The 56,713-nt window shown below is 58.7% G+C and carries 55 protein-coding genes and 1 pseudogene (1 of these 56 cut by a window edge); 29 read left to right on the forward strand and 27 right to left on the reverse strand.

All coding sequences use genetic code 11. The features are described from left to right. Positions 1-293 precede the first annotated feature (293 nt). Positions 294-1,409, forward strand: coding sequence for a DUF6883 domain-containing protein (locus KB890_RS25520; RefSeq protein WP_020325169.1), 1,116 nt, complete (start codon positions 294-296; stop codon positions 1,407-1,409). A gap of 10 nt (positions 1,410-1,419) precedes the next feature. Further along, positions 1,420-2,103, forward strand: coding sequence for a YrhA family protein (locus tag KB890_RS25525; protein WP_004891304.1), 684 nt, complete (start codon positions 1,420-1,422; stop codon positions 2,101-2,103). Between the two features lie 60 nt (positions 2,104-2,163). Here the strand turns inward: KB890_RS25525 and KB890_RS25530 are convergent, their stop codons facing one another. Further along, positions 2,164-2,535 carry a VOC family protein gene (locus KB890_RS25530; RefSeq protein ID WP_002908289.1) on the reverse strand — a complete coding sequence of 124 codons (372 nt, stop codon included), beginning with the start codon at positions 2,533-2,535 and terminating at the stop codon, positions 2,164-2,166. A gap of 501 nt (positions 2,536-3,036) precedes the next feature. On the opposite strand from KB890_RS25530, the gene KB890_RS25535 reads away from it, so the two are divergent. The 12 genes from KB890_RS25535 to ccmI all read left to right on the forward strand — a co-directional run bounded on the left by KB890_RS25535 (position 3,037) and on the right by ccmI (position 13,546). Beyond that, positions 3,037-3,792, forward strand: a complete 756-nt coding sequence (locus tag KB890_RS25535; RefSeq protein WP_020325165.1) for a gluconate 2-dehydrogenase subunit 3 family protein — start codon at positions 3,037-3,039, stop codon at positions 3,790-3,792. Between the two features lie 2 nt (positions 3,793-3,794). Beyond that, positions 3,795-5,579, forward strand: coding sequence for a GMC family oxidoreductase (locus KB890_RS25540; RefSeq protein ID WP_002908285.1), 1,785 nt, complete (start codon positions 3,795-3,797; stop codon positions 5,577-5,579). Between the two features lie 10 nt (positions 5,580-5,589). Then, entirely contained in the window at positions 5,590-6,930 is a 1,341-nt protein-coding gene (locus tag KB890_RS25545) for a c-type cytochrome (protein WP_020325167.1), read from the forward strand. 83 nt (positions 6,931-7,013) lie between these two features. Then, positions 7,014-7,637, forward strand: a complete 624-nt coding sequence (gene ccmA / locus KB890_RS25550; RefSeq protein WP_004180281.1) for a cytochrome c biogenesis heme-transporting ATPase CcmA — start codon at positions 7,014-7,016, stop codon at positions 7,635-7,637. Further along, complete coding sequence (gene ccmB / locus KB890_RS25555; RefSeq protein WP_004151166.1) at positions 7,634-8,293, forward strand: heme exporter protein CcmB; 660 nt, start codon at positions 7,634-7,636, stop codon at positions 8,291-8,293. The genes ccmA and ccmB overlap by 4 nt, the downstream gene beginning before the upstream one ends. Positions 8,294-8,342: 49 nt before the next feature. Then, complete coding sequence (locus KB890_RS25560) at positions 8,343-9,080, forward strand: heme ABC transporter permease (RefSeq protein WP_002908223.1); 738 nt, start codon at positions 8,343-8,345, stop codon at positions 9,078-9,080. Beyond that, positions 9,077-9,307 (forward strand): heme exporter protein CcmD, encoded by a 231-nt coding sequence (gene ccmD / locus KB890_RS25565; RefSeq protein WP_002908220.1) that lies wholly within the window; start codon positions 9,077-9,079, stop codon positions 9,305-9,307. Before KB890_RS25560 ends, ccmD begins: the two co-directional genes overlap by 4 nt. After that, positions 9,291-9,749 (forward strand): cytochrome c maturation protein CcmE, encoded by a 459-nt coding sequence (ccmE, locus tag KB890_RS25570; RefSeq protein ID WP_004180275.1) that lies wholly within the window; start codon positions 9,291-9,293, stop codon positions 9,747-9,749. The genes ccmD and ccmE overlap by 17 nt, the downstream gene beginning before the upstream one ends. Beyond that, on the forward strand, positions 9,746-11,698 hold the full coding sequence (locus tag KB890_RS25575; RefSeq protein ID WP_004194012.1) for a heme lyase CcmF/NrfE family subunit: 1,953 nt from the start codon (positions 9,746-9,748) through the stop codon (positions 11,696-11,698). Before ccmE ends, KB890_RS25575 begins: the two co-directional genes overlap by 4 nt. Further along, complete coding sequence (locus tag KB890_RS25580) at positions 11,695-12,249, forward strand: DsbE family thiol:disulfide interchange protein (protein WP_002908216.1); 555 nt, start codon at positions 11,695-11,697, stop codon at positions 12,247-12,249. The genes KB890_RS25575 and KB890_RS25580 overlap by 4 nt, the downstream gene beginning before the upstream one ends. Positions 12,250-12,260: 11 nt before the next feature. Then, positions 12,261-12,707: a cytochrome c-type biogenesis protein gene (locus tag KB890_RS25585; RefSeq protein ID WP_020325166.1), complete on the forward strand. Its 447-nt coding sequence runs from the start codon at positions 12,261-12,263 to the stop codon at positions 12,705-12,707. Then, a complete protein-coding gene (ccmI, locus tag KB890_RS25590) occupies positions 12,704-13,546 on the forward strand; it encodes a c-type cytochrome biogenesis protein CcmI (RefSeq protein WP_004180268.1) in 843 nt (280 codons plus the stop codon). Before KB890_RS25585 ends, ccmI begins: the two co-directional genes overlap by 4 nt. Positions 13,547-14,781: 1,235 nt before the next feature. Here ccmI and KB890_RS25595 read toward each other — a convergent pair. From KB890_RS25595 to budA, 5 genes are all read right to left on the reverse strand, one after another. Beyond that, the gene (locus KB890_RS25595) at positions 14,782-15,330 is read right to left on the reverse strand and encodes a hypothetical protein (RefSeq protein WP_004180263.1); all 549 of its coding nucleotides are present in this window, start codon (positions 15,328-15,330) and stop codon (positions 14,782-14,784) included. 221 nt (positions 15,331-15,551) lie between these two features. Then, positions 15,552-16,115 carry a GNAT family N-acetyltransferase gene (locus tag KB890_RS25600; protein ID WP_004180262.1) on the reverse strand — a complete coding sequence of 188 codons (564 nt, stop codon included), beginning with the start codon at positions 16,113-16,115 and terminating at the stop codon, positions 15,552-15,554. Positions 16,116-16,416: 301 nt separating this feature from the next. After that, positions 16,417-17,187, reverse strand: coding sequence for a (S)-acetoin forming diacetyl reductase (locus KB890_RS25605; RefSeq protein ID WP_004151179.1), 771 nt, complete (start codon positions 17,185-17,187; stop codon positions 16,417-16,419). Between the two features lie 23 nt (positions 17,188-17,210). Next, positions 17,211-18,890: an acetolactate synthase AlsS gene (alsS, locus tag KB890_RS25610; protein WP_094965650.1), complete on the reverse strand. Its 1,680-nt coding sequence runs from the start codon at positions 18,888-18,890 to the stop codon at positions 17,211-17,213. A 9-nt stretch (positions 18,891-18,899) separates the two neighbouring features. After that, entirely contained in the window at positions 18,900-19,679 is a 780-nt protein-coding gene (gene budA, locus KB890_RS25615) for an acetolactate decarboxylase (protein ID WP_004180260.1), read from the reverse strand. 106 nt (positions 19,680-19,785) lie between these two features. Between budA and KB890_RS25620 the strand changes: the two genes are divergently transcribed. Then, positions 19,786-20,658: a LysR family transcriptional regulator gene (locus KB890_RS25620; RefSeq protein ID WP_004145376.1), complete on the forward strand. Its 873-nt coding sequence runs from the start codon at positions 19,786-19,788 to the stop codon at positions 20,656-20,658. 19 nt (positions 20,659-20,677) lie between these two features. Here the strand turns inward: KB890_RS25620 and KB890_RS25625 are convergent, their stop codons facing one another. The 6 genes from KB890_RS25625 to KB890_RS25650 are packed head-to-tail and all read right to left on the reverse strand — an operon-like array spanning position 20,678 to position 26,402. Further along, a complete protein-coding gene (locus KB890_RS25625) occupies positions 20,678-21,448 on the reverse strand; it encodes a 3-hydroxybutyrate dehydrogenase (protein ID WP_002908202.1) in 771 nt (256 codons plus the stop codon). Positions 21,449-21,471: 23 nt separating this feature from the next. Next, positions 21,472-22,866: a GntP family permease gene (locus KB890_RS25630; protein ID WP_020323796.1), complete on the reverse strand. Its 1,395-nt coding sequence runs from the start codon at positions 22,864-22,866 to the stop codon at positions 21,472-21,474. A gap of 44 nt (positions 22,867-22,910) precedes the next feature. After that, positions 22,911-23,834 carry a 3-hydroxyacyl-CoA dehydrogenase family protein gene (locus tag KB890_RS25635; protein ID WP_004180252.1) on the reverse strand — a complete coding sequence of 308 codons (924 nt, stop codon included), beginning with the start codon at positions 23,832-23,834 and terminating at the stop codon, positions 22,911-22,913. A gap of 11 nt (positions 23,835-23,845) precedes the next feature. After that, on the reverse strand, positions 23,846-25,027 hold the full coding sequence (locus tag KB890_RS25640; RefSeq protein WP_004151182.1) for an acetyl-CoA C-acetyltransferase: 1,182 nt from the start codon (positions 25,025-25,027) through the stop codon (positions 23,846-23,848). Between the two features lie 9 nt (positions 25,028-25,036). Beyond that, on the reverse strand, positions 25,037-25,693 hold the full coding sequence (locus tag KB890_RS25645; protein WP_002908192.1) for a CoA transferase subunit B: 657 nt from the start codon (positions 25,691-25,693) through the stop codon (positions 25,037-25,039). A gap of 1 nt (position 25,694) precedes the next feature. Next, a complete protein-coding gene (locus KB890_RS25650) occupies positions 25,695-26,402 on the reverse strand; it encodes a CoA transferase subunit A (RefSeq protein ID WP_022631214.1) in 708 nt (235 codons plus the stop codon). A 140-nt stretch (positions 26,403-26,542) separates the two neighbouring features. On the opposite strand from KB890_RS25650, the gene KB890_RS25655 reads away from it, so the two are divergent. Further along, complete coding sequence (locus tag KB890_RS25655; RefSeq protein ID WP_004180250.1) at positions 26,543-27,433, forward strand: LysR family transcriptional regulator; 891 nt, start codon at positions 26,543-26,545, stop codon at positions 27,431-27,433. A gap of 46 nt (positions 27,434-27,479) precedes the next feature. Here KB890_RS25655 and KB890_RS25660 read toward each other — a convergent pair whose 3' ends face one another. Further along, positions 27,480-27,620 carry a hypothetical protein gene (locus tag KB890_RS25660; protein WP_002908189.1) on the reverse strand — a complete coding sequence of 47 codons (141 nt, stop codon included), beginning with the start codon at positions 27,618-27,620 and terminating at the stop codon, positions 27,480-27,482. A gap of 289 nt (positions 27,621-27,909) precedes the next feature. Between KB890_RS25660 and KB890_RS25665 the strand changes: the two genes are divergently transcribed. After that, complete coding sequence (locus KB890_RS25665; RefSeq protein ID WP_004180248.1) at positions 27,910-28,818, forward strand: DUF535 family protein; 909 nt, start codon at positions 27,910-27,912, stop codon at positions 28,816-28,818. Between the two features lie 165 nt (positions 28,819-28,983). On the opposite strand, the gene KB890_RS25670 is transcribed toward KB890_RS25665, so the two are convergent. The 9 genes from KB890_RS25670 to KB890_RS25710 form a co-directional block, all read right to left on the reverse strand. Beyond that, the gene (locus tag KB890_RS25670) at positions 28,984-29,232 is read right to left on the reverse strand and encodes a hypothetical protein (protein WP_031280626.1); all 249 of its coding nucleotides are present in this window, start codon (positions 29,230-29,232) and stop codon (positions 28,984-28,986) included. 79 nt (positions 29,233-29,311) lie between these two features. Beyond that, positions 29,312-30,733, reverse strand: coding sequence for an FAD-binding oxidoreductase (locus KB890_RS25675; RefSeq protein ID WP_020323795.1), 1,422 nt, complete (start codon positions 30,731-30,733; stop codon positions 29,312-29,314). Between the two features lie 26 nt (positions 30,734-30,759). Continuing rightward, positions 30,760-31,575 (reverse strand): ABC transporter permease, encoded by an 816-nt coding sequence (locus KB890_RS25680; protein ID WP_002908134.1) that lies wholly within the window; start codon positions 31,573-31,575, stop codon positions 30,760-30,762. Position 31,576: 1 nt separating this feature from the next. After that, positions 31,577-32,407, reverse strand: a complete 831-nt coding sequence (locus tag KB890_RS25685) for an ABC transporter ATP-binding protein (protein WP_004180245.1) — start codon at positions 32,405-32,407, stop codon at positions 31,577-31,579. Continuing rightward, positions 32,404-33,387 carry an ABC transporter substrate-binding protein gene (locus KB890_RS25690; protein ID WP_002908130.1) on the reverse strand — a complete coding sequence of 328 codons (984 nt, stop codon included), beginning with the start codon at positions 33,385-33,387 and terminating at the stop codon, positions 32,404-32,406. Before KB890_RS25690 ends, KB890_RS25685 begins: the two co-directional genes overlap by 4 nt. After that, positions 33,387-34,268 carry a creatininase family protein gene (locus KB890_RS25695; protein WP_004151186.1) on the reverse strand — a complete coding sequence of 294 codons (882 nt, stop codon included), beginning with the start codon at positions 34,266-34,268 and terminating at the stop codon, positions 33,387-33,389. Before KB890_RS25695 ends, KB890_RS25690 begins: the two co-directional genes overlap by 1 nt. After that, positions 34,265-34,744, reverse strand: coding sequence for a RidA family protein (locus KB890_RS25700; protein WP_004180244.1), 480 nt, complete (start codon positions 34,742-34,744; stop codon positions 34,265-34,267). Before KB890_RS25700 ends, KB890_RS25695 begins: the two co-directional genes overlap by 4 nt. Further along, positions 34,734-36,017, reverse strand: coding sequence for an amidohydrolase family protein (locus KB890_RS25705; protein ID WP_004180242.1), 1,284 nt, complete (start codon positions 36,015-36,017; stop codon positions 34,734-34,736). The genes KB890_RS25700 and KB890_RS25705 overlap by 11 nt, the downstream gene beginning before the upstream one ends. Positions 36,018-36,028: 11 nt before the next feature. Continuing rightward, positions 36,029-36,997, reverse strand: coding sequence for a PDR/VanB family oxidoreductase (locus KB890_RS25710; RefSeq protein ID WP_004180239.1), 969 nt, complete (start codon positions 36,995-36,997; stop codon positions 36,029-36,031). Between the two features lie 207 nt (positions 36,998-37,204). Between KB890_RS25710 and KB890_RS25715 the strand changes: the two genes are divergently transcribed. From KB890_RS25715 to KB890_RS25730, 4 genes are all read left to right on the forward strand, one after another. Beyond that, positions 37,205-38,104, forward strand: a complete 900-nt coding sequence (locus KB890_RS25715) for a LysR family transcriptional regulator (RefSeq protein WP_002908057.1) — start codon at positions 37,205-37,207, stop codon at positions 38,102-38,104. A gap of 294 nt (positions 38,105-38,398) precedes the next feature. Then, positions 38,399-39,388, forward strand: coding sequence for an ABC transporter substrate-binding protein (locus KB890_RS25720; RefSeq protein ID WP_004180237.1), 990 nt, complete (start codon positions 38,399-38,401; stop codon positions 39,386-39,388). Positions 39,389-39,399: 11 nt separating this feature from the next. Continuing rightward, positions 39,400-40,818 (forward strand): amidohydrolase family protein, encoded by a 1,419-nt coding sequence (locus KB890_RS25725; RefSeq protein ID WP_004196412.1) that lies wholly within the window; start codon positions 39,400-39,402, stop codon positions 40,816-40,818. A 20-nt stretch (positions 40,819-40,838) separates the two neighbouring features. Beyond that, complete coding sequence (locus tag KB890_RS25730) at positions 40,839-41,828, forward strand: isopenicillin N synthase family dioxygenase (RefSeq protein WP_004180233.1); 990 nt, start codon at positions 40,839-40,841, stop codon at positions 41,826-41,828. Between the two features lie 160 nt (positions 41,829-41,988). Here KB890_RS25730 and surE read toward each other — a convergent pair whose 3' ends face one another. Continuing rightward, positions 41,989-42,753 carry a 5'/3'-nucleotidase SurE gene (surE, locus tag KB890_RS25735; protein ID WP_004180232.1) on the reverse strand — a complete coding sequence of 255 codons (765 nt, stop codon included), beginning with the start codon at positions 42,751-42,753 and terminating at the stop codon, positions 41,989-41,991. A gap of 85 nt (positions 42,754-42,838) precedes the next feature. On the opposite strand from surE, the gene KB890_RS25740 reads away from it, so the two are divergent. Both KB890_RS25740 and KB890_RS25745 read left to right on the forward strand, forming a co-directional pair. Next, positions 42,839-43,264: a MarR family winged helix-turn-helix transcriptional regulator gene (locus KB890_RS25740; RefSeq protein WP_004180231.1), complete on the forward strand. Its 426-nt coding sequence runs from the start codon at positions 42,839-42,841 to the stop codon at positions 43,262-43,264. An 18-nt stretch (positions 43,265-43,282) separates the two neighbouring features. Next, positions 43,283-44,791, forward strand: a complete 1,509-nt coding sequence (locus tag KB890_RS25745; RefSeq protein ID WP_004180230.1) for an EAL domain-containing protein — start codon at positions 43,283-43,285, stop codon at positions 44,789-44,791. A gap of 225 nt (positions 44,792-45,016) precedes the next feature. Here the strand turns inward: KB890_RS25745 and KB890_RS25750 are convergent, their stop codons facing one another. Continuing rightward, complete coding sequence (locus tag KB890_RS25750) at positions 45,017-45,799, reverse strand: MipA/OmpV family protein (RefSeq protein ID WP_004196404.1); 783 nt, start codon at positions 45,797-45,799, stop codon at positions 45,017-45,019. Positions 45,800-45,923: 124 nt separating this feature from the next. Between KB890_RS25750 and KB890_RS25755 the strand changes: the two genes are divergently transcribed. Next, positions 45,924-46,622, forward strand: coding sequence for a response regulator (locus tag KB890_RS25755; RefSeq protein WP_004180227.1), 699 nt, complete (start codon positions 45,924-45,926; stop codon positions 46,620-46,622). Continuing rightward, positions 46,619-47,680, forward strand: coding sequence for a sensor histidine kinase (locus KB890_RS25760; protein ID WP_022631216.1), 1,062 nt, complete (start codon positions 46,619-46,621; stop codon positions 47,678-47,680). The genes KB890_RS25755 and KB890_RS25760 overlap by 4 nt, the downstream gene beginning before the upstream one ends. On the opposite strand, the gene KB890_RS25765 is transcribed toward KB890_RS25760, so the two are convergent. Beyond that, positions 47,615-48,312, reverse strand: a protein-coding gene (locus tag KB890_RS25765) for an IS1-like element IS1B family transposase (RefSeq protein WP_095033700.1) whose coding sequence is annotated in 2 segments (ribosomal slippage) — positions 47,615-48,063 and positions 48,063-48,312 — 699 coding nt in all. Because the reading frame shifts where the segments join, the coding sequence is not laid out codon by codon here. The genes KB890_RS25760 and KB890_RS25765 overlap by 66 nt on opposite strands. Before the next feature lie 55 nt (positions 48,313-48,367). Here KB890_RS25765 and KB890_RS25770 point away from each other — a divergent pair. From KB890_RS25770 to KB890_RS25780, 3 genes and pseudogenes are all read left to right on the forward strand, one after another. Then, positions 48,368-48,568, forward strand: a pseudogene (locus tag KB890_RS25770) (ATP-binding protein); the annotation flags it as partial. Positions 48,569-48,666: 98 nt separating this feature from the next. Beyond that, the gene (locus tag KB890_RS25775) at positions 48,667-49,836 is read left to right on the forward strand and encodes an efflux RND transporter periplasmic adaptor subunit (protein WP_211778008.1); all 1,170 of its coding nucleotides are present in this window, start codon (positions 48,667-48,669) and stop codon (positions 49,834-49,836) included. After that, complete coding sequence (locus KB890_RS25780) at positions 49,820-52,906, forward strand: efflux RND transporter permease subunit (protein ID WP_004180224.1); 3,087 nt, start codon at positions 49,820-49,822, stop codon at positions 52,904-52,906. Before KB890_RS25775 ends, KB890_RS25780 begins: the two co-directional genes overlap by 17 nt. A gap of 34 nt (positions 52,907-52,940) precedes the next feature. On the opposite strand, the gene KB890_RS25785 is transcribed toward KB890_RS25780, so the two are convergent. Beyond that, entirely contained in the window at positions 52,941-54,281 is a 1,341-nt protein-coding gene (locus KB890_RS25785; protein WP_020323800.1) for an MFS transporter, read from the reverse strand. A gap of 128 nt (positions 54,282-54,409) precedes the next feature. On the opposite strand from KB890_RS25785, the gene KB890_RS25790 reads away from it, so the two are divergent. Continuing rightward, positions 54,410-55,318, forward strand: a complete 909-nt coding sequence (locus KB890_RS25790; RefSeq protein ID WP_004180213.1) for a LysR family transcriptional regulator — start codon at positions 54,410-54,412, stop codon at positions 55,316-55,318. Positions 55,319-55,486: 168 nt separating this feature from the next. Here the strand turns inward: KB890_RS25790 and KB890_RS25795 are convergent, their stop codons facing one another. After that, positions 55,487-56,713: the 3' portion of an EAL domain-containing protein gene (locus tag KB890_RS25795; RefSeq protein ID WP_020323797.1), read on the reverse strand. The gene runs 318 nt beyond the window's last position; the window shows 1,227 of its 1,545 coding nt (coding positions 319-1,545); its start codon lies off the right edge, out of view; the stop codon is at positions 55,487-55,489.

Below are 56,713 nucleotides of genomic sequence, written 5' to 3' on the forward strand. Positions count from 1 at the left end.
CGCGCCGTACCAGCGCTGGCATTCGTTCTGTCTTCACCATGTACGTGGGGTGTTTCTTGTGAGGGGTCTACCAGCATTGGCGTACTGGAGTCTTCCCTACACATGTGGGACTTAGCAATAAGCGGAATACTCGTATTAGAATAAATATTTTATAGCCAGCGAAACTAAAATAATTTTTAGCTAATGAAACTGTCGTTTGGTAGAGGTAGGAATATTTTATTGCGATAGAGAAGGGAACTGTTTAAAGCAATAACGGCGAATGATTCTTATAAAATGAAGGATAGGGAATTCATATGTTTCGACTTTACCAGTCACATGATTTAATACGCCAATTAAATCCTGAAGACTTTCAATATATTTTGACACCAGCAGGTTCGCTAAGAGAAGCGTGTATAAATTACGACCTCTCCTGTGAGGCGAATGGTCACAGCCTCGCTTTTGGCCTACCGAAGGAAATATACAACTCATCTCCACATAAAAGGCCATATGAACGAAGGCAACGTAGCTATGCAGATCCTATCTATGATGAGGTAGAGCACAGGCTACAAATTGGCTGGCTTGTTGGTGTGGATATCTCCAGGTGTTGGAGCAGTGACAGAAATCCATTTTACATCGACGACAATGGCGATTTAATTTTTACCCCTACCGCTTCGTCATACCATGCGTGGTTTAAGGACGAAATTATGAACGCCTACAGGCACACGATTGCCGATCGCCAAGGAAGGAGGCCTGCTCCCACTCAGCGTATACAACACAATTATAATGGCTCAAGAATCGCACCAGCGTCAAAGACACTAAACAGTAAGACCATTGGCCGACTGCTAGCCGCTGGCGGTATATATAATGGCAACCTTGAAGGATTCCATGAAACAGCGTTGCAACTGGGTGGGGATGCGCTTGCAGGTTACGACCAGATTATGGGCAATAAAGGATTACTCATTGCAGGAGCCTCTTTCGCTGCAGGATTAACAATGGGTAGATTGAATCCTTTAAGTGAGTTAGATGAGTTATCGAGTCTCAGTAAAATACCAGCCTTCGAAAGCCCGTATGTGAAGGGCTTCATCTCTGAGAACGGTACGTTAGTGAATGCTGAATACGCCGTTATCGATCCGAAAAAACTCGCGACGTACGCTTTAGATTCAACACATCCTACAGGCGGTCATAAGGCTCGGGTGTTTGAGTCTGCCCTGGGGTACAACCCAACGAATGCGGATGTCTTAGCAGCACGAATTCAGAAGGGCGTATTATCGGCCCCGGCAACGATTTTGCAGACAAACAACTACGGTCAAACAATGGCTGTAGATATGCCAATTTTAGGCATCAATGGTGAAACGGCGGTCATCCGTACAGGCTGGATGTATGAAACAGATGCGCTCGTTCCTCGCCTGACAACTATTTACGTTAAATAGGGAAATAAACATGAAAAGTGCCGAATTAGACGTTGTGGTTTTAAGTGAGGATTTGCCGAATGAAGGGCTGGTAAAAGGAACGCTTGGTACTATTGTTATGGTTTTTAATTCGCCAACAACTGGCTATCTGGTCGAGTTTTGCGACGAGAAAGGAAAAACAATCGCAATGCCAGTTTTATTCCCCGCCCAGCTAAAGCGCTATTTCACGATTCGTAACCTGAAGTCGCTGATGGTTGAAGGTAATTATCCCGTAGCCGACCCTGTAGACCCAGACGTCATGGCAGATTTAATGCACAAAGTCGCGCCTGTTGAATGGGAGGACAAGAAAAGAAGGGTCTATGAGGATATTCAACGACTATTGATTAGTCGGCCGGACTACGCTGATATGTTCAATATTATGGATGGGGGTGAGTACAATGGCATGACATTGTACAGCCTGGTGCAGGCAGAGAACGGTGAACCTGCATGGTCGAATATCTTTGTTCGAAACTTTGATACGCGTATTAACGAAATCTATGTCGATCCGAACCTCATCGGCAAAGTAGTCATTGGTGAAGAGGGCATGTCCGTGATTGTCTACAGCTTCACAGATGACCGTTTCGAAATCCGCGATAAAGTCTCCTCGGATTATGTCATTGAGTCACATACCCACTTCAACGGACTGTTGTCCGCCCTCATTGAGCCGGTCAGCTGAATCCGACACATCCATACCTTCAGCGTTTCCCACGGACGTGGGAATTTTTTTCCACTCAGCTTACCCCGCCAGATGGCACACGGCTTCAATATTGTGCCCGTCTGGCGCAATCACAAACGCGGCGTAGTAACTGGCGTGGTAGTTTGGCCGTAGCCCCGGCGCGCCGTTGTCCTTTCCTCCGGCGGCCAGCGCCGCCTGCCAGAAGGCATCGACCTGCTCGCGGCTGTCGGCGCGAAAGGCAATGTGCAGCGGCGCCGGTTTTTCCGCACTTTGATAGAGGCATAGAGAAGCATCGCCGCTGCCGGCCAGCTCTGCGCCGTAGCTCGGTTCGCCTTCGCCGACCAGCGTTACGCCAAGCGGGGCCAGGGCCTGCAAAAAGAACGCTTTGCTGGCGGCATAGTCGCTAACGCCGAATTTCACATGATCGAACATATCTTCTCTTCTCCTGTGGACGGGATATCACCAGCTGAAGGCGCTAGCCGGACAATAGATACAAGATAGTTAACAACGGTTATTAACTTTTTTAACAGCTCAAAATGTTTAATTATTCCTAATACGAGTATTTACAGACGTTTAATCTGCCATGTACCATAAACAAAAAATAACATTTGTGATACAAGTCACTCTTTTTTGGCGCATGGGTAAGCTCAGCGCGGTGTGAATGCCGCTGGTTTACCGCCTCAAGGTTATGGCAGCACTCTTCTCACGATGACAGACCGGTGAATTTCTCTCCGATTTCCCGCGTTTCGTTGAGAATCGTCTACTATCCAAACGATAACCCTATAAATGATATCGCCTCTGGCGATGTTTTATCCGACTTGCCGGGCCGGGCCAGACGCTAAGCGGTTTAAAAGCGCAATGGTATCGGTTCCAGCACGACATTCACTGGTTTTGTCAGCGACAAAAACAGTAATTTTCAATGACAGGAATGTGATGATGTCGAGCGAGAAAACCAACAATTCCAGGCGTGATTTCCTGGTTAAATCGATGGCGCTGATCCCGACGGTGGTGATCGGCGGCGCGGGAGCAGGGGCTATTGGCGTGGCCACCAGCGCGACCGCGCAGGCGGCCCCCACTTCAGAGCCAGCCTCCGGGAACACCGCGACGGCCAGCGACTGGAAGCCGCAGTTCTTCAACGATCGTGAGTGGGCGTTTATCAACGCCGCCGTCGCTCGCTTAATCCCGGCGGATGAACTCGGTCCCGGCGCCAAAGAGGCCGGCGTCCCGGAGTTTATCGACCGCCAGCTCAATACCCCTTACGCCACCGGCTCCATCTGGTATATGCAGGGGCCCTTCAATCCCGACGTGCCGAAAGAGATGGGTTATCAGCTGCCGCTGGTGCCCAAACAGATCTATAACCTCGGGATCGCCGACGCCGAGGCGTGGTGTCAGGACAAATATCATAAAACCTTCGCTGAACTGAGCAGCGAGCAGCAGGACGAGGCGCTCGGCCTGTGGGAATCGGGTAAAGCCGAGTTCAAACAGCTGCCGGCCTCGCTGTTCTTCACCTATCTGCTGCAAAACACCCGCGAAGGGTTCTTCAGCGACCCGATCCATGGCGGCAATAAAGGCATGGTCGGCTGGACGCTGATTAATTTTCCCGGCGCGCGCGCCGACTTTATGGACTGGGTTGAACGGGGCGAACGCTACCCCTTCCCGCCGGTATCAATTAATGGGGAGAGGGCGTAATCATGGCCACCGTATTGAAAAAAACCGATGTCGCGATCGTCGGCTTCGGCTGGGTTGGGGCGATCATGGCCAAAGAGCTGACCGAAGCGGGGCTCAACGTCGTCGCGCTGGAGCGCGGCCCGATGCGCGACACCTGGCCGGACGGCGCCTATCCGCAGGTGATTGATGAGCTGACCTACAACATCCGCCGCAAGCTGTTCCAGGATCTATCGAAAAGCACCGTCACCATCCGGCATAACACCAGCCAACAGGCGGTGCCCTATCGCCAGCTGGCGGCCTTCCTGCCGGGTACCGGCGTGGGCGGCGCCGGGCTGCACTGGTCCGGCGTCCATTTCCGCGTCGATCCCATTGAGCTGCGGATGCGCAGCCACTATGAAGAACGCTACGGCAAAAACTTCATCCCCCAGGATATGATCATCCAGGATTTCGGCGTCACCTACGACGAGCTGGAACCATTCTTCGATAAAGCGGAAAAAGTATTCGGTACTTCCGGGACCGCCTGGTCGATCAAAGGCAAGGTCGTCGGCAAAGGCCGCGGCGGCAACGCCTTCGCCCCGGACCGCTCGGACGACTTCCCGCTGCCGGCGCAGAAAAACACCTGGTCGGCGCAGCTGTTTGAAAAAGCGGCGCTGGAAGTGGGGTATCACCCCTATAACCTGCCGTCGGCCAACACCTCCGACTCCTATACCAACCCCTACGGCGCGCAGATGGGCCCGTGCAACTTCTGCGGTTTCTGCAGCGGCTACGCCTGCTACATGTACTCTAAAGCCTCGCCGAACGTGAACATTCTGCCGGCGCTGCGCCAGGAAAAACGCTTTGAGCTGCGGACCAACGCCAACGTGCTGAAGGTCAACCTGACCGACGACAAATCCCGCGCCACCGGCGTGACCTACGTCGACGGCCAGGGGCGCGAAATGGAACAGCCGGCGGACCTGGTGATTATCGGCGCCTTCCAGTTCCACAACGTGCACCTGATGCTGCTCTCCGGGATCGGCAAACCGTACAATCCGGAGACCGGCGAAGGGGTGGTGGGGCGTAACTTCGCCTACCAGAACATGACCACCATCAAGGCCATTTTCGACAAAGACACCTATACCAACCCGTTTATCGGCGCGGGCGGCAACGGCGTCGGGGTCGACGACTTCAACGCCGACAACTTCGACCACGGCGCGGCGGGCTTTGTCGGCGGTTCGCCATTCTGGGTCAACCAGGCCGGGACCAAGCCCATCTCCGGTTTCCCGGTACCGCCGGGCACCCCGGCGTGGGGCAGCAAGTGGAAAGCGGCGGTGGCCGATACCTACACCCATCACCTGTCGATGGATGCCCACGGCGCGCACCAGTCCTATCGGCAGAACTACCTCGATCTTGATCCGAACTACAAAAACGTCTTTGGCCAGCCGCTGCTGCGCATGACCTTCGACTGGCAGGAAAACGACATCAAGATGGCGCAGTTTATGTTCGATAAGATGGCGCCGATCGCTAAAGCGATGAAGCCGAAATATATCCTCGGCAGCCCAAAAAACGCCAACAGCCACTTTGATACCACCACCTACCAGACCACCCATATGAACGGTGGGGCGGTGATGGGGGAAGATCCGAAAACCAGCGCCGTTAACCGTTATCTGCAAAGCTGGGACGTGCATAACGTCTTCGTCATCGGCGCCTCCGCGTTCCCGCAGGGGCTGGGCTACAACCCAACCGGCACGGTGGCCGCGCTGGCCTACTGGTCAGCGAAGGCGATCCGTGAGCAGTATCTGAAAAATCCGGGTCCCCTGGTGCAGGCATAAAGGAAGGCAGATGATGAAAATGCAATGGTTATCGGCCCTGGTGCTTGGGGCATTGAGCTGCGCGGCCTTCGCCGAAGAGGCGCCTGCGGACAGCAATCTGATTAAGCAGGGGGAGTATCTGGCGCGGGCGGGGGACTGTGTCGCCTGCCACACCAACGGCAAAGCGGGGAAACCTTTCGCCGGCGGTTTGCCGATGGAGACGCCGATCGGCACCATCTACTCCACCAATATCACGCCGGATAAAGAACACGGCATTGGCGGGTACACCTTCGAAGAGTTCGACGACGCGGTGCGCAAGGGCGTGCGGAAAGACGGTTCCACGCTCTATCCGGCGATGCCGTATCCCTCGTTCGCGCGGATCAGCGAAGCGGACATGCGCGCCATGTACGCCTACTTTATGCACGGCGTGGAGCCGGTGAATGTCGCCAACAAGGACACCGACATCCCATGGCCGCTGTCGATGCGCTGGCCGCTGGCGTTCTGGCGCGGCATCTTCGCCCCGACGCCGAGCGACTTTGTCGCCAACCCGCAGGTTGACCCGGTGCTGGAGCGCGGCCGCTATCTGGTGGAAGGCCTGGGCCACTGCGGCGCCTGTCATACCCCGCGTAGCCTGACGATGCAGGAAAAAGCGCTCAGCGAAAGCGAAGGCGATGATTACCTGGCGGGCAGCAATGCGCCGATTGACGGCTGGGTCGCCTCCAGCCTGCGCGGCGAAAACCGCGACGGTCTGGGGACCTGGAGCGAAGCCGAGCTGGCCGAGTTCCTCAAAACCGGACGCAACGATAAATCGGTGGTCTTCGGCGGCATGAGCGATGTGGTGGAGCATAGTCTGCAGTATCTCTCTGATGACGACATCACCGCCATCGCCCGCTACCTGAAGTCGCTCCCGCCGCGCGGCGGCAAACAGACCCCAGCCCCGGTGGAAGACAGCGTGGCGAAAGATCTGTTGAAGGGTAACGACAGCAAAACCGGCGCCGCGCTGTACGTCGATAACTGCGCCGCCTGCCACCGTACCGACGGCGCGGGCTATAAACGCGCCTTCCCGTCGCTGAAGGGCAACCCGGTGGTACAGACGGAAGATGCCACTTCGCTTATCCACATCGTTCTGACCGGGAGCACCACGCCGGCGGTGAAAGATGCGGTCTCCAACCTGACCATGCCGTCGTTCGGCTGGCGCCTGGACGACCAGCAGGTGGCGGATGTGGTCAATTTCATCCGCACCAGCTGGGGCAACAACGCGCCGGCGGTCAGCGCCAGCGATGTGGCGAAGGTGCGTAAGGAGACTGCGGCGCATGATGAGAAGGCGTTAGGCAACGCCGATATCTCGAAGCTGCCGGGGGCCGGACAGTAAGCGTCAGGGTTGCGTCGCCCGCGCGGCGCAACCCATACTTAGCGACGACGTAAAATACTGTCTGAATCAAGGAGTTTGCCTTCATGCTGCATGCAGAGCGACTGACCTGCATCGTTGACGATCGACCGCTGTTTGCGGCGCTGACGCTGTCCCTCGCTGCCGGCGAGCTGCTGCAGATCGCCGGTGATAACGGCGCGGGGAAAACCTCGCTGCTGCGGATCCTCTGCGGCCTGGCGCGCCCGGAAAGCGGGGTGGTGAGCTGGCAGGGCCAGCCGCTGGCGAAGGTCCGGGAGTCATTTCACCGTCAGCTGCTGTGGCTGGGCCATAAACCCGGCGTTAACGCGGCGCTGACCGCCGATGAAAACCTGCGTTTCTTCTTTCCGGCCAGCCGCCTTCAGCAGCGGGAAAGCGCCCTCGCCGCCGTCGGCCTGGCGGGCTATGAAGATCTCCCCTTGAGCCAGCTCTCCGCCGGGCAGCAGCGTCGGGTGGCGCTCACCCGCCTGTGGTTAACCGACGCGCCGCTGTGGATCCTTGATGAGCCGTTCACCGCCCTCGACGCCACGGCGATGGAAACCCTGACCGGTCGCCTGGAGCAGCACGCCCGGCAGGGGGGATGCGCCATCCTCACCACCCACCAGCCGCTGCGGCCGCTGGGCTGTCCGTTGCGCACCCTGCGCCTCGGCGGCGACGCGGGAGGCGGGCAATAATGCGTGCGCTGTTGGCCCGGGAACTGCGCCTGGCGTGGCGCAGCGGGGCGGAGATCCTCAATCCGCTCTGGTTCTTTCTGATCGTCATCACCCTGTTTCCGTTCGGCGTAGGCGCCGCGCCGCAGCTGCTGGCGCAGATTGCGCCGGGCGTGGTGTGGGTCGCCGCGCTGCTGGCGGCGCTGCTGGTGATGGATCGGTTGTTTCGCGACGACTGGCAGGACGGTTCCCTGGAGCAACTGATGCTCCTGCCGACGCCGCTGGTGGCGGTGGTGCTGGTGAAGGTGGTTGCCCACTGGATGATGAGCGGCCTGCCGCTGCTGATCGTCTCGCCGCTGGCGGCGCTGCTGCTGGGGATGAGTCTGCATGACGCCGGTGTGCTGGCGCTGACCTTGCTGCTCGGCACCCCGACGCTCAGTTTTCTCGGCGCGGTGGGGGTTGGCCTGACGGTCGGCCTGAAGCGCGGCGGCGTCCTGCTGAGCCTGCTGGTGCTGCCGCTGGCGGTGCCGCTGCTGATTTTCGCCACCGCGGCCTGCCAGGCGGCGGCCGCCGGGCTCCCGGTCGGCGGCTATCTGGCGATGCTGGCGGCGTTCTTAACCGCCAGCGCCACCCTGTGTCCGTTCGCCACCGCCGCTGCGCTGCGGCTGACCGTGCGATAACTCGCTGCGCCTGCGGGCGCGGCCATCATAACCGTGTGAGTAAGCGTCTATGTGGAAAGCGTTACATCAACTGGCGATCCCCGAGCGGCTGTACCGCCTGTGCGGATGCTGGATCCCCTGGCTGGCGGCGTTGAGCGCGCTGTTGCTGGTCATCGGCCTGGGGTGGGGCTTTGGCTTCGCCCCCGCGGACTATCAGCAGGGGGAAAGCTACCGGATCATGTACCTTCACGTCCCGGCGGCGATGTGGTCGATGGGGCTGTACCTGGCGATGGCCGTCGCGGCCTTCGTCGGGGTGGTCTGGCAGATCAAAATGGCCGACCTGGCGATCGCCGCCCTGGCGCCGGTGGGGGCGGTCTGCACCCTGGTGGCGCTGGTCAGCGGCGCGGCATGGGGCAAGCCGATGTGGGGGACCTGGTGGATCTGGGATGCCCGTCTGACCTCGGAGCTGGTGCTGCTGTTTCTGTATGCCGGGGTCATCGCCCTGTGGCACGCCTTTGACGACCGCCGGCTGGCCGGGCGCGCGGCGGGGATCCTCGTGCTGGTCGGGGTGGTCAATCTGCCCATCATTCATTACTCGGTCTACTGGTGGAACACCCTGCACCAGGGCTCGACCAACCTGCAGCAAACCATCGACCCAAGCATGCGTCTGCCGCTGCGGATCTGCATCTTTGCCTTCCTCACGCTGTCGGTCACCCTGACCCTGATGCGCCTGCGTAACCTGATCCTGCAACTGGAGCGCCGTCGACCGTGGGTGGTGGCGCTGGTGAATAAAGGAGCCGCCCGATGAGCCCCGCCTTTTCGTCTTTCGCCGCCTTCCTGAATATGGGCGGCTATGCCGTGTACGTCTGGCTGGCGGTGGCCGTGGCCGTCGCCGCCTTTGGCCTGCTGACGGTGCATACCCTGTGGGCGCGGCGGGCGCTGTTCCATGAGGTGCGACGCCAGCAGGCGCGCGAGCGGCGGATCGCTGCCGCCCGCGAACATGACAAGGAGGCCGCGGATGCAAGCGCGTCGTAAAACCCGGCTGTATATCGTGCTGGCGGTGCTCGCCGGACTTGGGCTCACCGTCAGCCTGACGCTGTACGCCCTGAGCAGCAATATCGATCTGTTCTACACCCCGGGGGAAATTATCTACGGCAAAACGGAAACCCGGGCGCTACCCCATACCGGGCAGCGCCTGCGGGTGGGGGGCTACGTTCAGCCGGGCTCCCTGCAGCGCGACCCGCAAACTCTCGACGTGCGCTTTAAGCTGTATGACGCCCGCGGGGTGGTGGACGTCAGCTATAAGGGCATTTTGCCGGACCTGTTTCGTGAAGGGCAGGGCGTGGTGGCCCAGGGCGTACTGGATGGCGAGCGGCATATTACCGCCCAGCAGGTGCTGGCCAAACATGATGAAAATTACACGCCGCCGGAGGTGAAAAACGCCATGACGCCGGAGAAAACGGGGACGCAGCCATGATGCCGGAGCTGGGCAACTTTTTATTGTGTCTGGCGGCGGGGCTGGCGCTGCTCCTGAGCGTCTATCCCCTGTGGGGCGCGGCGCGGCAGGATCGGCGGCTGATGGCCCTGGCGCGGCCGCTGGCCTGTGGGCTATTCGCCTGTATCGGCGGCGCCTTCCTGCTGCTGGTGCACGCCTTTGTGGTCAATGACTTTACCGTCCGCTATGTGGCGGAAAACTCCAACAGCGCGCTGCCGGTGTGGTATCGGGTAGCGGCGACCTGGGGGGCGCACGAGGGCTCGCTGCTGCTGTGGGTTCTGCTGCTCAGCGTCTGGACCTTCGCCGTCGCCATCTTCAGCCGCCGGATGCCGCTCGACGCCGTCGCCCGGGTGCTGGCGGTGATGGGGATGATCGCCTTTGGGTTCCTGCTGTTTATCCTCTTTACCTCCAACCCGTTCAGCCGCGGCCTGCCGCAGTACCCCATTGATGGCCGCGACCTCAATCCGCTGCTGCAGGATATCGGCATGATTTTCCATCCGCCGATCCTCTATATGGGTTACGTCGGCTTCTCGGTGGCTTTCGCCTTCGCCATCGCCTCGCTGCTGGCGGGCCGGCTGGATACTGCCTGGGCGCGCTGGTCGCGTCCCTGGACCCAGGCGGCATGGATGTTCCTCACTCTCGGCATCGTGCTGGGCTCGGCGTGGGCATACTACGAACTGGGCTGGGGCGGCTGGTGGTTCTGGGACCCGGTGGAAAACGCCTCGTTTATGCCGTGGCTGGTGGGAACCGCGCTGCTGCACTCCCTGGCGGTAACCGAGAAGCGGGGCAGCTTCCGCGCCTGGACGGTGCTGCTGGCCATCGCCGCCTTCTCCCTGTGCCTGCTGGGCACCTTCCTGGTGCGCTCCGGGGTGCTGGTTTCGGTGCATGCCTTCGCCTCGGATCCGTCGCGCGGGCTGTTTATTCTGGTACTGCTGATTGTCGCCATCGGCGGATCGCTGCTGCTGTACGCCCTGAAGGGTGGCCGGGTGCGGGCGCGGGTGGAACATACGCTGTGGTCGCGCGAGTCGTTCCTGCTTGGCAACAATATCTTGCTGATGGCCGCGATGCTGGTGGTGCTCCTCGGAACGCTGCTGCCGCTGGTGCATAAAGAGCTGGGCCTCGGCAGCATCTCCATCGGCGAGCCGTTCTTCAATACCATGTTCACCGCCCTGATGGCGCCGTTTTCGCTGCTGCTGGGGCTGGGACCGCTGATCCGCTGGCGGCGCGATGACGTCGCCAGGCAGATTAAGCGCCTGATTATCGCTCTGCTGGTGACGTTGTCACTTTCTCTGGCGCTGCCGTGGCTGCTGCAGGACCGTATCACCGCCATGGCGGTCATAGGCCTGATGATGGCCCTGTGGGTGCTGATCTTCGCCCTGATGGAGGTTCACGAACGGGCCACCCATCGCCACGGCTTCTGGCGCGGCCTGCGCACTCTGACCCGCAGCCAGTGGGGGATGGTGCTCGGCCACGTTGGCGTGGCGGTGACCGTTATCGGCATCACCTTCAGCCAGAACTACAGCGTGGAGCGCGATGTACGGATGCGCCCCGGCGACAGCATCGATATCCACCGCTATCACTTTGTGTTTAACGGCGTGCGCAATATCGTCGGCCCCAACTGGACCGGCGGCGAAGGCATTATCGCCGTGACCCGCAACGGCCGCCCGGAAGCGACGCTGTATGCCGAGAAACGCTTTTACACCGCCAGCCGGATGATGATGACCGAGGCGGCGATCAGCGGCGGGCTGACCCGCGATCTGTACGCCGCGCTAGGGGAAGAGCTGAGCGACGGCAGCTGGGCGGTGCGTCTGTACTATAAACCGTTCGTTCGCTGGATCTGGTACGGCGGGGTGCTGATGGCCCTCGGCGGTCTGTGCTGCATGCTCGACCCGCGCTACCGGATGCGTAAGAAGCTGCAGGAGGCCTCATGAACCGGAAGCTACTGTTTATCCCGCTGGTGCTGTTTCTGGCGCTGGCCGCCGCGCTGTTCTGGCAACTGATGCGCAACGCCGATGGCGATGACCCGACGACCCTCGAGTCGGCGCTGATTGGCAAACCGCTGCCGGAATTTCGCCTTGAAGCGCTGAATACCCCCGGTCAGACGCTGGACCGACGGACGCTGATTGACGGCAAGCCGCTGCTGCTCAATGTCTGGGCCACCTGGTGTCCAACCTGTCGCGCCGAGCATCAGTTTCTCAACGGCCTGGCGCAGCAGGGCGTGCGGGTGGTGGGGATGAACTACAAAGACGATCGCCAGAAGGCGATGAGCTGGCTGCAGCGCCTGGGTAATCCCTACAGGCTGAGCCTTTACGACGGCAACGGCATGCTTGGCCTGGATCTCGGGGTCTATGGCGCGCCGGAGACGTTTCTCATCGACGGTCAGGGCATTATCCGCTGGCGGCACGCCGGCGACCTGAACGAACGGGTGTGGCGCGAGGAGCTCCAGCCGCTGTGGGATCAATACAACCGGAGGGCGGGTTGATGAGAGGGGTAATGGTCATCCTGCTGGCGCTGATGCTGACCGGCCAGGCGTGGGCCGCCATCGACACCTGGCAGTTTAAAGACGAGGCCCAGGAGCAGGCTTTCCGCGAGATCACCTCCCGGCTGCGCTGTCCGAAATGCCAGAACAACAGCATCGCCGACTCAAACGCGATGATTGCCGCCGATATGCGGCAGAAGGTGTACGAGCTGATGCAGCAGGGAAAAACGCAAGAGCAGATCGTTGACTATATGGTGGCTCGCTACGGCAATTTTGTCAGCTACGAGCCGCCCCTGACCGCGGGCACGGTGCTGCTGTGGCTGGGGCCGGGGCTGTTCGTGCTGGCGGGCGCGGGGGTGATTATCGCCCGCACGCGCCGTCGCGACATTCCTGACGCGGCGCTCAGCGTCGAAGAGCGCCAGCGGCTGGCGGCATTATTGCAAGAAGGAAAAGAACGATGAGCCTGTTGGTGGTTATCGTCGCGCTGCTGCTGGCTGGCGCGCTGGGGCTGCTGTACTTCCCGTGGTCGGGCAAAGGGGCGGTAGACCGCAATGCCCTCAACCGCGCCCTGTACCAGTCGCGCCTGCAGGAGCTGGCGCAGGAGCGCGGCGAGGACAACCCGGCGCTGGTCGTCGAACTGCAGCGCACCCTGCTGACGGATATTCCGCCCCAGGCACAGCCTGGCGAACGGCCGCTACGCCGCTGGGCGCTGCTTCCGGGCGCGCTGCTGCTGGTGGTCCTGAGTCTGGGCCTGTATCTGAAAACCAGCGATATTGGTCAGGTGCTGCTCTGGCAGCAGGCTGAACGACATTATCCTGCACTGTTGCAGCAGGTTAAGGACCCGACGGCGGCGCCGCTGCGAATGGATGAGCTGGCGGAGCTGCGGCTTGGCCTGCGCAGCCACCTGCAGGATACCCCGAACGACCTCGCCGGCTGGCAGCTGCTTGGGCGGCTGGGCCTGTTGTTAAACGATGGCGAGACGGCGATCGGCGCCTTTGGCCGGGCGCATGCTCTGGCGGCGGACGACCCGGCGGCGGCTTTCGATTACGCCAGCGCGCTGGTGCGGGCGGGAGATAGCGGTCAGGTTCGGATGGGCGAGCTGCTGCTGCGCGACCTGCATCAGCGGCAGCCGAACAGCCTGCCGGTGCTGGAGATGCTGGCCCTGAGCGCGGTGCGCAATGAAGATTACCCCGAGGCCGTGGCGGCCCTGCAGGCGTTACTGGCCCGGCTGCCGGAAGGGGATGCGCGGCGCGCGGCGATTGTCCGCCAGCTGGCGCAGGCGCAGCAGCAGGCGCAATAACTGCCCGGCGGCGCTGAACGTGGGGTCTGCCGCGAGGGCGGTACGGTCAGCCCTGGTTTTGTAGGCCGGGTCAGGCGCAGCCGCCACCCGGCACAAAATCGGCTCCGTGCCCGCTGTCCTTGCCCGGCGGCGCTACGCTTGCGCGGGCCTACGAAGGGCGCGAATAGAGCGCCAAATCGCGGGTAGCCTTTGTAGGCCGGGTAAGGCGCCAGCCGCCACCCGGCAACATGTTGGGCTCGGAGCCTGATTTCTTGCCGGCGGTGGTGGCGACTATTATCGGTTTCCTGGTTCTCAGCCCGGGAAAGCGTTTCTCACGCGTGACTTCAGCGTACTCTGTGCTCCCGTTTCGTGGTGCTGCACCTGGTTCTCCGTGGCGCAGGGAGCGTCATGGAACGGCAACGACTGCCGTACGGTTCTCTCTCCCTCCGGAAGAAGGCCTGGGTGAGGGAAAGCACTGCCGGGAAGTCTTTTATGTTATCTGTGGCTTCAGCGTATTTTGCGCTCCCGATTAATCTTCTGCGTTATGCCTGGCATGGCGCAGGGAGCGCACAGGGGGCGGCCAGTCGCCGCCGCCCCCTGTACCCCCGGGCTCCGGCCAGCAAAATCGCCGCTACGCGGTCCCTTCGACTTATCCCCGCAGGCTTCGGGTCGGGCCGAGGCAGCGTCCGTGCAAAACACGGCCCTCAGCCCGCATCCATGCGGGCTGCCCCGGCCTTCCGGGAACGTCTCAGCGATTTTGAGGCCGCCAGCACCGGCAGTTTCAGCAACAATGGTGAATAAATTAACGACAAGTCGCACGGACCGTAGGCCGGGTAAGTCGCAGCCGCCACCCGGCACAAAAGCGGCTCCGCACCCGCTGCCCTTGCCCGGCGGCGCTACGCTTGCGCGGGCCTGCGAAGGGCGCGAATTGAGCGCCAAATCACCGGGTCGGGTAAGGCGTAGCTGCCACCCGGCAAAAATACGGCACCAGAGCGTAGCCCGGATAAGGCGCCATACGCCGCCATCCGGGTTTTTCTCTGCTGGCGCTGTCATGCCGCTGACGCGGCTTTCAGAAGCCTCTCGATGTTGTAAATGTACGAATGCTATTCCAGAATTTCATGTCTGCTGTGTGCCCAAAGTGGAAGTAGGAGATTATCTGCATATCGAAAAATGGCTGCCTAAGCCATGGCGATTCATACAGCGTTTTTTGTGCCTCCACAAAAATCCATTTCCATGGTTTTAGTTTCGTTGAACATTTATACAGAGGACAAACCTGATCCAATAGGGAAATCTTTGTTAATGAATCCATGTAGACCATCAAGCTTAAGGTTTGGTTTTACATAGAATTCAAACGGCTGTTTATATAACATTTCATTGTTATTTCTATAAAATTTGAAACCCTTTGTTGCGCTCATTCGAAATTCGTTATATTCATATATAGGTAGAAAAACTTCATATGTCATCCTCTCATTAACCCCCTCCTTGTAATAAAAACAGATATGTATATCACCTAGTGTATAACCAAAATCCGGAATTGGTATGTGCATAATATCATTGGGTTTAATACCATCTTTCATAGTTATAAAAATTTTCTTCATAATTTGAGTTCCATATTTATTTGTATATGTAACATAGACATTGGAACCGTCAATTATATCGATGTCACCATTGCGCAGATCTCCCACTTTTATTTGTAACTCACCTAAGGTGGCTCGCTTACCAGCTTCCTCCACAGTAAAATCCGTTTTAAAAAAATCACAGCCAGAAAGAGCAATGGATAACAACAGAATAATAATCACTCTCATGTTCATCCTCTTAAGTCCCTTATTTAATTTTATCCGTTTGTATAGCTAAAGTATGTGCTCGTTATGATAACAGAACAACCCTTGACGATAATCTTAGACAGACATGGGTGCCGCTGTCATCAGAATGAGAGCGACTGCAAACGTCCTTTCTTCGCTCATAGCGGACCTACAACTCAGTCGCTCGTCCGATCCGCGTCAGCAGCGGGCGTTACGCATGAACTCTAATGATCAATGGGTGGGGTAGTTCCCCTACTTAGCGCGTTGTTCCACTCATCCAGAGTCACAGTAAAAAGCATGCTTGCGGGCTCATTTTTCACGTCATGAATATTTCGTGAAAACCGGAGACCTGCTTTCGTCAGGATCTTTTGGGATGCCAGATGGTTTGGTCTTACTACCGCAGAAATCTCAGCCAGTTTTAAAACATCAAACCCGTACCCGACCGCATATTTAGCGAACTCTGTCGCCAGACCTTTCCCCCACGACTCTGTAGAGAAACGATACCCCAGGTTCATTATCGGTGTATTGTCATAACTGATAATGCTAAGCCCTCCAAAACCGATAATTCTATCGGGATTCTCTTTCAGTGAGATAGCCCAGTTTCCGAACCTATAATTCTCCCAGTGGTTAAGCCAGCGGGCCATTACATTACGTGCGTGACTAATATCGGGATACGGGCCTGCTGGATTGAACGTATTTGTTGCAGGGTCGCCATAAATCCTGAAGAGATCATCTATATCTGATGCGTTTACGCGGCGAAGATAAAGTCTTGAGCGATCTGGTTGCAAAGTAATCTCCTGATCTACGGTTTATAAAGTGGAGTATATTGCTGATATATAGATGTTAGATCCAGATTTCTCAATAGGGTTGTTATGCTCGTGTGACAAAATATTCAATCGCACACAGTGACAGGTAGCTCTTCGCTCAAAGCATACTTTCATCCCAGCCAGATTGCCACGTTGTGCCGAAGCGTAAGTGACAACGCCAGAGACTTTCAAATATCGTTGCTGTGTTTTGCACGAAGCTCACACCCAAACCAAAAAAGCCCCTGCGCGAAAGCAGGGGCAAGCCATGTCAGAGCTTTTTTTATTAGTTAAATACCATCCCGCCGTCGATCAGCAATGACTGACCGGTCATATAATCAGAATCCGGGCTGGCAAGATAGGAGACGCAGGCGGCGACATCTTCCGGCTCGGACAGGCGGCCGAGGGTGATGCGTTTGGCGAACTCGGCGGTACCGTAGCCCAGCGGTTTACCGGCGGCTTCGGACACCTGGCGGTCAATTTCAGCCCACATCGGCGTTTTGACAATTCCCGGGCAGTAGCCATTGACCGTGATGCCCAGCGGCGCGAGGTCGCGAGCGGCGGTCTGGGTTAAGCCGCGTACGGCGAATTTACTCGAGCTATACACCGCCAGCTCCGGGTTACCGACGTGGCCGGCCTGGGAACAGGCGTTGATGATTTTCCCGCCGTGACCCTCTTTCTTAAAGGCCTCAACCGCCGCCTGGATGCCCCAGATCACCCCTTTGACGTTGATATTGTAGACTTTGTCGACAATCTCCGGGGTAATGGACTCGATCGGCGTGGACGGCGCCACGCCGGCGTTGTTGACGATGACGTCGAAGCCGCCCAGCGTTTTGCGCGCCTGTTCGACGGCGGCAAACACCTGATCGCGGTCGGAGACATCCACTTTCACCGCCATGGCGCGGCCGCCGGCCTGGTTGATTTCGGAGGCGACCGCTTTGGCGGTGGCGTCGTTATAATCGGCAATGGCCACGGCAAATCCATCCTTCACCAGACGAAGGGCGATAGCTTTACCAATCCCCTGGCCGGCGCCGGTAACAAGTGCGACTTTTTTCATTTTCCTTTCCTTATTGTGATGACTTACAGAATCTGACTCAGATGCAGCTGGCCCATCAGCAGCGGGTTATCGCGATAATCCACCGGGATGGCCACCACCGCCGGGCCGTCGACGTCCATCGCCGCGCGCAGGGGCGGCTCCAGCGCCTCGGCGCTTTCCACGGCAAACCCTTTCGCGCCGAAGGATTCGGCATAGGCTTTAAAATCCATCGGCCCAAACTCGACGCCGGACAGGCGCTGGTATTTTTTCTCTTCCTGGATAGCCACCATGTTGTAGCCGTTATCGACCCAGATAAGATGCAGCACGTTGGCTTTCAGGCGGACGGCGGTCTCCAGCTCCATGCTCGACTGCAGGAAGCCGCCGTCGCCGGAGACGGAGACCACTTTGCGCTCAGGATTGACCAGCCAGGCGCCGATGGCCCAGGGCAGGGCGACGCCCATGGTCTGCTGGCCGTTGGAGATCATCACCTGACGGGCGCGGAAGCTGTACAGGTAGCGGGCAATCCAGATATGGAAGCTGCCCATGTCCACGGTCAACGTGACGTCGCTGTTGACGATATCCTGCATGGCGCGAACGATGCGCAGGGGATGCAGGGCAAACTGGTTGAGCTGCGCGCCGCGGCGGTCCAGCAGCTCGCGCTGGTGCTGGCGGTCGCGGAGGATCTCCGCCGCCTGCGGGGAGAGCACCAGCCGATGATCGATATTTTGCGCCAGCTTGTTGAGAGTGCCGGCGATATCGCCCACCAGCTCGACATCCGGGGTGTAGTTGCGCTCTTCATAGGCGGGCAGCACGTCGATGTGCACCAGCGTCGCGTTGCCGCTGTTCCACATCGCCGGTTCGTATTCCACCGGGCTGTAGCCGATGCAGATCACCAGGTCGGCGAGCTGCAGCAGACGGTCCCCGGCCTGGTTGTTAAACAGCCCAACCCGGCCGGCGAAGCGAGAGAAGTTATCCTGATTCACCGCTCCGGCGGCCTGATAGGTGCTGGTGACTGGAATATGGCTGGTCTCCAGCAAACGGCGCAGCGCCTTGCTGTTTTCCGGCTGGCTGGCCATCAGGCCGAGCAGGAAGATCGGGTTCTTCGCCTGGGCGATAAGTTTCGCCACCTGGTCGATGGCATCATCCGGCGCGGCGCCCATCTGCGGGGCCCCGCTGGCCGGCAGCACTTTGCCGCTGACCGGGCCATCGACCACATCCTGCGGCAGGCTAACGAACGCGCTGCCCGGCCGGCCCTGCTCGGCGGCGCGGAAGGCGTTGGAGACCACTTCCGCCAGCGCATCCGGCGCCGTCACCTCGACGGCGTATTTGGTGACCGGGCTGAACATCGCCACCGTATCCATACTCTGGTGGACCTGCTTCGCTTTATCGGCGCGTTTTACCGCGCCGCCCAGGGCTACCACCGGGTCGCCTTCGCTGTTCGCGGTGGCCATGCCGGTGATCAGGTTGGAACAGCCCGGACCGGAGGTGACCAGCGCCACGCCCGCTTTGCCGGTAATGCGTCCGACGGCGGCGGCCATAAATGCGGCGTTGGCTTCGTGGCGTACCGGAATAATGCGAATCGAGGAATCCAGCAGTGAATCGAAGACCTTGTCGATTTTGGCGCCGGGGATGCCGAACACCTGGCGTACCCCCTGAGCTTCCAGCTGACTGACGACGAGATCGGCGCCGTGCGCCCACTGGCGTACCGGATACTGTTTGTCCATGTGACCCCCTTAACTTTCTACGGAACGGATGGCGGCATCGAGATTATCGGGATGCAGATTAGCCTGCAGGAACGCGCTGTCGGCGGGCAGGTCGATCATCAGCTTGTGAATTTCGCCGAAGGTCAGCACCCCGTGGTCGAGCTGGTAATCCAGCAGGTGACCGCCGCCTTTGCGGTCATCGGTAATAAAGTGCTCGTGATACCCGGCGACGTTGATCCCCTGCATATGCTGCGGGGTCCGGAAGCCGACCAGCACCCCTTCGCGCTGGTTAAAGCGGAACACCGGCTGATCGTCGAGGACGTCGGTCATCGCCCGGTACGGCGGCGTCTGGCGCGGCACGGTGCGGGTATGGGCATGGCGGAAATGGCCGTCGATGCGCAGGGCGCAGAACAGGTTGTCAGAGGGGATTTGCTGGTCGATCACCTCGTGCAGCTTCTGGCGGCTCACCGGATGGTCAAAGGTTTTCCGGTACTGCGGCTGGAACCAGGTCATCACCGCGAACGGCGTTTTCTGCTCCGGCTGGGCTTTGCGCGCGCTGCCGTCGGCGCGCAGCTGATAGACCTGACTGCTGAAGGCGATCAGCTCCCCGTCCAGCTCATTAAAGGTGCCGAGGCCGAAATCGCCGTGTTTCAGCAGGTCCGCGATGGTGGTGCTGCCTTCGTAAACCCCGCTCAGCAGGGCGCTCATGAGCGATGTCTGATAGAGCACGCTCTCGGGATGCTGCGCGGAAAACGCCCGCAGGGTTTCGCATAGACTCTCTTCGCAGGTGCATTCAGCAGAATGATTCATATACCACTTCCTCGTTCAACAAATATAAGAAAGGTTAAATAAATGTTGACCCGATTCAGCTCACAGTTCCAATATAGAAACCATGCTGGTTTGAGACGTTTTCGATATGGAACTTCGTTATCTTCGCTATTTTGTCGCCGTCGCCAGGACGCGGCACTTCACCCAGGCCGCCAAGGAGCTGGGTATTTCACAGCCTCCGTTAAGTCAGCAAATTCAGCGGCTTGAGCGCGAAGTGGGGACCCCGCTGTTTCGGCGTTTAACCCGCGGGGTGGAGCTGACGGAAGCGGGAGAGTCTTTCTATGAGGATGCCCGCCAGATCCTCGCCATGAGCGATGCGGCGCTGGAGAAGGCCAAGGGCATTGCGCGCGGGATGAACGGCAGCCTGTCGCTAGGCATTACCAGTTCTGATGCTTTCCATCCGCAAATCTTCACGCTGCTGCACCGTTTTCAGCTCGACCACCCCGGGGTGACCCTGCACCAGATGGAAGACAATATGGCCAATCTGATGACCGCCCTGAGCGAGGCCGAGCTGGATATCGCCTTCGTCCGCCTGCCGTGCGAGAGCAGTAAAGCCTTTAATCTGCGGATTATCGATGAGGAGCCGATGGTTATCGCGCTGCCGCGCGATAACCCGCTGGCGACGCAGCCGACCCTGGCCCTGGAGCAGCTGCGCGACGTGGCGCCGATCCTCTTCCCGCGGGAGGTGGCCCCCGGGCTGTATGAGCTGGTGTATAACAGTTGCCTGCGCGCCGGGATCGATATGGAGCGCGCCTGGCAGTCGTCGCAAATTTCATCGTCGCTGAGCATGGTCAATGCAGGCTTCGGCTTCGCGCTGGTTCCGCAGTCGATGACCTGCATCCAGCAGCCGAACGTCAGCTATCACCCGCTTAGCGGGGCGCCGCTGAAGACCGATATCGCCATCGCCTGGCGGCGCTTCGAGCGCTCGCGTACGGTGAAACGCTTTCTGGCGATGTTCTGATCTTCGCGGCGCCAGCGGCTTACTGCGCCACCCAGCCGCCATCCATGTTCCATGCGGCGCCGCGCACCTGGGCGGCGGCGTCGCTGCACAGAAACAGCGCCATTTCGCCCAGCTGCTGCGGGGTGACAAACTCCCCGGAGGGCTGTTTTTCCGCCAGCAGCTGGGCGCTGGCCTGCTCCGGGTCGACCCCCTCGGCGATGCGTTTGTCGATCTGCTGCTGCACCAGCGGGGTTAGCACCCAGCCAGGGCAGATGGCGTTGCAGGTGATGCCGCTGCGCGCGGTTTCCAGGGCCACGGTTTTGGTGAGCCCGACCACCGCGTGCTTGGCGGCGACGTAGGCCGATTTCTCTTTCGACGCCACCAGGCCATGCACTGAGGCAATGTTGATGATGCGCCCCCAGTTGCGCTGGCGCATACCCGGCAGCGCCAGGCGGGTGGTGTGGAAGACGCTGGAGAGATTGATGGCGAGAATATCGTTCCATTTGTCCACCGGGAACTGCTCCACCGGGGCCACGTGCTGGATGCCGGCGTTATTGATCACGATATCGACGCCTCCGAAGGTGCTTTCGGCATAGCGCATCATCGCTTCGATCTGCCCGACGTCGCGCAGGTCGGCGTCGTGATAGCCGGGGATCTTGCCCAGCGCGGCGACTTCAGCCCGGGCGTGGCTGCTGTCGCCGAAGCCATTGAGCACCAGCTGGGCGCCTGCCTGCGCCAGCACTTTGGCGATCCCTAAACCGATGCCGCTGGTGGAGCCGGTGACCAGCGCCGTTTTACCGTGTAAGTTCATTGTATTACTCCTTCAATCTGGTATCAGACAATGCCGGTCACATAGAACGTGGCAATGACAAACAGTACCGCGAGGCTTTTGATCACCGTGATGGCGAAAATGCCGCCGTAGGCCTGGCGATGGCTCAGGCCGGTGATCGCCAGCAGGGTGATCACCGCCCCGTTGTGCGGCAGGGTGTCCATGCCGCCGCTGGCCATGGCGGCGACACGGTGCAGTACCTCGAGCGGAATATTGGCGGCGTGGGCGGCGGCGACAAAGGTCTCGGACATCGCCGCCAGGGCGATGCTCATCCCCCCGGAGGCCGAGCCGGTGATCCCGGCCAGCACCGTGACGCTGATCGCCTCGTTTAACAGCGGATTGGGAATGGCCGCGAGGGCTTTTGACAGCACCAGGAAACCCGGCAGGGCGGCGATAACCGCGCCGAAGCCATACTCAGAGGCGGTGTTCATCGCCGCGAGAATAGCCCCGCCCACCGCCGTCCGGCTTCCCTCCGCCAGCCGGCCGCGGATATTGCGATAGCCGCAAACCAGCACCAGCACAATGCCGGAGAGCAGCGCCGCCTGCACCGCCCAGATGGCGGTGATTTTCCCCACTTCGGTGACGACAGGCTTCGCCAGGCCCGGCAGGTTGAGCTCATGGCTGGCGCCGTACCACTGCGGGATCCAGTGGGTGAACAGCAAATTCAGCACCCCCACCAGCAGCAACGGGGCGATAGCGATTAGCGGATGCGGCAGATCGATGTCATCCGGGGTCTCCGGCTCATTTTGCAGGTCGGTCCCATAGCCTTCGCCGCGGGCCTGCGCTTTGCGGCGCTGACGCTCCAGCCACAGCAAACCGAAGATGATAATGAACAGCGAGCCGATAAGCCCCAGCCAGGGGGCCGCCCAGGCGTTGGTGCCGAAGAAGCTGGTGGGAATAATATTCTGGATCTGCGGCGTGCCGGGCAGGGCGTCCATGGTAAACGAGAATGCCCCGAGGGCGACGGTGGCGGGGATCAGCCGTTTGGGGATCCCGCTCTGGCGAAATAGTTCGGCGGCGAAAGGGTAGACGGCAAAGGCCACCACAAACAGCGACACCCCGCCGTAGGTCAGCAGGGCGCACACCAGCACGATCACCGGGATTGCGTGGCGGCGCCCAAGGATGCGGATGGCGGCGGCGACAATCGAACGTGAGAATCCCGACAGCTCAATCAGCTTGCCGAATACCGCGCCCAGCAGAAACACCGGGAAATAGAGCTTCACAAAGCCGACCATTTTTTCCATAAACAGGCCGGTAAAGGCCGGGCCGACCGCGCCCGGGTCGGTGAGGAGCACCGCGCCGAGGGCGGCGATCGGCGCAAAGAGGATCACGCTGTATCCACGGTAGGCTGCCAGCATCAGTAACGCCAGCGCGGCCAGGGCTATTATCACACTCATCACGACGTCTCACTCTCATTGTTATTGTAGGGGTACAGAACGCGATACTAGGGTTTCAGGGCGAAGCGCAGCTGGTGTTCCCGGCGCGACTGGATGCGCTGGTGCCGGGCCTCGTCCCAGCGGTAAAAGCCTTGCCCGCTGCGGGCGCCGGTGTCGCCTCGCGCCACTTTCTCCGCCACCAGCGACATCATCTCCGTGCCGCTGGCCAGCTCCGGCAGCAGGTGCTGGCAGATATCCTGGACCGTCGCCAGGCCGGTCATGTCCGCAGCCTCCAGCGGGCCGACCATCGCATAGCGGCGGCCCAGCGAGGCGCGCATCACCTGGTCCACCACCTCCGGGGAAGCGATGCCGCTGTGGACGATATGCAACGCTTCGCGCAGCAGGGCGAACTGCAGCCGGTTGCCGACAAAGCCCGGCGCGGCGCGGTTGAGCACCACCGCCTCCAGCGCGCAGGCGGCGCAAAAGCCGCTCACCTCGCGCGCCAGATGAGGCAGCGTGGCGCTCCCGGGCACCACTTCCACCAGCGGGATCAGGTGCGGCGGATGCCAGAAATGAGCGATCAGTAGCCGTTCCGGGAGGCGCATGCCCTGCGCCAGCTGATCCGGCGGCAGGCCGCTGGTGTTGCTGGCGATAATCGCCTCGTCGGCGATCAGCGTTTCCAGCTCGGCGTACAGGGCGTGCTTCAGCGCCAGCCGTTCGGGGATCGCTTCAATCAGCAGCGTGGCATCGGCCAGGGCATTCAGCGTCGGGGTGGGGGTCAGACGGGCCAGCACCGCGTCGCGGTCGGCGGGATCCTGTTGACCGCTGGCCTCCAGCTCGCACAGGATGGCGCTGGCCACCGCCGGAACCTCGGCGAGACGCTGCGGGTCGGTGTCATACAGGCGGACGGCGTGACCGTGACGGGCGAAATGGCAGGCGATACCGACGCCCATCAGTCCCGCGCCGAGTACCGCCAGGCGTGGTGTAAACATAGTGGCTCCTGTTAACGTTGAAGGGTCATGGCGATGCCCTGGCCGCCGCCGACGCACAGGGTGGCCAGCCCTTTGCTGGCGCCCCGGCGCTGCATCTCATGCACCAGGCTAACGAGGATCCGGCAGCCGGAGGCGCCGATGGGATGGCCCAGGGCGATGGCGCCGCCGTTGACGTTGACCTTCTCGCTATCCCACTCAAGCAACTGACCGACGGCCAGCGCCTGGACGGCAAAAGCCTCGTTCGCTTCGATAAGGTCCACCTCGTCCAGCGTCCAGCCGGCGCGCTGCAGCGCCTGGCGGCAGGCGCTCACCGGGCCGATGCCCATCACCGACGGGTCGACCCCGGCGACCGCTGAGCTGACAATGCGCGCCAGCACCGGCAGCCCAAGCTCGCGCGCTTTATCGACGCGCATCAGCAGGACCGCCGCGGCGCCGTCGTTCAGCGACGAGGCATTCCCGGCGGTGACGCTGCCGTCAGCCGGGCGAAACGCCGGGCGCAGCTGGGCCAGCTGCTGCTCGCTGGTCTCCGGGCGCGGTTGCTCATCGTCAGTCACGACTCGCGGCGGCTTTTTGCCCTGCGGGACGCTGACCGGAACGATCTCCTCGCGAAAGCGCCCGGCGGCGATAGCAGCCGCCGCTTTGCGCTGGGAGCTGGCGGCGAAGGCGTCCTGGCGCTCGCGGCTGATGTCGAAGGCGTCGGCGAGGTTCTCGGCGGTAATGCCCATGTGGTAGTCGTTAAAGGCGTCCCACAGGCCGTCCTGGATCATGCTGTCCTGCAGGCTGGCGTGGCCGAAACGCAGGCCGTCGCGGGCGCCATGCATCAGATAGGGAGCATTGCTCATGCTCTCCTGGCCGCCGGCGATAACGATCCCGGCGTCGCCGCAGCGGATCGCCTGCACCGCTTGCTGAACCGCTTTCAGTCCGGAGCCGCACACCAGATTGACGGTGACCGCCGGAGTGTCGACCGGCAGGCCGGCCCGCAGCGCGGTCTGGCGCGCCGGGTTCTGCCCGCAGCCGGCGGTAAGCACCTGGCCGAAAATTAGTTCGTCGACCGCTGCGGCAGGCAGCTGGCAGCGTTCAAGCAGGCCGCGCACCACCGCCGCGCCGAGGTCGACGGCGGAAAGAGGGGCGAAGGCGCCGCGAAAGCTGCCTACCGGGGTGCGTACTGCAGCAACAATGGCAATATCGGTCATGGTCTCTCCTTAACTGAAGCGCATTTCGCGCACGTCGTCGGCGACGATCAGCCGTCCCGCCGTTTTACGTATCACCTCGTCGGGGCTGACCCCCGGGGCCACTTCGCGCAGGACAAACGCGCCGTCGACAATCTCCAGCAGGGCCAGGTCGGTGAGTACCCGGCGAATACAGCCCACGCCGGTGAGCGGCAGGGTGCACTGCGGCAGCAGTTTGGATTCGCCGTTTTTTGAGGCGTGGGTCATCACCACGATGATGTTCTGCGCGCCGGCCACCAGGTCCATGGCGCCGCCCATCCCCTTGACCATTTTTCCAGGGATCATCCATGAGGCGATGTTGCCCGCGACGTCGACCTCAAAGGCGCCAAGAACGGTCAGGTCGACGTGGCCGCCGCGGATCATGGCGAACGACTGGGCGGAATCGAAGATCGCCGCCCCGGTTTGCGCGGTGACGGTTTGTTTACCGGCGTTAATCATGTCGGCGTCGATGGTTTCCTCATCGGGAAATTCGCCCATCCCCAGCAGGCCGTTCTCCGACTGGAGCATCACTTCAATGCCGGCGGGAATGTAGTTGGCCACCAGCGTCGGGATACCGATCCCGAGGTTGACGTAGTCGCCATCGCGCAGCTCCTGGGCGACGCGCATCGCCATTTGTTCACGGGTCAGCATCTCAGTGCCCTCCGGCGCGCAGGGGGCGCTGTTCAATACGTTTTTCGAATTGCCCGACGATCAGCCGGTCGACATAGATCCCCGGAGTATGGATGGCGGAGGGGGGCAGTTCGCCCGGCGGCACAATCTCTTCCACCTCCACCACCGTAATGCGCCCGGCGGTGGCCATCAGCGGGTTGAAATTCTGCGCGGTGTGGCGATAGACCACGTTGCCGTACCAGTCGGCTTTCCAGCCTTTGACCAGCGCGAAATCGCCGCGGATCGCCTCTTCAAGGATGTAGTGTCTTCCGTCGAACTGGCGCACCTCTTTGCCTTCGGCGACCGGGGTGCCATACCCGGTGGCGGTGTAAAAGCCGGGGATGCCGGCGCCGCCGGCGCGGATTTTTTCCGCCAGCGTTCCCTGCGGGGTGAGTTCTACCGCCAGCTCGCCGCTCAGCACCAGCTGTTCAAACAGCGCGTTTTCCCCGACGTAAGAGGCCACCACCTTGCTGACCTGGCGCGACTCCAGCAGCATGCCGAGACCGAAACCGTCGACCCCGCAGTTGTTGGAGACCACCGTCAGCCCCTGCACCTGGCGACGCTGCACCTCGGCGATCAAGTTCTCGGGAATGCCGCACAGGCCGAAGCCGCCGGCGAGCAGCGTCATGCCGTCCGTTAACCCTTCCAGCGCCGCTTCGTAACTGGCGACGCGTTTATCCAGTCCTGCCATCTTGTCTCTCCTGCCTTGCGATAGCCTTATCATTGGCGCAGGCGACTGATTTGATAATTTTGAATTTGTGACTCACTCATTTGGAATTTTAATTAATTTCCTGTTAACTAATTTTTTTCAATTAGTTAACAGGAAGAAAAATGAGAATGAGTGTCAAACAGTTACGCGCGTTTTTAGCGGTAGCTCACACTCTGAATTTCGCCCACGCCAGCGAAAGGCTGAATCTGTCGCAGCCAGCTCTCAGCCTGACCATCAAAGGGTTGGAGGAGGCGCTGGGCGGCGCGCTGCTGCAGCGCAGCACCCGCAAAGTGACCCTCACCCAGGAGGGGGAACTCTTTCTGCCGATGGCCCGTCAGCTGCTGGCCGACTGGGATAACGTCGAGGAGGCCATGCGTCAGAGCTTTACCCTGCAGCGGGGTAAAATTTCGGTCGCCGCGATGCCGTCGTTTGCCGCCAACGTTCTGCCGGAGGCGCTGAAAGCCTTCCGCGACCGCTATGCCGGGGTGAACGTTACGGTGCATGACGTGATTAATGAGCAGGTGATCGAGATGGTGCGCGAGGGGCGGGTGGAGATGGGCATCGCTTTCGAGCCATCGCCCAACCACAACCTGCTGTTTACCCCGCTGGCGGTGGACCGCTTCGTGGCGATTGTTCCCCAACAATCCCCGCTGGCGAAGAAAAAGCAGCTCTCCTGGCAGGAGCTGTTGACCCTCGACTTTATTACCCTGCAGCGCCCCTCGGCGGTACGCCTGATGCTGGAGGAGGCGCTGGCGCGCAGCGGACGTCAGCTGGACGTGGCGCTGGAGAGTCATCAGCTGGTGACGGTGGGGAGGATGGTGGCCAGCGGCCTGGGGGGCAGCGCGGTGCCGGCGCTGTGTAAAACGCAGATGGCATCGTTGGGCGCCGTCTGCATCCCGCTCAGCGATCCGCCGATTGAGAAGTGCGTCGGCGCGATCCATGCCGGACATCTGCCGCTGTCGAAGGCGGCGCAGGCGCTGCTGGATACGCTGAAAGGGTTTTTACCCACCTGAAGGTGTGGGCGTCAAAAAAAAACCGGCCTGCTGGCCGGTTTGACAATCAGATTTTGCAGGCGTCGCCGCAGTCGTCGTCGGCAACGATCGCCTGGGCTTTTTTGTCCGCTTCTTCCAGACGCTCCGCGTTGCGCTCTTCCGCTTCATCCAGGCCGCTGAAGACCAGGTTGTCGAGATCTATTTCCATAAGTTACCTATCGTTACTGGTTTTGAATCAGGGTCAAGTATAGGGCATAACCGCCAGCGGATGTAGCCGCGCTTCGCGCCGAAGGCACAGAGCGTTAAGTCGCTGAGCGGAGGGCGTTACCTACCATAAATAATCGTTGACAGAATAAGTTTAGCGACAAATAACGTCGCCAGGATAATTTCCTGCCTAAATATTAAATGAAAGGACAACGAAGGAGTAATTAAGCGTTGACGAAACGCTTTTATGTTAATATGGCCGCGATTATGGATGAATCTATGGATCTTAATCAATGGAACATACTGTTGCAGGCGCCATCAAAGAATGGCGTAAACATAATAAAGTGATCGGTCAGGTCAAAATAAGCTATAAAAAAATTTTACGAAAATGCAGAGAGCTCTCGCTCGCAGGAGGTAAATACAGAGAATATCAAGGACTTTGTGCGAAATATCAGTGCGCGCGGTTGACCGCGGTGACCAAAGGACTGGTGCCTTTTGAGGATAAACCGTTTAAAGCGTATCTCAATAAACGGCTGTCAAAACGACGCAAACTGGATATTGCCCATGGTTCACTGAATTTCATCGAGAAAACGTTTCACCCTGATGTCCTGCCGCAGCTCTACAATGTCGCGGATTTTGGCCGAGAGATGTTTTCTATTCCCTTGAAAAATGGCGATAAGCTTGACGTTAAGCTGCTGGCCTCGCCGTTTCAGGAGGAAGGGGAGCTGATGCTGCAGCTGTTTCTTGGCGACCGGCGCGTCTATAGCGTCTGTTTTTCCTGCACCGACGATGGCCGCGCTTATATCGGCGGCATCCAGGGCGGGAAAGATATCACCAATGACGAAGTGAAGGTGCTGACTAAAGAGCTGCATGGCGCGCGGCCGAAAAATATCATCATGAGCGTGCTGTATGGTTTGCTGCGATATTTCAACATCTCCACGGTCTACGCCATCGATTCTGATTACCACGTGAAAAGCGATCTGGTGAAAGCCAGTTATTCATCGCTGTGGCTGGAAATGGGCGGTGAGAAACAAGCTCGCGGCTGGTATAAACTGCCGGCGCAAGAGATCAAAAAGAGTATTGAAGAGGTGAAAAGTAAGCACCGGAGCCAGTTTATTAAGCGCGAAGGTCTTAAAGAGCTGATTCAGATTAATATGGCGAATGCCCTGCAGCAAATTACCTTGCCTGCGCGGGTGAATTAACGCCGCTCACACGTCAGGCGGGCAGCAGGGGGCTGCTGCCCGTCTGACGATATCCTTTCTTCACTGGCGCGTTTCCAGCCAGATTTCATCCTATCCCAGGGCTTTTGTGGCCGGTCGAAAATGGCGAGGCCGCGCGTCCGGCAAGCAGTGCCAGGAATACATTCTTCAGGTTTCGGCATGGGTACCGGCTTTGACGATCTGTAGCGCGCTGGGGCTCGCCACGCTGCCGCTGGCGGTGACGAACCCCGGATGGACAGTCTCGCCGCTGGCGCTGTCCACCAATGCAATATGCGACGCGCTATGCAGCACGTGCTGGTGGCCCCATTCCATCAGGGCGAACAGCACCAGCGCCGGGATACTGCTGTGGCTGGTGCCGATGGCCGCCGCCGCCGCGGTGGGCCTTATCGTCCATATGGCGGGACTGTCCGGCGCAGGATGAGGTTGGGCGGCAACGGGCCAGCGACCCGTTAGCGCCCAACCGGACCGGGGACCATCAGGTCGTGGGGCTTTCGCGGGTGGCCCGCGTCAGCGGGTTGCTGTCGAGTTCCAGCTGGTCGCGCAGCGCCCAGCCGCGCAGCTTGCCGGGGTTAAGCAATCCCGCCGGGTCGAGAGACTGTTTCACCGCCACGACGTCGGGACGAATCACGCCCTGTTTGCCGTCCTCAACCTGCAGCACGTGGGGGTTGTTAATCTTGACGTCGTTGTCGCGAAATATCTGCATGATGGCGTTAAGACGTTCGGGCGTGGTATAGCGCACCAGCTGCAGACCGCTGGCGGTGAGATTGCCCTCGATATCGCGCAGGAATTCAATATGGGACATCACCTCCCCGGCGAAGTGCTGCTCCATCTGTAAAATTTGCTGCGGATAGCGCAGCGGATCAAACGCCGTCTGCAGATAGGTCAGCGTATTGTCCACCTTGAGCGCATGCAGGGTGGTGTGGTTCCAGCAGTATTCCATTAACGAGCCGTTGCGCGTCCGGGCCTCCTCGCTGGCCTGCCGGATGGCGTTGCTCCCGCGATGGCGCGGTAACAGGCTGGCGCAGAGTCCTTCGCTCTCCTCGGCGATCAGGCTGATAACCGCATGCTGCCCGGCGCGGTAACGATCCTTGAGGTGGCTAAAATAGTCAGCGATCGGCGTGGCCAGCAGCGCCACCTGGCGCTTCACCAACCCCGGCGAGCGGACGCAGGCGTTGGCATAGTTCAGCGCATCGGCGAAATCGTCAAACACGTCCAGGCGTTCAATCCACTGGTGCGCAGGCGCCAGCGCCAGCTCAACCTCCAGGATAATGCCGTTGGTGCCGTAGGCGTGATGCAGGAGCAGCGCTTCGGGAGCCGGGACGGTCAGCACGCGGGGGACCGGCTCGACGGTCATTACTTTGACGCTGAGCACATTGCCGGGCGCAGCCAGCGGCCCATAGTTGATGGAGCCGATGCCGCCGAACCCGCCGCCGTAGAGACCGCCCAGGCTCGCCAGTCGATAGGTCGACGGCATACAGCGCAGCTCCCAGCCCGTCTGGCGGGCGGCGGTTTCGATGTCCGCCAGGCGAATGCCGGCCTGGGCCCTCACTGTGCCGTTGCCGAGGGCGACGATCTGGTTGAGCCCGGTCATATCCACCAGCAGCCCGCCTTCGAGGGGGACCAGTTGGCCATAGTTGCCGGTGGCGCTGCCGCGCAGGGTCAGCGGCAGCTGGAGCTGCGCGCAGGCGGAGACCAGCTGGCGCAGCTCCTCTTCATCGCGCGGGCGAACCACCGCGTCCGCCTGTTTCCCCGCCAGTTGCTCGGTGAGTAGCGGACTGAACCAGTGAAAATCGCGGGAGAGCCGTTTGATCTTCGCCGGCTGTAAGGTCCACTCCAGCGCCGGGAGTGCCTGCTGGATCGCCGCGACCGCGTGTTGACGCTGTTCATCAGTCATCATTCTTTTTCCTGTTCGTCAGCAGAACATTAATGAGATTGCACGGCTTCGCTTTCATGCCAGGCGCTAAGCGCCCGGCGCGAAACCCAGGACATCACGCCAAACAGCGCGATACCGGCGAGAGAGATCAGCAGCAGCGCGGCAAACATCAGCGGGATATCCAGCTGGTAGCCGGCCTGCAGGATCTGATAGGCCAGTCCGGTATTGGTCCCGCCGGTCCCGGCGACAAACTCCGCCACCACCGCGCCAATCAGCGACAGCCCACTGGAAATACGCAGCGCGCCGAAGAAATAGGGCAGCGCCGAGGGGATACGCAGCCGCACCAGCGTTTGCCAGCGGCTGGCGTGATTGAGGCGAAAATAGCTCAGCAGGCCGGGGGAGACGCTGCGCAGTCCTTGGGTGGTATTGGAGATGATGGGGAAGACCGCCATCAGGGTGGCGCACACCACCAGCGAGAGGGTGGCATCCTTCACCCAGATGATGATCAGCGGGGCGATGGCGACGATCGGCGTCACCTGCAAAAACACGATGTAGGGAAACAGGGCGGTTTCCACAAAGCGGTTCTGCACCAGGATAAACGCCACCGCGGCGCCGATGACAATCGACAGTAGAAACGAGATCAGGGTGATCTTGAGGGTGAACAGCAGCGCCAGCAGCAGCGGCGTGAGATGCGTCCACAGGCTTTCCAGCATCACCAGCGGCGACGGCACCAGAAAGGCCGGGATACGGAAATAGCTCACCGCGCCCTGCCACAGGAGCACCATCGCCACCGCGACGAGGGTCGGATAGAGAATTTTGAGAAAACGCGGATGCTGGATCCACGGCGTTGCGGTTGTATTTTTCATATTATGACTCCATACCGGACTGGCTGGCCTGCAACAGACTGTCCTGCAGCTGACGGGCATACAGGGAAAAGGCCGGGCTGACGCGGAACGCCTCGCTGCGCGGGAACGGCTCGCGGATGGGGATATCTTCGACCACCCGTCCGGGACGGGCCGCCATCATGATCACCCGCTGGGAGAGAAACACCGCTTCGTGGATCGAGTGGGTGACGAACACTACCGTCAGGTTTTGCTCCTGCCAGAGACGCAGCAGGTCGCTGTCGAGTTTGTTACGCGTAATTTCATCCAGCGCGCCGAAGGGCTCATCCATCAGCAGCAGCTTTGGTCGGGTGACCAGGCCGCGGGCGATGGAGACGCGCATTTGCATGCCGCCGGAGAGTTCGCGCGGCAGGACGTCGGCGAACTTGCCGAGGCCCACCAGCTCAAGGACTTCACTCACCCGGGTATTTCCCTCCGCCCGCGGCACGCCGGCCAGATCCAGCGGCAGCCTGACGTTATTGCGCACGCTGCTCCACGGCATCAGGGTGGCTTCCTGGAAGACGAACGACAGCGGATGCTGGGCCTTTTCCCGACTGTCGCGCCGCCACAGCATCAGCTTGCCGTCGCTGGGCTCCACCAGGCCGGCGACCATCTTCAGCAGGGTGCTTTTACCGCAGCCGGACGGGCCGAGCAGGGTAATAAACTCCCCCTGATTGATGGTCAGGTTGACGGGCAGCAGCGCCCGGGTGCCGTTGCTGTAGATTTTCTCCGCCGACAGCACCTCGATGGCCGGGGTGGCAGCGGCGGGTATAAAGCGGGTATCGCTCATCACGGTCAGTTTCGGGGCGGTATTCATGGCATCACTCCGGCGTCTTTGACCATCTCCAGGGTGTAAGTCTGCTCAAACGGCACCTTGCTGGCGTCGATCAGTTTGTTTTTCACCAGCATGTCCCAGGTTTTCTTCAGCCGCGGCTCGGTGATGATGCCGATGCCGCCGGTCTTAGCATCGCCGCCGGTCACCAGCTGGTACTGCTTCATCTGGGCAATGCCAAAGGCGATCTGCTCGGCGCCCATTTGCGGATTTGCTTTACCGATCAGGCTGTTGCCGGGGGCGGGATCCTGCAGGTAGCTTTTCCAGCCTTCCATGGAGGCTTTGACGAAGGCCGCCACCGCCGCCGGACGTTTGCGGATGGTGTCGGCCATACAGATAATCGAGTTGCCGTAGGGCGGGTAGCCCCAGTCGCTGAGCGGATAGACATAGAACGGCTGCCCGCCTTTAGCGACGGAGAACGGCTCAGAGGTCACGTAGCCCTGCTGCACCAGGTTTTTATCGGCGAGGAACGGCTGAACGTTAAAGGTATAGGGGCGCACTTTGCTGCCAGCCAGACCCAGCTCGCTTTTCGCCCACGGCCAGAAGGAGGTATAGGCCTCGGTGGCGAGCAGGAAGGTTTTGTCTTTAAGTTCCGCCGGGTTCTCCACCTTGTCATGGGTGATAAACACCGTCGGCGAGTGCTGGAACACGGTGGCGACGGTCACCGCGTGCACCCCGGCCTGCCAGGTCTCCAGCGCCTGGCCGTTGTCGCCAAGGGTGCAGTCCGCCTGACCGGCCGCCATCAGCTGCATGACGTTGATCTGCGGGCCGCCCATTTTAATTTCGACATCGAGACCGGCGTGTTGATACAGCCCGGTGGCCTGGGCCTGGTAAAACCCGCCGTGCTCGGCCTGGGCATACCAGTTGGTGAGAAAGGTAAACTTCTCCGCCGCGAAGCAGGAGGCTGAGGTCGCGAGGGCGGCCACGGTCAGCAGGGTAAAAACGGGCGTCAATCTGGTATTCATCAGGGCTCCCTGGATTCAGCAGCGAAAGAAGGTGGTAGGGACTGCACAAAGCCGTGCCAGTGCTGTTTGCCCCAGGTCGGTTCGCGACGTTCGACCCAGGCCATGCGGTGGATCTCGATGATCGCCTGCGCCCAGCTGGCGGCGAGGGAGTCGAGAAGCCCTTCGCCTTGCTCCCGCGTCGCCGGGGTCGGGTCGCCAATCACCCCGCTGGGGCCAAAGTCATACGACGCCCACGCCGCCGCCGGACGGCCTTTCGACAGGGTTGGGCAGGGGAATTCCGGGGGGAAATTAGCGACGGCCCGTTCCATATGGACGCACTCCGGCGCCAGCGCCAGCATCAGCGCCGTTTCGCTATGCCCGGCGTGCATCGCCATCCGCTGTTCATGCGGGCTGAGAAACTGTTTTTCGCAGTTGGGCACGTTGAACACGTCGTGGGGGATGGCGATGAAATCCCCGTGGCGCAGGCGCATTTCCCGGCAGGCGATCTGCAGGATCTGCGGCTGGCCGCCGTGGCCGTTGATCATCAGCAGCTTGCGAAAACCGGCCCGATAGAGAGATTCGGCGATCTCCAGCAGGGTATGCAGCAGCGTATCGCCGCTGAGGGTCAGGGTGCCGGGAAAATGCAGATGCTCCTCGGACTTACCGTAGACGATCGGCGGAATGGCGTAGGCCGGGATCGTCGCCGGCAGCCTGGCGAGGGCATGGCCCGCCACGCCGGAAGATATCACGCTGTCCACCGAGCAGGGCAAATGCGGGCCGTGCTGTTCGATCGCCCCGGTGGGGAGGACGATAACCGTATTGCTTTTATCCGGCAGGGCGGCCACGTCCGTCCAGCTCAGAAAAGGAAGAAAGCGCGCGGCAGGAATGTAACCGTTAATCATCGCGGTGCCTCGGAGTTAAATGACGGGGGTAACCAGACGGTCGCTTCGACTTCAATCAGTACCGTGGCGTCGGGCAGCATTTCGCTGACCTGCACCACGGTGGAAACGGGCGGCTGGTCGGGGTAAAACAGCTTCCTGACCCGGCTGTAATAGGGAAAATGGTCAAGGTTGCGAAAGTACTGCACCAGTTTGATAACGTCGCTCATCTGCCCTCCCGCGGACGCCACGGTGCGGCGGATGCTCTCCAGGACGTACCAGCTCTGGGCGAGGATCGGGCCCTGTTTCGCATCGGTTGAAAATTCGCCGGTCGCCCCCAGCAGCTCCCGCACCGGCTCAGGCACATCCTGAAAGCCGTTGACGATGGCGCCGGTCAGGGGATTGACCGGAATAATGCCGGAGAGAAAGATAAAATCGCCGGCTCTGCGCCAGGCAGCATACCGCGCCAGCGGCGCCCCGGCGCCTGCTTCAAGACTCATGTGCCATCTCCTCCTGCCACACGCGTCGGTGGGTTAACCTGCCGTGGTTAACCACCAGACGGGCGGCGCTGTTTAAAGGCCAGGTAAAACGGTCGCTACCCGGGAAAATCACCACGCTGGCCGCCGCCCCGACGGCAAAGGGCGCCGCGTCTGCCGGCGAACCGGTTAGCGCCGCGCGATCGCAGATCAGCCGCGACTGCCGGTCGAACAGGTCGCTGAGCTGAGCGCTGAACAGACCGCAGGCCAGGGTGTCCAGCGGGTCATAGCTCCCCGCCGGGCAGAAGGCATCCTGCACGTTGTCGCAGCCGAGCAGGGTGGCCACGCCGGCGGCCTGCGCCTCGTGCAGCAGGGTGATCCCCCGCTGGCGCGGCGTGCGGCCGAACGTCGCATCCTGCAGCAGCAGGTTGGTCATCGGCAGAGCGATAAGGGTGACGCCGTGCGCCGCCAGCTGGCGCAGGATCGGCGCCGCCTGTTCGTCGCTGCCGGCGGCCAGCGCGCAGCCGTGGCTGCAGCAGATATGTCCGGGAAAAGGGTGGCGGGAGAGATGATCCGCCAGCCAGGTCAGCCCCTGAGACACTTCGCTGAGCTCCTCATCAATATGCAAATCCAGATCCAGATCCCAGCGGGCCGCGCTGCACAGCAGATTTTCCATGGCGGCGGCGTCCCAGTTGGAGGAGTGGATGAAGCCGCCCAGCAGGCAGCGCTCTCCGCTGTTGGCGACCGTCCGGGCGATGGCCTCCGCTTGCGCTGGCTCGCGAAACAGGGGCAGCGGGACCAGCGCCACCCGCTCCAGGGTGATGCCGACGGTATCGAGGCGGGCGATCTCCTGCCAGGCGTCCGGCGCGTCGGCGGTAAACCAGTCGACATGGCTGCGCAAATGGGTCACGCCATTCGCTGCCGCCCGGGCCAGCGCGGCGGACGCCCGACGTTGAATATCCGCCCTGGTCCAGTGCCGGCGATCCTCGTGCATAGCGTGGATCGCCGCCAGCAGCCCGGCCTGCGCCGGACGGCAGCGTTCAATGGTGAATGTCTTGTCCAGATGGGCATGGGGTTCCACCAGGCCGGGGAGCGTCAGGGCTCCCGCCAGGTCCCACAGGCCGGGAGTCGGCTGGTCGGTTGGGGTCAGTGCGGCAATCCGGCCGTCGCGAAAGGCCAGGTCCGCCAGCAGCGGCTCACCGTTGGCCCGCGTCGGCCAGCCGTCGGGCAGCGCCCAGGCCGGGAGTCGGGCGCGGCTGATCCCGACGAGCGGCGCGCAAGAGGAGGGGAACGTCATCGTCAGTCTCCTCACAGATCCAAAACCAGAAGCGGGGATTTTGCCCGCGAACAGCAGAGCGTGATCTGGTCGTTGTCGGCTTTCTCTTCCGCCGTCAGCACGCTGTCCCGGTGCTCGGGGATCCCGTCGAGGACCCCGGTAATACAGGAGCCGCACATTCCCTGTTCACAGGAGAGCATGACCTCCACCCCGGCGTGCTGTAATACCTGAGCAATGGTTTGATCCGCGGCGACCTGCAGGCGCTGCCCGCTGGAGGCCAGCTCAATATAAAACGCATTTTTCGCCGCAGTATTATTTTCCGCCGCGGGAGTAAAACGCTCGAATACGAACTGCGACGGCGACCAGCGATATTCCTCCATGACCGACCGCAGTCGCTGAATAAAACCCTCCGGGCCGCAGGCTATTACTACGGTATCAGGGTGGGGCACAGTTAAGCATTCCGGGACCCGCTGGCGAAACGACGCGCCTTCCTCGCTGCAGTGAATGGCCACCGTGCCGTTCGCAGTCAGCTGGTTCAGGCGCGGGGAGAAGGCCGTCTGGCGCGAACTGGCGACACAATAATGCAGCTCCTGCGCCCCCTTTCTGGCGGCAATCGCTTCAGCCATCGCCAGCAAAGGCGTGATGCCGATACCGCCGGCAAACAGCAGGTAGCGCCCGGCCTGCGGCAGGGGAAAATGGTTGCGCGGCGGCGAAATGGCGAGCCGATCGCCGGCTTTGAGCTGCTGGTGCAAATAGCGTGAGCCGCCGGTGGAGGTGTCAGTCAGCCTGACGCAAATTTCATAAGTATTACTGCGGTCAGGCGTGCCGCACAGGGAATACTGCCGCGGACCGACGCCGGGAATAATAATATCGATATGCGCCCCGGCGGAGTAGGCCGGTAATATTTCCCCGGCCGCCGCCTGCAAAATTATGGATAGATTTCCCTGTCCGTTGGGGCGTATTTCCCCGACCGAGACCGAAATAAGATCGTGGCTGTGCATTACCGTTTTCTCTCCCTCACTCCGCTGTCTGCAGGGCGGCCAGGGGCGGCGAAGAGATAACTCCCCTTCGCGGTGAACTGTCCGGCGTGCAAGAAAATGGGTGAAACGATCGTTTCTCCGCTATGAATGCTACGGTATTGTGATAAAACTGTTGCGTCCAGAGCTTTGATTCGCACAACCCGTTGCAAAAAAGAGAGCACCCAAACCATGTTTGCCTTCTCCCGATTTCTGCTCTATTTCACCGAAGTGGCCCGTCAGGGATCGTTTCGTAAAGCGTCAGAGGCGCTGCATGTGTCGGCGTCTTCCATCGACCGTCAGATTTTGCGCGTGGAACAGGAGCTGGCGATGCCGCTCTTCGAGCGCCATCCCACCGGGCTGAGGCTGACCGCCGCCGGGGAGCTGCTCCTGCACGCGGCCAATAACTGGAAAAAGGACTTTACCCGGGTCTGCGAGCAGCTGGACGATCTGCGCGGGTTGCGGCGGGGGCATGTGCGCATCGCCACCATCGATGCCATTAACCGGCATTTCTTTTCGACGATGCTCAAAGAGGTGCATAAACATTATCCCAACATCTCTTTTACATTGACCACCATCAACAATATCCACATCCAGCAGGCGCTGATCTCCGGCGAGGCGGATTTCGGCATCATGCTCAATCCGCAGACCTCCCGTGAACTGCAGGTCCGGGCGTTTGCCGAAATGAATATGGGGATCGTGGTGCCGACCGGCCATCCGCTGGCCAGCCGCAGCGCGGTGCGCTTTAGTCAGTGCCTCGACTACCCGTTTATCCTGCCGTCCGCCCCATTGATGATCAGCGAGCCGGTGGAGGCGCTGGTGAACATCAGCGGCAACGAGGTGAAGGAGGTGGCGGTATCGAATAACATTCACATGATCCGCACCCTGATCAAAGAGCAGATGGGCATCGGCATCCTGTGCCGGCTGGATATTCTCGATGAGATTGAGTCCGGCCAGCTGGCGTTTGTGCCGCTAACCGATCCGCAGCTTAAGCCTTTCACGCTGGCGCTGTGCGTCTCGCCCGCCCGCCAGCTTTCCCTTGCCGCCTCGATGATGCTGAACCAGCTGGAGATGCTCTTCAGCCAGCTGTGAAATGTCGGGCAGGCACTAAAATCATTCATTAGCGCACCATTATGGTGCGTTTCTTGTGAGCATGAATCAAAGGTTGCATGCCCAAGGGCGGCGGCGCAGGCGATTTCTCGCGGCCGCTCGCAGGCGTTTAAATCTGGCATTGTTTTTGTATAGCTGAGTGTGAGTAGAAGCGGTCAGTACGGGTTATCCATACGGGACATTGCTCAGTCACCATGTCGCGGTTCAATGTTGACCGGGATGGGAGGCTGAGCCACATTCGCTCGCTCCCCCTCCCGGCGTAAAGAGGAGAGGGATATGAAAACAGGCGCACGCCTTCCCCGGGGCATACGCTGGCTGGGCCTGATGGCTCTCGGCGGTGTCTCGCTGGCCGTTCAGGCCGAGGAGAAAATCGTTCTGCTGACCTCCTGGTACGCCCAGGCGGAGCAGGGGGGGTATTATCAGGCTCAGGCCACCGGGCTGTACAAAAAATACGGTCTCGACGTCGAGATCCGCTCCGGCGGACCGCAGGTCAACGGCATGCAGTTGCTGTTGTCGAAGCGGGCCGATGTGATCATCGGTTACGACCTGCAGCTGCTGGAAGGCATTCAGCGCGGCTTCCAGGCAAAGGCCATTGCCGCGCCCTTTCAGTACGATCCCCAGGGGCTGCTGACTCATGCCGATGTCACCTCTCTGCAGGGGCTGAAAGACAAAACCCTGCTGGTTTCCAGCTCCGGTCAGGCGACGTGGTGGCCGTGGCTGAAGGCGCAATACCAGCTGAGCGACGCGCAGGTTCGCCCCTATACCTTCAATATTCAACCCTTTGTCGTCGATGACGCTGTCGCCCAGCAGGCCTATGTCAGCTCCGAGGTGTTCCAGGTGCAGAAGGCCGGAGTGAAGGCGAACTTCTTCCTCTTTTCCGAACACGGCTATCCCCCCTACGGCGGCATCCTTATCGCCCGCCCGGACACCATCGCCGAGCGTAAAGCGGCGATGGCGAAGTTTGTCCGCGCCTCAATGGAGGGCTGGGTGAGCTATCTCAAGGATCCGGAGCCGGGCAATGCGTTGATTAAGCAGGACAACCCGAAAATGACCGACGATCTGCTCGCCTGGGGCGTGACCCAGATCCGTGAGCATCACCTGATCGACGGCGGGGATGCCGCCAGCCAGGGCTGGGGGACGATGACCGACGCGCGCTGGCAGAAGACCCGCGACTTTATGGTCAGCGCCGGTCTGCTGGCGGCGGCCACCGACTGGAAACAGGCCTACACCACCGAATTTGTTCAGGCCATGCAGGTTAAACCCTGAGGAGCAACGCCATGTCATTAATGATTAAAAATGCCCATGCCATCCTCAGCGGTCTGCCCGGAGAGGCGGCGCGGCTGGCCGGGCCGGATATTCGCATCCGCGACGGCAAGATTGCCGCCATCGGCAGCCTGACGCCGCTGCCGGAAGAGCGACAGATCGATGCCCGCGACTGCGTGATCTATCCGGCGTGGGTGAACACGCACCACCATCTTTTTCAGTCGCTGCTGAAGGGCGAGCCGCAGGGGCTGAACCAGAGCCTGACGGCCTGGCTGAGCGCCACGCCGTACCGCTTTCGCGCGGCTTTCGATGAACATACCTTTCGTCTGGCGGTGCGCATTGGCCTAGTGGAGCTTCTGCGCTCGGGCTGCGCCAGCGTGGCGGATCACAACTACCTGTACTGGCCGGATATGCCTTTCGATACCTCGGAGATTGTCTTCAGCGAAGGGGAAGCGCTGGGGATGCGCATCGTCCTGTGCCGGGGTGGGGCGACCCAGGGGCGGGCGGTGGAAAAGGATCTGCCGGTGGCGCTGCGTCCGGAAACCTTCGACGGCTATATGGCGGATGTCGAACGGCTGGTCAGCCGCTATCACGACCCCCGGCCCGAGTCTCTGCGCCGGGTGGTGATGGCGCCCACTACCGTCCTGCACTCCGCGCCGGGCGCCCAGCTGCGGGAGATGGCGAAGCTGGCCCGCCAGCTGGGGATCCGGTTGCACAGCCATTTATCGGAAACCGTCGATTATCTCGACGCCGCGCGGCAGAAATTCGCCATGACGCCGGTGCAGTTCTGCGCGGAGCACGACTGGCTGGGAAATGACGTGTGGTTTGCCCATCTGGTGAAGCTGCTGCCGGAGGAGATTGCCCTGCTGGGCCGCACCGGAACCGGCATCGCCCACTGCCCGCAAAGCAACGGCCGGCTGGGCAGCGGTATCGCCGATCTGCTGGCGTTAGAGCAGGCCGGGGTCCCGGTCTCGCTGGGGGTGGACGGCGCCGCCTCGAATGAAGCGGCGGATATGCAAAGCGAAGCCCATGCCGCATGGCTGCTGCAGCGCGCGCGCAAGGGGATGCTGGCGCAGCCGCGCTACGCCGGGGGCACCTTTGAGGGTGGGGCCGATGCGGCCACGGTGGAGGATGTAGTGCGCTGGGGCAGCGCCGGAGGGGCGCAGATCCTCGGCTTAGCGCAGAGCGGCACCCTGCAGGTCGGCATGCAGGCGGACCTTGCCATTTACCGGCTGGACGATCCGCGCTACTTCGGCCTGCACGATATGGCCATTGGGCCGGTGGCCTGCGGTGGGCGCGCCGCGCTGAAGGCGCTACTGCTCAATGGCCGCCCCATCGTGGAAGACGACGCCATTCCCGGTCTCGACCTTGACGCGATGCGTCACGACGCGCTGGCGGCCGTCCGTACCCTCCAACAGCGCGCCGCTGTTTAACTGATAACAGGATAATGACGATGACCTCAACCACCCAGAATCAACGCTACGCCTTACAGGAACTGGAAAAAGAGGCGCTGATGGGCGCCGAGGGCGAAGAGACCTTCGCCCGCGAAGTGCGCTGTATCGACCTGTCGAACTTTGCCGCAAGAAAAAATGACATTGCCGAACAACTGTGGGAGGCGGCGGTGGAGATTGGCTTCTTCCAGGTCAGCCATCACGGTATTCCGCTGGCGGATATCCGCCAGGCGTTCAGCATGACCGAGGCGTTTTTCGACCTGCCCGACGAGGTGAAGCGCCAGTATCCGCTGGCCGGCAACGCCGGCTGGGAAAGCAAAGCGCAGGTTCGGCCGTCGACCCGCACCCCGGATCAAAAAGAGTCGTATCAGATAACCCGGCCTCTGATGGCCGGGCGCTGGCCCAGCGATCGGGAGTTGCCAGCATTCCAGCAGACAATGCTCGGGTTTGAGTCGCAGTGCTGGCAGCTGGGGATGAAGATCCTCTCCTGCTTTGCTTTAAAGCTCGGTTTTCCGGAATCGTTTTTTACCACCGCGCACGATCCGCAGCGTGACACCTATCAGAGCACCTTGCGCATGCTGCATTACTATGCAACCGAGCAGTCGCAGCAGGGGATGTGGCGGGCCGGCGCGCACACCGATTTTGACTGCCTGACGCTGCTGTTCCAGCGCCCCGGCCAGGGCGGCCTGCAGGTTTGTCCCGGTAAAGACCGCGAAAGCCAGCAGTGGACCAGCATTGAGCCGCGGGAGGAGGTGATCACCTGCAATATCGGCGATATGCTGATGCGCTGGAGCGACGACCAGCTGCCGTCTAACTTCCATCGGGTGAGAAATCCGCTGCCCCATGAATATCAGGGGCAGCGCTACAGCCTGGCGTTTTTTTGCCAGGCCAATAAAGATGTCGAGATCCTCGGGCCGCAGAGGAAGTACCCGCCCATCAGCGCCGAGGATTATCTGCAGCAGCGGATCCAGGCCAATTTTGCCAAAGGGTAAGATGCTCCCTTGCGTGGTATACCTGCCGCCGGCTTTCGCTGGCCGGGCGGCAGGATCTCCGCCGCTGAGCTTTTCAGGGAAGGGGTCGGTGAGGCAGAACCTGTCGGTTACAGAGAGCTGAGCTCCAGTTGAGCAACGGTTAATTCCAACTGATACGTGATCAATGTGAATGTATTAATCTGTCTCTGTAATGCGTTCTGTCGAAATGCAGAGGTGTGACACTGATATGCCCCGCCCTCACTGCAGAACCTTCACTGTCTGATGGTTCAGCATTTTCACTTCTTTCCAGATTCAGCCATGCGTAAGGAATAGCTCGAAGATCCTCACGCACTATAACGCCGATGTTATTCAGATTGCCTTCCCCCTGACGTGTGATGGCAATATCTTTTATGCTGTCGGGTTCTACGTCAGGAAGGTTGACATTAAAGCAGGTTCCGTAGTCCCACCGGCCCTGAATCAGGTACTTCAGTACGATTTCCGACGCATGTTCTGCAGTGTCCCAGTGAATATTATGCCTGTTGTTAAAATACTGGCTCAAGGCGATAGCACGAAAACCAAGAAGCACACCTGTCATCGCTGCCCCCACGGTGCCCGAAAAGATCGTTTCGTTACCAATATTCGCCCCCCTATTAATACCTGAAAGAATAAAATCAGGGGGTGAATCAATCATGAGATGTCGCACCGCCATTGCAACACAGTCTGCAGGCGTTCCCTCGACAACATAGCGATGAACGCCCTTTTGACGGAACCTTAAAGGAGTGTGTAAAGAAAGAGACTGTGAGGTTCCGCTTCTGTCGCAAGCTGGCGCTACCACCCAGACTTCTTTTGCCAGGCGTTGACACACTTTCTCCAGTATCTTCAAGCCTGGCGCATCAAAGCCGTCATCGTTTGTAAGCAGAAGAGTGTTACAGATAAACCGTGACATAAACTTCTCCTTGTAAAAATACCTGCATGCATACACCATATAATTACCTATGAAACAATAGTAATAACATTATGGAATTAAAATTATGTTTTCTAGTGAGATCAGTGAATTCAGATATCAGCTCACAAGGCTTGCAAGGCAACTTCGGCGAATTTCTCAGAACGATCCCCAGTCGTGGTCGCGCATGCTGGTCGTCAGTGCAATAGACAGGATGGGAAATAATGTCACCCCGTCTGAGCTGGCTATGGCAGAAGATATCTACAGCTCTAACCTTGCAGTGATTCTCAGACAGCTTGAAGAAGAGGGCATGGTTGAGAGAAAGACTGATGCCACGGACCGCAGAAAGACGAGAGTCCGTCTTACAGAAAAAGGCTGCTCAGTACTGGCTGAAAGCCGGAAACGCCGCGATGACTGGCTGGCACAGGCCTTTGATGAGGCTCTGTCCCCTGAAGAAGCAACACACTTGTTAAAAATGACGCCATTGCTGAATAAACTAGCAGACCATACTTAATCATCAGTGATAGAGACAATGAAAAAAAGGGTATATCTGCAGATCCTGTTGCCGGTGCTGATGACGCTTATTGTTCTGTCAGTAACTAACTATTTTATTGTTTTGTCCCAGAAGGACTACCAGTCGAGGGTGGCTGAACGGTTATTACAATACTCCGAACGGGTAGCAGGGCAGTTAGCAGATGCTATTGAAGTTGCTGAAAGCTCAGGTATTGCAGGCTGTACACCAGCCGGTATCAATCTTTTGAGAACCATCCGACAAAAAAATAAATACATTGATGATATAGGTATCGTCAACGGCAACCGCATTCTCTGTACGGCTGGATGGGGAACATTAAGGAGCAGTATTCTCCTGTCGTCTCCTCCCTACCAGACGCCGAGCGGATATTTATTGTACCCGGTCAGAAAGGACAATGTTCATCTTCGCAACCCCGGAACCGTAACGATAAAACATAATATTGCAGTAGTATCTCCTGCGCTGACGTTTGCCAACGTCCTGAATGTGAATCCCGACTTTTACATTGCCCTGGCCGTGCGTAACGGGCAAAAGCAGCTCTTTTCCCTGGGGAAAAATTATCTTGCCCTGCAGGCGACATCGGGTTCTCCTTTTCGTATCAGTACCCGCCATTGCAGCCAGATCCGCGATTTATGTGTCACAACGAATAAACCGGACGGTGGGGTTATGTCACTCTCCTGGATGCTGATTTTCCTTCTGAGCCTGTTCGGGATAATTACCGGTTGCTGGATGGTCTCGCTTATCGATTCAGCTCTTGAAGCTAAAAACTCGCTAGAAAAACGGTTTATCCGGGCGGTCAAGAAAAAAGATTTTTATATTGAGTACCAGCCGATCGTTCAGGCCAGCGACAGAGTTGTGGTGGCGTATGAAGCCCTGGTCAGATGGCAGGACCGGTATTTTGGCCGGGTATCTCCGGAGCTGTTTATTGGCCTGGCCAGCAGGCTAAAACTGTACCAGAAACTATCAGGATTTGTGACGGAAACCGCTCTGGATGAAATGCAGGAACATCTGAGAAGAAATCCTTCACTCCGGCTTTCACTGAACGTAGGTGATAATGAAATGAATGACTGTCAGTTCCTGGAACAACTGGTATCAGGCTGCCGCCGCCTTAAAATTCAGCTCCAACAGATCAAACTGGAGATCACTGAAAGTTCACGATCTGAATCAGGTTTGATTGCCGCATTTTGCCAGCGAGCCAGGGAATATGGTTTTAATATTTCCCTGGATGATTTCGGTACAGGAACCGCGAATATCGAATGGCTGACGGTACTGGATTTTGATGAGATAAAAATAGACCGAATTTTTATTGCCAATATTGATGACCCCGTGAAGCGCGCCTTACTGGTTTCTGTGGTGAAAGGATTACGTGGCACCGGAAAACCACTGGTGTTTGAGGGGGTGGAAACACCCGCCCAGTTTAAATTTATCCGTTATCTGGATAAGAAAGCGCTGATACAGGGGTGGTTTACAGGAAAACCTGCGCCAATCGCTGCCTTGAACATACAGGTTTAAATAGCGTGGGTAAATCAGGTTCGGTTGCCATGTCATGCCTCTTTATTACAGGCCGTATGAGCTCGCGTATATCATCTCGGCTGCAGGCAAGATGTTTATGTCGCAGGCCAGTCCCGTCAGGAGACATAAATTACATACGCAATCAGATATATAGCGGCTAACAGTAGCAGGAGTTTAATGAACGAAAACAGGTCGTTTAGATAGCGCATCACAGTTTCTGCCTCCTCAGAATGAATAAGTAAAACCCACGGTGCCCGTGGCTTCATTACGCCGGGATACTATTGGGCTGTCTGCGGCATGATCGCCAAGCCATGTGTAGTCTGCGCTCACGAGTGAGGCCCAGTGTGGATCAAACTGATGGCTCCACGTCACTGTAGTTTCAACACCGCAAAATCCGCCTGTTGCTTTGTAACGCGTATAGCGGCTACGGCTGCTCTGCACATCGCTGACGCCATACCAGGTATTCATGTAGCGTGCGTCGCCAAACAGGGCCGCGGTCTGGAACGCGACGGTGTCCGTATCACTCTGCAGCGGCAAAAGAGTGACGGAGGCCTGATAATTAACACCCTGATCATCGCTGAGCGGCAGGGTTGCCTTTCCCTCAGCGCTGAACCAGGGAGTAAACTGCCAGCCTGCTGCCAGCGCCGTGTTAACGGTCGCCCTGATTTTTCCCATACCTTTCAGGCTGCTGGCACCGTCGCGCCAGTCTGAATCTTTGTCATCCCGTCCAAGGTTGTAACCCAGGGTATGCTCCAGATACAGTCCGCTGTCACTCTGCAGGTCATAGCCAATCCCTTTCCGGGCATCCGCGAAGAAGGCATCCTCTCTGGCCTGAAAGAACGGTACCACCTGGAGACGCATCTTTTCTGATCCACTGTAACGGGGCGCATACTGTGCGCCAGCACCTATTGCCACGCCATTCTGCGAGTCACTGCTGTCAGCCTGGGCTGTAGCTGAGGTTGTCAGGGCCAGACCGGCCATATACATCAGCATTTTTCCGGGTATCATTATGTCACCTCGTTATTTGTTCGTTATCCGCCCCTGCCCGGGCGGCCGCATCGCGAATCCGGAGTGTCACGCAGCTGTGTCAATAAACAGCCAGGGATTTATGAAGAAACTGTCAAGGTGAGTCATGCAGAGCAAAAATATTCTGATTATCGAGGATGACGCCGATGCGGCAGAGGTGCTGGAAGCCTATCTGCGTCGGGAAAGTTACACCGTTCGCGTCATGGCGGACGGTCTCTCAGGGCTTGAGCAGGCTCAACGCTGGCAGCCAGACCTGATAGTTCTGGACGTCATGTTGCCCGGCCTGAACGGCACTGAAGTGCTGGCGAAAATCAGGCGTAGTAGCGACGTTCCCGTCATTATGGTGACGGCTATCGGGGATACGCCCGATCGTATCGGTGCGCTGCGCTATGGGGCGGATGATTACGTGGTTAAGCCTTATCATCCTGGTGAAGTCGTTGCGCGTGTGCAGGCCGTGCTGCGTCGTAGCGGTGGCAGCAGAGATCCGCAGGAAGAGGTGTTGCGCTGGCAGGGGATGGAGGTCAATACGGGAGCGATGACAGTCACTGTGGCTGACAGTAAAGGCAGGGTAACCAGTGTTGACGTTACACCCACAGAATTCAATCTGCTGGTCACAATGATGCGCGCCCCGGTTCGCGCGCTGAGCCGTCAGTTTCTTCTGGAGCAGTGTCTGCCGGACAGCGACGCGCTGGAACGCGTGGTGGACACCCATATTTATAATCTGCGTAAAAAGCTCGAGTCAGCCGGGCAGTCTGACGTGCTGCTGAACGTGCGTGGCGTGGGTTACAGGTTTCGTCAGCCATGAAAGTAAAACAACCCCAGACGCTCTGGCGCTGGCTTTGCCTGCGCATTCTCACGCTTGCCATCGGCACAGTTTTACTGATAGCCCTGTGCATGTGGCTGCGATTTACTGTGCAGTATCTTTGGACCACGCACCGTATGCCGGAAGCGGTACTGAATGAATTTCTTACGCTCCGGGAACATCCGGAACTCAATCCAGCCCGGTACCATGAGATTATCGATAAATGGTGGGGCATAAGCTTTTCCAGTCCTTCCATCGCGTCGTCGGACTGGCTGACTGTCGGTGTTCTGGTGCTGGTCACCATCCCGTTTATTGCTTATTTTGGGTTGCGTCATGCCCGGCCCCTGTCGGCGCAGTTCAGCCAGCTCAGAATAGCTGCAGATGAGGTGACTGACGGTCATTTTGGTGCCCAGGCAGAGTTAACGCCTGAAGCACCCGCCGAACTTGTGCAGTTTGCGCAAAATTTTAATGCCATGACTCGCCAGCTGGCACGCTATGAAAAAGAGCTTCGCGCCTCACATGTTGCTATGGCGCATGAGTTACGATCGCCATTGACTGCGGCCATGGTGCGACTGCAGGCGCTGCTCGATGGTGTATTCACTCCTGAACAACGGCATCTTGCTCTCATCATGGGCCAGCTTAGCTGCCTGAGCCGGCTTATTGATGAACTTCACCTGCTCTCCATTGCAGACGCCGGTCAGCTCAGTCTGGAAAAGGTGCGATGCTGTCCGTCAGATATTTTGCGCGAACGCCTGTTGTGGATAAAGCCCCAGCTGGATGAAGCTGGCATTAATGTCGTTTCAGACATGCCTGAAACGTCGGTGCTGAACGTCGATCCCTTTCGTCTGGGCCAGGTGTTTACCATTTTGATGGAAAACGCGCTGCGTTATGCCGGCAAAGGCACCACTCTGTTTCTTAGCACCCGAAGCATAAACGGAAATTACGAAATAATTTTTCAGGATACAGGCCCCGGCGTTTCGGGTAATGACTCCAACTTATTGATAGTGTTTTATGTTCAGATAATGCCCGATGACTTTGTCATGCAGCTCCACCGATTTTGAGAACGACAGCGACTTCCGTCCCAGCCGTGCCAGGTGCTGCCTCAGATTCAGGTTATGCCGCTCAATTCGCTGCGTATATCGCTTGCTGATTACGTGCAGCTTTCCCTTCAGGCGGGATTCATACAGCGGCCAGCCATCCGTCATCCATATCACCACGTCAAAGGGTGACAGCAGGCTCATAAGACGCCCCAGCGTCGCCATAGTGCGTTCACCGAATACGTGCGCAACAACCGTCTTCCGGAGCCTGTCATACGCGTAAAACAGCCAGCGCTGGCGCGATTTAGCCCCGACGTATCCCCACTGTTCGTCCATTTCCGCGCAGACGATGACGTCACTGCCCGGCTGTATGCGCGAGGTTACCGACTGCGGCCTGAGTTTTTTAAATGGCGGAAAATCGTGTTGAGGCCAACGCCCATAATGCGGGCGGTTGCCCGGCATCCAACGCCATTCATGGCCATATCAATGATTTTCTGGTGCGTACCGGGTTGAGAAGCGGTGTAAGTGAACTGCAGTTGCCATGTTTTACGGCAGTGAGAGCAGAGATAGCGCTGATGTCCGGCGGTGCTTTTGCCGTTACGCACCACCCCGTCAGTAGCTGAACAGGAGGGACAGCTGATAGAAACAGAAGCCACTGGAGCACCTCAAAAACACCATCATACACTAAATCAGTAAGTTGGCAGCATCACCGGCGTTTCGCAGGAATTCCTTGATGTCATGTTCGAGCGCTTTGTGCGCGGTGATACTTCCCGCGCACGACACTCTGGCGGCAGTGGGCTGGGCCTGTCTATCGCACAGGCAATATGTCATGCACATGGCGGAACCATCGAGGCCAGTCTTCCTTCGGGGGGCGGTTTGCGGATGCGAATCGTACTGCAGGCTACTGCATAACGGTTTCTGACTGTCTTGACATCCTCTTGATAAATCGTCGCAGGAATCTTGATAATCAAGAGGTTTAATGGCGCAAAACCTATTAGAGGAACTGCGCCATGCCTGATGAACATCACGTCCTGCTTAAAGAGGACGTCAGGAACCTGCCGGATACCCGGTATCTTCTCTCACTGATGCCTCTGCTGGGCTGTTTAGTTCTGATGACCATTATGCTGGCCGGCTGCGATGGCAAAAAACAACCCACTTCTTTACCTCTGCGTCCGGTCAGGTTCGTGACTGTCGGTCCGCGTGAGTCTCCCGGGGTACAGACGCTGACCGGCGAAATCAGGGCGCATGATGAGATGTCCCTGAGTTTCAGGCTGGACGGACGCATACTGACGCGCAGCGCTGACCTAGGCAGCCGGTTTCGGCAGGGTGATGCGCTTGCTGTTCTGGACAGTCCAACAGCGCAAAATCAGTTAACCAGCGCTCAGGCAGACGTCAGCAGCAGCCGGGCCGCGGAAAAAGTGGCGGCGCTTAATCTGCATCGCATGCGTCTTCTGATGCCGTCCGGGGCCATTGCGCGGGCGCAGCTGGACACCGCCGCAGCCGACTGGCAGGCCGCACTTTCACGCCTTCAGAGCAGTGAAGCGGCGCTGAAAAATGCGCAGGAGAACGTGCGCTGGACGACCCTAACGGCGCCGGTAAACGGCTTGGTCACGGGCGTCAGCGCGTCTGCGGGGCAGGTGGTCAGCGCCGGACAAACCGTGTTTACCGTGGCCTCCAGTAATGCCCGGGACGTCGTATTTGACGTGGCCAGTCCCGGAATCGTATCCCGTCAGCCTGGTGCCACTTTTCATGTGGCATTGCTTCAGGATGCTTCCGTTATTGCACAGGCGCATCTGCGTGACATCAGCCCGCAGGCCGACCCGCAAACGCGCAGCTGGCGGGTGCGCATCACGCTTGATAATCCGCCGCCTGACATGGTGATGGGAGCCAGCGTCTCTGTAACGCTTCCCATCGCGGACTCAGCGGGTGAAAAGGTGATAACGCTTCCGGCCTCTTCTCTTACGCGCCTGTCAGAAGCTCCTGCTGTTTTCATTCTGGATCCGGCTAATAATAAGGTCTACCGGCGAGCCGTACATATTGCAGGTTACTCTGCGGACGCTGTTTTTATCCGGGCTGGAGTATCACCCGGAGATCGTGTGGTAACGGCGGGCGTCAGAAGCCTGCGTGACGGTGAGCACGTGGCTGGCATACAGGAGGACCAGGATGAAGCAGGGCTTTAATCTTTCGGCCTGGGCGCTGAAACAACAGCAGCTGATGGCCTTTCTGATGCTGCTCATTATGGCCACCGGCATTATCAGTTACGAACAGCTTTCCCGCAATGAAGATCCGGCGTTTACCATCAAAACGGCTGTGGTTTCTGCGCAGTGGCCGGGCGCGAACCTTAGCGACACGGTAAATCTGGTTACTGACACGCTGGAGAAAAAGCTTCAGGAAATCCCGTGGCTTGACTATGTCCAGAGTGAGACGCACGCCGGGCGCTGCGTTATTTTTATTAATCTTCGCGATAGCACGCCTCCTGATCAGGTCGCAGACATCTGGTACCAGGTACGGAAGAAGATGCAGGACACTGCTCCTTCATTACCTCAGGGCGTACAGGGGCCTGTGGTCAACGACGAATTTGAAGACACTTTTGGTACGATTTACGGGTTTACTGCCGACGGATTTACTATGCGGGAACTGCGGGATCGGGTGGACAGCATCCGCCGGGATCTGATGAGTCTGCCGGACGTTGGAAAAATTCAGCTGTTGGGAGAGCAGGAAGAGCAGCTGGTAGTCGCCTTCTCCCCACGCCAGCTGTCCGCCATGGGTCTGGATTTACAACAGGTCGCCGATGCGTTGCGCGCGCAGAATGTGGTCGAACCTGCGGGTACCGCCCGCACGGCCGGTGACAATGTTGCCCTGCGCGTCAGCGGAGCTTTCAGTAGCGAAGAGAGTCTGCGTGCGGTGACGCTTCGGGTGAACAACCGTTATATACCGCTTACAGACATTGCCAGCATTGTACGCCGATCTGCAGAGCCACCGGCTCCGCTTTTTCGCGTCAATGGCCAGCCTGCAATTGGCCTTGCCATCTCGATGGCGCCAACCGGAAATATGCTTGAATTCGGGCAGGCGCTGCGGTCGCGCATGAACAGCGAAGCAGCACAGCTGCCGCACGGTATTGAAATGACCAAAATTGCCGATCAGTCTGCGGTGGTTGAGGAGGCTGTCAGCGGGTTTGTGCACGTACTCGGGGAGGCGGTAATTATCGTACTGGCTGTCTCTTTTGTTTCACTGGGTCTGCGTGCAGGGCTTGTGGTGGCCGCCGCGATACCTCTGGTGCTCGCCATGACGTTCATCTGTATGTATCTTGCCGGCATCGGCTTGCAGCGGATCTCCCTGGGCGCGCTGATTATTGCGCTGGGTCTGCTGGTTGATGACGCGATGATAACGGTGGAAACCATGGTAGCCCGACTCGAAGCTGGCGATTCCCTTGCCAGCGCAGCGACATATGCCTTCACTTCCACGGCATTCCCGATGTTGACTGGCACACTGGTGATGATTGCAGGATTTATTCCGGTCGGCTTTGCAGCCTCAAGCGCCGGGGAATACTGTTACACCCTTTTTGCTGTGGTACTTATTGCACTGATCAGCTCATGGATTGTGGCTGTACTGTTTTCCCCATTAACCGGCAGCTGGCTGTTACCTGGCACGCTGCAGAAACACCACACTGGCACCGGACGCCTGGGCAGATTTTACCAGCGCCTGCTTACCAGAGTTTTACAACACAGGCTACTGACGCTTGGTATAGCGTTGCTGGCTCTGTTGCTGGCTGGTCTGGGAACGACTTATATGCAGGGTGAGTTCTTTCCGGCCTCAGATCGCCCTGAGCTTCTGGTGAGTCTGTCTCTCCCGGCGAATGCATCTCAGGAAGCGACTCTCCGTCAGACAGCGCGTCTGGAGCAAGCAGTATCAGCCAGCCACGATGTTGACCACTACTCCTCTTATGTTGGAACCGGTGCGATACGTTTTTACCTGCCTATGGATGTTCTGCTTGATGATGAAAATACCGCTCAGCTGGTCGTGGTAGCCAAAAGCCTGGCGGCCCGCGAAAGGCTTCGACATTATCTCGATAAGGTGCTCGCCAGGGATTTCAGCGACATCACAACACGAGTTTCTCCACTTGAGCTTGGTCCCCCCGTCGGCTGGCCCATTCGCTATCGCGTTAGCGGGCCTGATTACAGGCGCGTCCAGATGCTGGCAGAGCAGCTTTCGGCTGCACTGGGCGCATCCTCCCTGACACGAGAGGTGAACCAGACAGCAGGAGAACCCGAGCGCGTTATCACGTTAAAGGTAAACCAGACGGCAGCAAGGGCAGCGGGGCTCTCATCTGATCAGATAGCTCGTTATCTGAACACGGTCTGGTCAGGCACGCTTATTACTACTGTTCGCGACAGGAACCGGTTGATAGATGTAGTACTGCAGGGCAACACAGATGAAAGGCGTAATCTTGACAGTCTCTCCGGGCTGCTACTGACGTCGTCGACGGGCGCAAAAATCCCCCTGGCGCAGGTGGCCACACCAGAATGGGGGCTTGAGGATCCGGTTATCTGGCGGCGCCAGCGTCTGCCCTTTATTACAGTACAGACGGATCTGGCCCCCGGTTTGCGCGCTGAAACTGTATCAAATGGTCTCAAGCCGCTCATTAATCATCTGAGAGCGGGGTTGCCTGAGGGTTACAGCATCAGTGAGGATGGTGCTGTTGCCGAGTCTGACAAAGGTAACAGTTCGGTATTTGCCATTTTACCGGTCACTCTGCTCTGCATGCTGCTGTTGCTGATGATTCAGTTAAAGCGAGTTTCACGCATGTTTCTTGCCCTGCTGATGGCACCCTTTGGTTTACCCGGGATTGTTCTCGCCATGCTGCCAACCGGAACTCCAATGGGCTTTGTGGCTTTGCTGGGCATTATTGCCCTTGCCGGCATGATCATCCGCAACGCCGTCATTCTCATCATTGAAGCAGACAATAACCGGAAGTCAGGGATGCACTTTAATGAGGCGATAGGTGCTGCCGCCATTCACCGGGCACGACCTATACTACTCACGGCAAGTGCAGCCATTCTGGGTATGATCCCTATTTCCCGACAGATTTTCTGGGGGCCGATGGCTTTTGCGATTATCGGTGGACTTCTTGTAGCCACCCTGGTGACGCTAACGGTTTTACCGGCAGCCATGAGTCTGGTTATGCAGATGGAGGATCGTTCAGCTACAGGTAAATCAGCCAATGCTGCGAGCGTAACAGAGGGGCAGTAATAACCCACGCTGTGCTGACAACATTTTTATGCTGTCAGTCCGGAATGACCCGTCTTTCAGTGAAGGAGTCTGTTAGGGGTCCGCCTTGAAAACGGAATTGAGGCTTGTCAGCCCTGGCAGAAAGAATCAGGACAATGAGGGCCGAAAGCGCCAGCAGTCCGGCGACAAAGTACAGGCCCCAGGTGTAGCTACCGGTTTGCTGGCGGATCACGCCAATCATCATCGGGCCAACAAAGCCGCCGAGGTTGCCGATAGAGTTAATCGTGGCGATACCCGCTGCTGCTGCCGGGCCGCTCAGGAACACTGTAGGCATACTCCACAGTGGCGGTTTCGATGCGCTGATGCCCACGGTGACCAGCGTTAAGGCGACGATCACGGTAAAGAGTGTGCTGACGTTACCGGCGTAAATCAGACCGGCTGCCGCCAGCAGGCAGGCGCCAATCACATGCCAGCTGCGCTCTTTGGTGCGGTCTGAATGCCGTGCCCACAGGATCATGGCGATTACGCCGATGACAGCCGGGAAAGCGTTGAGGAAACCGATCTCCAGCGAGGTAGCACCGAAGCTGCGGATGATTTGCGGGGACCAGATCCCAAGCGTGTACAGGCCGGCAGACGTACCGAAATAGACCAGCGCCAGAGCCAGCACGCGTTTATCCGCCAGCCCTTTCCATGCGCTGCAGTGGCTCTGTTTTGCCGCCCGGGCCATTTCCTCGGCCTGCATCGTGTTTTCAAGCCACGCACGCTCTTCGTCAGTCAGCCATCTGGCCTTGGCCGGACGATCGGTAAGGAAGAACAGAACCACAACCCCAAGCACCAGTGCCGGCAGGGCTTCCAGCACAAACATCCACTGCCATCCTGCGTAGCCGAGGAAACCGTGCATTTCGAGGAGAGCGGCTGAAATAGGCGATCCCAGCGCGGTGGAAAGCGGTGCAGCGGCCATAAAGATGGCAGTAACCTGCGCGCGTCTGGCTGCCGGGAACCAGTAGCTGAGATAAAGGATAATGCCCGGGAAGAAACCGGCTTCCGCCACGCCGAGCAGAAAACGCAGAATGTAGAAGCTTGTTGTCCCCTGCACAAACGCCATGCAGCCAGAGACCAGGCCCCATGTGATCATCACGCGGGCTATCCAGATGCGGGCCCCCACTTTATGCAGGATTAAGTTCGACGGCACTTCAAACAAAAAGTAACCGAGGAAGAAAATGCCCGCACCCAGCCCAAAAACGGTGGGCGAAAACCCCAGGTCCTGATTCATGGTCAGAGCGGCAAAACCAATGTTCACCCGGTCCAGAAAAGCGATGAAATACAGCAGCATGATAAAAGGAATAATGCGCAGGGTAACCTTTCGCATAACCTTTTTTTCGAGGTCGTTATTCATTTCGGGATGCTCCACAGTCGTGTAGGGTTGTTATAGTTTTGTAATAAACCCAGTATGAAGTTTTGCGGGGCTTTATCATCGTCACTGCTTTATATAAATAATTTGTACAATCTGGTTCTGGTAAAAAAATGGATATAAATCAACTACGTTGTTTTGCGGTGTTAGGTGATGAGCTTCACTTTGGCCGGGCAGCCCGTAAACTTGAAATGATGCCTGCGTCACTCAGCCGTTTTATTAAACAGCTGGAAGACGAGCTGGGGATAAGACTTCTGAACCGTTCGACCCGGAATGTGTCGCTGACGCCTGAAGGCGCCGAGTTCCTGAATGGAGCTAAATCCGTGATTGCTGAGTTCGATGCATTACGGCTGCGGTTTCGTAAAAGTACACCGTCGCAAAACAAAACATTGCGGATCGGTGCCATCGACAGCGCCGCCAGAGGGTTACTGCCGGAATTACTGAACCTTTTCGTCAGGCAATATCCTGATGCGGATATCCATATTACGGAAGATAAAACGTACAGTCTTATTCCCCGGCTTATCTCCGGGTGGCTGGATGTGGTCTTTGTGCGTCCACCTGAACATATTGATGTCACGCTGACGACGCGTTTTATCGCTTATGAAACCTGCGTACTCGCCGTTCCTGCCGGTCACCGGCTGGTCAGCCATGACGAAGTCAGTATTGCCGATTTCTTTAATGAACCCGTTATCGTTCCGGAAAGGCGCACCAGGCCCCACAGCCATGATTTGACGATGAATGTATTCAAAGCTGGCGGTAGCTTCCCCCACATCGCACAGTATGCTGAGGAAAAACAGACTATCCTGAGTTTAGTTGCAGCCGGCCTGGGAGTGGCGCTGGTTCCTTCATCCTATAAAAATATGAATGCAGACGGGGTTAAATATCTTGCCCTCTCACCGGAAAAGAGTACTGAAGGGCTTCCATTGAGTGTTATTTGGCATCATGGAAATACAAATGTTTATGTTAATGCTCTGCTGGATATGCTGTCCGAAAATATTGAAGCACTGACACGTAACCTCTAGCAACATTCAGGGAGCAGTGCCATACAGTTAATCAGAACGTATCTGCTCGCTGCCGGTGGAACAGCACATGATCTATTGTAGTGGTCAAGTAATACTGGCCACAGTTTTACTTGACCACCACAAGGACATCCGTTCGCCCGGTATTTGTCCAATACAATTCTTAAAGCATCATCCTTTTTTAACAGGATTGTTACTTTCGTTTGCAACATACCATGCCATGAATTCAGGCACGGCCATTGGCCTGCCGTAAAGGTATCCCTGAACATAAGGCACCTGGTTTTCTAAGAGCCAGTTTCTCTGGTGTGTTGTGCTGACGCCTTCCGCAATCGTGGTCAGGCCCAGACGCTTGCTTAGACTAATGATGGTGTCCAGTACCGGTGCTTCTGCCCCGGCAGAGGTCAGGGTATCTATAAAGCATTTATCGATCTTGAGATAATCAACCGGCAGGCTCTGTAGCAGGTTCAGTGAACAATACCCTGTACCGAAGTCATCCACGGCAATCCGGCAGCCTTTTTCACGAACAATTTCTAATTTCTTCGAAGCCACTGCTGTATCTTCCACCAGGCTCCGCTCAGTAATTTCCAGTACAAGCCGGAAGGAAGTGTCGAGTGCCCCCCTGAGCTGCATCACATCAGCTGTAAATCCGCTGTCTCCCAGATGAGCAGCTGCAATATTAACTCCCAAATGAAAGGGAGCATTGATTTTCCTTTGACTGAAGTCATCCGCTATCAGCGAGAAAAGATGTTGCGTAAGACTTATAATTACGCCCTCCTCTTCAGCTGCGCGTATGAAGACCGCTGGAGACATCGAACTCCCGTCCCCCCGTTTCCAGCGAAGTAAGGCCTCAGCCCCGGTACATTTTCCTGTAGCAGTTTCACACATGGGCTGATAATGCACAGAGAATTCCCCCGCAGCCATTCCCTTTCTTATTTCCTCTGCCAGTGACATTTTTCGTTTTTGCCAGCGCTGCAATAAGTAAAGCGCAGCCAGAGTCAGTAACAGGGACATCGGGCCGAGGAACATCATGTATCGCAGTACGTAATGTCCGAGTGCATGAATAGGTGTTATGACTTGTAAATGAGCCTGACTGTAGGCAGATCTAAATTCGCCGATGAAGGCTCTGGTATGCGGGGGATCCCTATCCAGAACAGAGATAACAGGACCGTCACTGAATCGCAGTAGCAGTACCGAGTGGTTCGTATCGTCCAGTGAATTCATAAGATCAGTAAAATACTGTGCGTCAACCACGCTAAATGCTGTTAGGCGGTTAATGGTGCCGGACGCGTAAATGATGGCCGTTTGTCCCGGTATGCTGCTGGTGCCTTCTATTGCTCTAATCTTAAATGTACCTGGCGCAACTGAGAGAGTAATGCCATAGACCGCCGGGGTTGTCTG

Source organism: Klebsiella sp. P1954, from assembly GCF_018199955.1.
GTDB classification, from domain to species: Bacteria; Pseudomonadota; Gammaproteobacteria; order Enterobacterales; family Enterobacteriaceae; genus Klebsiella; species Klebsiella pneumoniae.

Excerpts from the sequence above, each read along its gene's own strand:
- KB890_RS25520 (WP_020325169.1), top strand. The coding sequence starts at position 294 with ATGTTTCGACTTTACCAGTCACATGATTTAATACGCCAATTAAATCCT.
- KB890_RS25525 (WP_004891304.1), top strand. The coding sequence starts at position 1,420 with ATGAAAAGTGCCGAATTAGACGTTGTGGTTTTAAGTGAGGATTTGCCG.
- KB890_RS25530 (WP_002908289.1), bottom strand. The coding sequence starts at position 2,535 with ATGTTCGATCATGTGAAATTCGGCGTTAGCGACTATGCCGCCAGCAAA.
- KB890_RS25535 (WP_020325165.1), top strand. The coding sequence starts at position 3,037 with ATGATGTCGAGCGAGAAAACCAACAATTCCAGGCGTGATTTCCTGGTT.
- KB890_RS25540 (WP_002908285.1), top strand. The coding sequence starts at position 3,795 with ATGGCCACCGTATTGAAAAAAACCGATGTCGCGATCGTCGGCTTCGGC.
- KB890_RS25545 (WP_020325167.1), top strand. The coding sequence starts at position 5,590 with ATGATGAAAATGCAATGGTTATCGGCCCTGGTGCTTGGGGCATTGAGC.
- ccmA (WP_004180281.1), top strand. The coding sequence starts at position 7,014 with ATGCTGCATGCAGAGCGACTGACCTGCATCGTTGACGATCGACCGCTG.
- KB890_RS25560 (WP_002908223.1), top strand. The coding sequence starts at position 8,343 with ATGTGGAAAGCGTTACATCAACTGGCGATCCCCGAGCGGCTGTACCGC.
- ccmD (WP_002908220.1), top strand. The coding sequence starts at position 9,077 with ATGAGCCCCGCCTTTTCGTCTTTCGCCGCCTTCCTGAATATGGGCGGC.
- ccmE (WP_004180275.1), top strand. The coding sequence starts at position 9,291 with ATGCAAGCGCGTCGTAAAACCCGGCTGTATATCGTGCTGGCGGTGCTC.
- KB890_RS25575 (WP_004194012.1), top strand. The coding sequence starts at position 9,746 with ATGATGCCGGAGCTGGGCAACTTTTTATTGTGTCTGGCGGCGGGGCTG.
- KB890_RS25580 (WP_002908216.1), top strand. The coding sequence starts at position 11,695 with ATGAACCGGAAGCTACTGTTTATCCCGCTGGTGCTGTTTCTGGCGCTG.
- KB890_RS25585 (WP_020325166.1), top strand. The coding sequence starts at position 12,261 with ATGGTCATCCTGCTGGCGCTGATGCTGACCGGCCAGGCGTGGGCCGCC.
- ccmI (WP_004180268.1), top strand. The coding sequence starts at position 12,704 with ATGAGCCTGTTGGTGGTTATCGTCGCGCTGCTGCTGGCTGGCGCGCTG.
- KB890_RS25595 (WP_004180263.1), bottom strand. The coding sequence starts at position 15,330 with ATGAGAGTGATTATTATTCTGTTGTTATCCATTGCTCTTTCTGGCTGT.
- KB890_RS25605 (WP_004151179.1), bottom strand. The coding sequence starts at position 17,187 with ATGAAAAAAGTCGCACTTGTTACCGGCGCCGGCCAGGGGATTGGTAAA.
- alsS (WP_094965650.1), bottom strand. The coding sequence starts at position 18,890 with ATGGACAAACAGTATCCGGTACGCCAGTGGGCGCACGGCGCCGATCTC.
- budA (WP_004180260.1), bottom strand. The coding sequence starts at position 19,679 with ATGAATCATTCTGCTGAATGCACCTGCGAAGAGAGTCTATGCGAAACC.
- KB890_RS25620 (WP_004145376.1), top strand. The coding sequence starts at position 19,786 with ATGGAACTTCGTTATCTTCGCTATTTTGTCGCCGTCGCCAGGACGCGG.
- KB890_RS25625 (WP_002908202.1), bottom strand. The coding sequence starts at position 21,448 with ATGAACTTACACGGTAAAACGGCGCTGGTCACCGGCTCCACCAGCGGC.
- KB890_RS25635 (WP_004180252.1), bottom strand. The coding sequence starts at position 23,834 with ATGTTTACACCACGCCTGGCGGTACTCGGCGCGGGACTGATGGGCGTC.
- KB890_RS25640 (WP_004151182.1), bottom strand. The coding sequence starts at position 25,027 with ATGACCGATATTGCCATTGTTGCTGCAGTACGCACCCCGGTAGGCAGC.
- KB890_RS25645 (WP_002908192.1), bottom strand. The coding sequence starts at position 25,693 with ATGCTGACCCGTGAACAAATGGCGATGCGCGTCGCCCAGGAGCTGCGC.
- KB890_RS25650 (WP_022631214.1), bottom strand. The coding sequence starts at position 26,402 with ATGGCAGGACTGGATAAACGCGTCGCCAGTTACGAAGCGGCGCTGGAA.
- KB890_RS25655 (WP_004180250.1), top strand. The coding sequence starts at position 26,543 with ATGAGAATGAGTGTCAAACAGTTACGCGCGTTTTTAGCGGTAGCTCAC.
- KB890_RS25660 (WP_002908189.1), bottom strand. The coding sequence starts at position 27,620 with ATGGAAATAGATCTCGACAACCTGGTCTTCAGCGGCCTGGATGAAGCG.
- KB890_RS25665 (WP_004180248.1), top strand. The coding sequence starts at position 27,910 with ATGGAACATACTGTTGCAGGCGCCATCAAAGAATGGCGTAAACATAAT.
- KB890_RS25675 (WP_020323795.1), bottom strand. The coding sequence starts at position 30,733 with ATGATGACTGATGAACAGCGTCAACACGCGGTCGCGGCGATCCAGCAG.
- KB890_RS25680 (WP_002908134.1), bottom strand. The coding sequence starts at position 31,575 with ATGAAAAATACAACCGCAACGCCGTGGATCCAGCATCCGCGTTTTCTC.
- KB890_RS25685 (WP_004180245.1), bottom strand. The coding sequence starts at position 32,407 with ATGAATACCGCCCCGAAACTGACCGTGATGAGCGATACCCGCTTTATA.
- KB890_RS25690 (WP_002908130.1), bottom strand. The coding sequence starts at position 33,387 with ATGAATACCAGATTGACGCCCGTTTTTACCCTGCTGACCGTGGCCGCC.
- KB890_RS25695 (WP_004151186.1), bottom strand. The coding sequence starts at position 34,268 with ATGATTAACGGTTACATTCCTGCCGCGCGCTTTCTTCCTTTTCTGAGC.
- KB890_RS25700 (WP_004180244.1), bottom strand. The coding sequence starts at position 34,744 with ATGAGTCTTGAAGCAGGCGCCGGGGCGCCGCTGGCGCGGTATGCTGCC.
- KB890_RS25705 (WP_004180242.1), bottom strand. The coding sequence starts at position 36,017 with ATGACGTTCCCCTCCTCTTGCGCGCCGCTCGTCGGGATCAGCCGCGCC.
- KB890_RS25710 (WP_004180239.1), bottom strand. The coding sequence starts at position 36,997 with ATGCACAGCCACGATCTTATTTCGGTCTCGGTCGGGGAAATACGCCCC.
- KB890_RS25715 (WP_002908057.1), top strand. The coding sequence starts at position 37,205 with ATGTTTGCCTTCTCCCGATTTCTGCTCTATTTCACCGAAGTGGCCCGT.
- KB890_RS25720 (WP_004180237.1), top strand. The coding sequence starts at position 38,399 with ATGAAAACAGGCGCACGCCTTCCCCGGGGCATACGCTGGCTGGGCCTG.
- KB890_RS25725 (WP_004196412.1), top strand. The coding sequence starts at position 39,400 with ATGTCATTAATGATTAAAAATGCCCATGCCATCCTCAGCGGTCTGCCC.
- KB890_RS25730 (WP_004180233.1), top strand. The coding sequence starts at position 40,839 with ATGACCTCAACCACCCAGAATCAACGCTACGCCTTACAGGAACTGGAA.
- surE (WP_004180232.1), bottom strand. The coding sequence starts at position 42,753 with ATGTCACGGTTTATCTGTAACACTCTTCTGCTTACAAACGATGACGGC.
- KB890_RS25740 (WP_004180231.1), top strand. The coding sequence starts at position 42,839 with ATGTTTTCTAGTGAGATCAGTGAATTCAGATATCAGCTCACAAGGCTT.
- KB890_RS25745 (WP_004180230.1), top strand. The coding sequence starts at position 43,283 with ATGAAAAAAAGGGTATATCTGCAGATCCTGTTGCCGGTGCTGATGACG.
- KB890_RS25750 (WP_004196404.1), bottom strand. The coding sequence starts at position 45,799 with ATGATACCCGGAAAAATGCTGATGTATATGGCCGGTCTGGCCCTGACA.
- KB890_RS25755 (WP_004180227.1), top strand. The coding sequence starts at position 45,924 with ATGCAGAGCAAAAATATTCTGATTATCGAGGATGACGCCGATGCGGCA.
- KB890_RS25760 (WP_022631216.1), top strand. The coding sequence starts at position 46,619 with ATGAAAGTAAAACAACCCCAGACGCTCTGGCGCTGGCTTTGCCTGCGC.
- KB890_RS25775 (WP_211778008.1), top strand. The coding sequence starts at position 48,667 with ATGCCTGATGAACATCACGTCCTGCTTAAAGAGGACGTCAGGAACCTG.
- KB890_RS25780 (WP_004180224.1), top strand. The coding sequence starts at position 49,820 with ATGAAGCAGGGCTTTAATCTTTCGGCCTGGGCGCTGAAACAACAGCAG.
- KB890_RS25785 (WP_020323800.1), bottom strand. The coding sequence starts at position 54,281 with ATGAATAACGACCTCGAAAAAAAGGTTATGCGAAAGGTTACCCTGCGC.
- KB890_RS25790 (WP_004180213.1), top strand. The coding sequence starts at position 54,410 with ATGGATATAAATCAACTACGTTGTTTTGCGGTGTTAGGTGATGAGCTT.